The 57671-nt window shown below is 70.8% G+C and carries 49 protein-coding genes (1 of these 49 running past the window's edge); 16 read left to right on the forward strand and 33 right to left on the reverse strand.

Translation table 11 applies throughout. The features are described 5' to 3' along the window. Nucleotides 1-114 precede the first annotated feature (114 nt). Both AB0J87_RS42390 and AB0J87_RS42395 read right to left on the reverse strand, forming a co-directional pair. Nucleotides 115-1560: a penicillin-binding transpeptidase domain-containing protein gene (locus AB0J87_RS42390; protein WP_363975916.1), complete on the reverse strand. Its 1446-nt coding sequence runs from the start codon at nucleotides 1558-1560 to the stop codon at nucleotides 115-117. Between the two features lie 36 nt (nucleotides 1561-1596). Continuing rightward, nucleotides 1597-1956 (reverse strand): MerR family transcriptional regulator, encoded by a 360-nt coding sequence (locus AB0J87_RS42395; protein ID WP_357743410.1) that lies wholly within the window; start codon nucleotides 1954-1956, stop codon nucleotides 1597-1599. A 152-nt stretch (nucleotides 1957-2108) separates the two neighbouring features. On the opposite strand from AB0J87_RS42395, the gene AB0J87_RS42400 reads away from it, so the two are divergent. Then, on the forward strand, nucleotides 2109-3032 hold the full coding sequence (locus tag AB0J87_RS42400; protein WP_363975921.1) for an aldo/keto reductase: 924 nt from the start codon (nucleotides 2109-2111) through the stop codon (nucleotides 3030-3032). A gap of 49 nt (nucleotides 3033-3081) precedes the next feature. Here the strand turns inward: AB0J87_RS42400 and AB0J87_RS42405 are convergent, their stop codons facing one another. Next, complete coding sequence (locus tag AB0J87_RS42405) at nucleotides 3082-3720, reverse strand: TetR family transcriptional regulator (RefSeq protein ID WP_363975924.1); 639 nt, start codon at nucleotides 3718-3720, stop codon at nucleotides 3082-3084. Between the two features lie 57 nt (nucleotides 3721-3777). Between AB0J87_RS42405 and AB0J87_RS42410 the strand changes: the two genes are divergently transcribed. Then, nucleotides 3778-5073, forward strand: coding sequence for a GH1 family beta-glucosidase (locus tag AB0J87_RS42410; protein ID WP_363975927.1), 1296 nt, complete (start codon nucleotides 3778-3780; stop codon nucleotides 5071-5073). Here AB0J87_RS42410 and AB0J87_RS42415 read toward each other — a convergent pair. Beyond that, complete coding sequence (locus AB0J87_RS42415; protein WP_363975929.1) at nucleotides 5055-5951, reverse strand: hypothetical protein; 897 nt, start codon at nucleotides 5949-5951, stop codon at nucleotides 5055-5057. The two genes, AB0J87_RS42410 and AB0J87_RS42415, sit on opposite strands and share 19 nt — an antisense overlap. 202 nt (nucleotides 5952-6153) lie before the next feature. Here AB0J87_RS42415 and AB0J87_RS42420 point away from each other — a divergent pair, with 202 nt between their 5' ends. Together AB0J87_RS42420 and AB0J87_RS42425 are read left to right on the forward strand one after the other, a co-directional pair. Beyond that, nucleotides 6154-9171 (forward strand): M14 family zinc carboxypeptidase, encoded by a 3018-nt coding sequence (locus AB0J87_RS42420; protein ID WP_363975932.1) that lies wholly within the window; start codon nucleotides 6154-6156, stop codon nucleotides 9169-9171. Between the two features lie 123 nt (nucleotides 9172-9294). Then, nucleotides 9295-10728 (forward strand): aldehyde dehydrogenase, encoded by a 1434-nt coding sequence (locus tag AB0J87_RS42425; protein ID WP_363975935.1) that lies wholly within the window; start codon nucleotides 9295-9297, stop codon nucleotides 10726-10728. A 201-nt stretch (nucleotides 10729-10929) separates the two neighbouring features. Here the strand turns inward: AB0J87_RS42425 and AB0J87_RS42430 are convergent, their stop codons facing one another. The 5 genes from AB0J87_RS42430 to AB0J87_RS42450 form a co-directional block, all read right to left on the reverse strand. After that, nucleotides 10930-11598: an alpha/beta fold hydrolase gene (locus AB0J87_RS42430; protein WP_363975938.1), complete on the reverse strand. Its 669-nt coding sequence runs from the start codon at nucleotides 11596-11598 to the stop codon at nucleotides 10930-10932. Between the two features lie 205 nt (nucleotides 11599-11803). After that, nucleotides 11804-14233, reverse strand: a complete 2430-nt coding sequence (locus tag AB0J87_RS42435) for a LuxR C-terminal-related transcriptional regulator (RefSeq protein WP_363975941.1) — start codon at nucleotides 14231-14233, stop codon at nucleotides 11804-11806. Between the two features lie 54 nt (nucleotides 14234-14287). Further along, on the reverse strand, nucleotides 14288-14701 hold the full coding sequence (locus AB0J87_RS42440; RefSeq protein WP_363975944.1) for an AMP-binding protein: 414 nt from the start codon (nucleotides 14699-14701) through the stop codon (nucleotides 14288-14290). Nucleotides 14702-14780: 79 nt separating this feature from the next. Further along, nucleotides 14781-17249 carry a LuxR C-terminal-related transcriptional regulator gene (locus tag AB0J87_RS42445; protein WP_363975946.1) on the reverse strand — a complete coding sequence of 823 codons (2469 nt, stop codon included), beginning with the start codon at nucleotides 17247-17249 and terminating at the stop codon, nucleotides 14781-14783. Nucleotides 17250-17301: 52 nt separating this feature from the next. Continuing rightward, nucleotides 17302-18045, reverse strand: coding sequence for an AMP-binding protein (locus AB0J87_RS42450; RefSeq protein ID WP_363975949.1), 744 nt, complete (start codon nucleotides 18043-18045; stop codon nucleotides 17302-17304). 309 nt (nucleotides 18046-18354) lie between these two features. On the opposite strand from AB0J87_RS42450, the gene typA reads away from it, so the two are divergent. Next, nucleotides 18355-20205: a translational GTPase TypA gene (typA, locus tag AB0J87_RS42455; protein ID WP_363975952.1), complete on the forward strand. Its 1851-nt coding sequence runs from the start codon at nucleotides 18355-18357 to the stop codon at nucleotides 20203-20205. Nucleotides 20206-20389: 184 nt separating this feature from the next. Next, nucleotides 20390-22903 (forward strand): hypothetical protein, encoded by a 2514-nt coding sequence (locus AB0J87_RS42460; RefSeq protein WP_363975955.1) that lies wholly within the window; start codon nucleotides 20390-20392, stop codon nucleotides 22901-22903. Between the two features lie 121 nt (nucleotides 22904-23024). Here AB0J87_RS42460 and AB0J87_RS42465 read toward each other — a convergent pair whose 3' ends face one another. From AB0J87_RS42465 to AB0J87_RS42475, 3 genes are all read right to left on the reverse strand, one after another. Further along, entirely contained in the window at nucleotides 23025-23675 is a 651-nt protein-coding gene (locus AB0J87_RS42465) for a DUF2461 domain-containing protein (protein WP_350729765.1), read from the reverse strand. Nucleotides 23676-23711: 36 nt separating this feature from the next. Continuing rightward, nucleotides 23712-24509 (reverse strand): polysaccharide deacetylase family protein, encoded by a 798-nt coding sequence (locus AB0J87_RS42470; protein WP_363975959.1) that lies wholly within the window; start codon nucleotides 24507-24509, stop codon nucleotides 23712-23714. 636 nt (nucleotides 24510-25145) lie between these two features. Next, complete coding sequence (locus AB0J87_RS42475; protein WP_350729761.1) at nucleotides 25146-25721, reverse strand: XRE family transcriptional regulator; 576 nt, start codon at nucleotides 25719-25721, stop codon at nucleotides 25146-25148. Between the two features lie 92 nt (nucleotides 25722-25813). Between AB0J87_RS42475 and AB0J87_RS42480 the strand changes: the two genes are divergently transcribed. Together AB0J87_RS42480 and AB0J87_RS42485 are read left to right on the forward strand one after the other, a co-directional pair. Further along, nucleotides 25814-26653 carry a DMT family transporter gene (locus AB0J87_RS42480; protein ID WP_350729759.1) on the forward strand — a complete coding sequence of 280 codons (840 nt, stop codon included), beginning with the start codon at nucleotides 25814-25816 and terminating at the stop codon, nucleotides 26651-26653. Nucleotides 26654-26672: 19 nt separating this feature from the next. Further along, entirely contained in the window at nucleotides 26673-27617 is a 945-nt protein-coding gene (locus AB0J87_RS42485; RefSeq protein WP_363975963.1) for a sensor histidine kinase, read from the forward strand. A gap of 6 nt (nucleotides 27618-27623) precedes the next feature. Here AB0J87_RS42485 and AB0J87_RS42490 read toward each other — a convergent pair whose 3' ends face one another. Continuing rightward, entirely contained in the window at nucleotides 27624-28208 is a 585-nt protein-coding gene (locus AB0J87_RS42490; protein ID WP_350729756.1) for a sigma-70 family RNA polymerase sigma factor, read from the reverse strand. A 247-nt stretch (nucleotides 28209-28455) separates the two neighbouring features. Here AB0J87_RS42490 and AB0J87_RS42495 point away from each other — a divergent pair, with 247 nt between their 5' ends. After that, a complete protein-coding gene (locus tag AB0J87_RS42495) occupies nucleotides 28456-29529 on the forward strand; it encodes a PLP-dependent cysteine synthase family protein (RefSeq protein ID WP_363975966.1) in 1074 nt (357 codons plus the stop codon). 6 nt (nucleotides 29530-29535) lie between these two features. Here the strand turns inward: AB0J87_RS42495 and AB0J87_RS42500 are convergent, their stop codons facing one another. After that, nucleotides 29536-30378, reverse strand: coding sequence for an iron-siderophore ABC transporter substrate-binding protein (locus tag AB0J87_RS42500; RefSeq protein WP_363975969.1), 843 nt, complete (start codon nucleotides 30376-30378; stop codon nucleotides 29536-29538). 237 nt (nucleotides 30379-30615) lie between these two features. On the opposite strand from AB0J87_RS42500, the gene AB0J87_RS42505 reads away from it, so the two are divergent. The 3 genes from AB0J87_RS42505 to AB0J87_RS42515 are packed head-to-tail and all read left to right on the forward strand — an operon-like array spanning nucleotide 30616 to nucleotide 33493. Beyond that, nucleotides 30616-31650, forward strand: coding sequence for an iron ABC transporter permease (locus AB0J87_RS42505; protein ID WP_363975972.1), 1035 nt, complete (start codon nucleotides 30616-30618; stop codon nucleotides 31648-31650). Next, nucleotides 31650-32693, forward strand: coding sequence for an iron chelate uptake ABC transporter family permease subunit (locus AB0J87_RS42510; RefSeq protein ID WP_363975975.1), 1044 nt, complete (start codon nucleotides 31650-31652; stop codon nucleotides 32691-32693). The genes AB0J87_RS42505 and AB0J87_RS42510 overlap by 1 nt, the downstream gene beginning before the upstream one ends. Then, nucleotides 32690-33493 carry an ABC transporter ATP-binding protein gene (locus tag AB0J87_RS42515; RefSeq protein ID WP_355208939.1) on the forward strand — a complete coding sequence of 268 codons (804 nt, stop codon included), beginning with the start codon at nucleotides 32690-32692 and terminating at the stop codon, nucleotides 33491-33493. Before AB0J87_RS42510 ends, AB0J87_RS42515 begins: the two co-directional genes overlap by 4 nt. A 16-nt stretch (nucleotides 33494-33509) precedes the next feature. On the opposite strand, the gene AB0J87_RS42520 is transcribed toward AB0J87_RS42515, so the two are convergent. The 6 genes from AB0J87_RS42520 to AB0J87_RS42545 all read right to left on the reverse strand — a co-directional run bounded on the left by AB0J87_RS42520 (nucleotide 33510) and on the right by AB0J87_RS42545 (nucleotide 42183). After that, complete coding sequence (locus AB0J87_RS42520) at nucleotides 33510-35186, reverse strand: tetratricopeptide repeat protein (RefSeq protein WP_363975979.1); 1677 nt, start codon at nucleotides 35184-35186, stop codon at nucleotides 33510-33512. A gap of 259 nt (nucleotides 35187-35445) precedes the next feature. After that, nucleotides 35446-36624: a signal recognition particle-docking protein FtsY gene (gene ftsY / locus AB0J87_RS42525; protein ID WP_355208933.1), complete on the reverse strand. Its 1179-nt coding sequence runs from the start codon at nucleotides 36622-36624 to the stop codon at nucleotides 35446-35448. A gap of 114 nt (nucleotides 36625-36738) precedes the next feature. After that, nucleotides 36739-40419, reverse strand: coding sequence for a chromosome segregation protein SMC (gene smc, locus AB0J87_RS42530; RefSeq protein WP_363975983.1), 3681 nt, complete (start codon nucleotides 40417-40419; stop codon nucleotides 36739-36741). 176 nt (nucleotides 40420-40595) lie between these two features. Beyond that, a complete protein-coding gene (locus AB0J87_RS42535; RefSeq protein WP_090938435.1) occupies nucleotides 40596-40790 on the reverse strand; it encodes a hypothetical protein in 195 nt (64 codons plus the stop codon). 191 nt (nucleotides 40791-40981) lie between these two features. Next, the gene (locus AB0J87_RS42540; protein ID WP_350729740.1) at nucleotides 40982-41269 is read right to left on the reverse strand and encodes an acylphosphatase; all 288 of its coding nucleotides are present in this window, start codon (nucleotides 41267-41269) and stop codon (nucleotides 40982-40984) included. A gap of 11 nt (nucleotides 41270-41280) precedes the next feature. After that, complete coding sequence (locus tag AB0J87_RS42545) at nucleotides 41281-42183, reverse strand: LysR family transcriptional regulator (RefSeq protein ID WP_363975987.1); 903 nt, start codon at nucleotides 42181-42183, stop codon at nucleotides 41281-41283. Between the two features lie 91 nt (nucleotides 42184-42274). Here AB0J87_RS42545 and AB0J87_RS42550 point away from each other — a divergent pair, with 91 nt between their 5' ends. Further along, the gene (locus AB0J87_RS42550) at nucleotides 42275-43438 is read left to right on the forward strand and encodes an MFS transporter (protein WP_363975990.1); all 1164 of its coding nucleotides are present in this window, start codon (nucleotides 42275-42277) and stop codon (nucleotides 43436-43438) included. On the opposite strand, the gene mutM is transcribed toward AB0J87_RS42550, so the two are convergent. From mutM to AB0J87_RS42590, 8 genes are all read right to left on the reverse strand, one after another. Next, complete coding sequence (gene mutM / locus AB0J87_RS42555; protein WP_363975993.1) at nucleotides 43386-44231, reverse strand: bifunctional DNA-formamidopyrimidine glycosylase/DNA-(apurinic or apyrimidinic site) lyase; 846 nt, start codon at nucleotides 44229-44231, stop codon at nucleotides 43386-43388. The genes AB0J87_RS42550 and mutM overlap by 53 nt on opposite strands. A gap of 37 nt (nucleotides 44232-44268) precedes the next feature. Further along, entirely contained in the window at nucleotides 44269-44988 is a 720-nt protein-coding gene (gene rnc / locus AB0J87_RS42560; RefSeq protein ID WP_363976698.1) for a ribonuclease III, read from the reverse strand. A 216-nt stretch (nucleotides 44989-45204) separates the two neighbouring features. Next, nucleotides 45205-45384, reverse strand: a complete 180-nt coding sequence (gene rpmF, locus AB0J87_RS42565; RefSeq protein ID WP_139632166.1) for a 50S ribosomal protein L32 — start codon at nucleotides 45382-45384, stop codon at nucleotides 45205-45207. Nucleotide 45385: 1 nt separating this feature from the next. Next, nucleotides 45386-45937, reverse strand: a complete 552-nt coding sequence (locus AB0J87_RS42570) for a YceD family protein (RefSeq protein WP_363975996.1) — start codon at nucleotides 45935-45937, stop codon at nucleotides 45386-45388. Between the two features lie 71 nt (nucleotides 45938-46008). After that, nucleotides 46009-46485 (reverse strand): pantetheine-phosphate adenylyltransferase, encoded by a 477-nt coding sequence (coaD, locus tag AB0J87_RS42575; protein ID WP_185068071.1) that lies wholly within the window; start codon nucleotides 46483-46485, stop codon nucleotides 46009-46011. Between the two features lie 14 nt (nucleotides 46486-46499). Next, a complete protein-coding gene (gene rsmD, locus AB0J87_RS42580) occupies nucleotides 46500-47066 on the reverse strand; it encodes a 16S rRNA (guanine(966)-N(2))-methyltransferase RsmD (RefSeq protein ID WP_363975998.1) in 567 nt (188 codons plus the stop codon). A 514-nt stretch (nucleotides 47067-47580) separates the two neighbouring features. Next, a complete protein-coding gene (recG, locus tag AB0J87_RS42585) occupies nucleotides 47581-49758 on the reverse strand; it encodes an ATP-dependent DNA helicase RecG (protein WP_363976001.1) in 2178 nt (725 codons plus the stop codon). A gap of 49 nt (nucleotides 49759-49807) precedes the next feature. Next, nucleotides 49808-51355: a DAK2 domain-containing protein gene (locus AB0J87_RS42590; protein ID WP_363976004.1), complete on the reverse strand. Its 1548-nt coding sequence runs from the start codon at nucleotides 51353-51355 to the stop codon at nucleotides 49808-49810. A 207-nt stretch (nucleotides 51356-51562) separates the two neighbouring features. Between AB0J87_RS42590 and rpmB the strand changes: the two genes are divergently transcribed. Further along, entirely contained in the window at nucleotides 51563-51748 is a 186-nt protein-coding gene (gene rpmB / locus AB0J87_RS42595) for a 50S ribosomal protein L28 (protein WP_043618345.1), read from the forward strand. A 79-nt stretch (nucleotides 51749-51827) separates the two neighbouring features. Here the strand turns inward: rpmB and thiD are convergent, their stop codons facing one another. The 3 genes from thiD to AB0J87_RS42610 form a co-directional block, all read right to left on the reverse strand. Then, nucleotides 51828-52631 carry a bifunctional hydroxymethylpyrimidine kinase/phosphomethylpyrimidine kinase gene (thiD, locus tag AB0J87_RS42600; protein WP_363976007.1) on the reverse strand — a complete coding sequence of 268 codons (804 nt, stop codon included), beginning with the start codon at nucleotides 52629-52631 and terminating at the stop codon, nucleotides 51828-51830. Nucleotides 52632-52639: 8 nt separating this feature from the next. Further along, entirely contained in the window at nucleotides 52640-54256 is a 1617-nt protein-coding gene (locus AB0J87_RS42605) for a hypothetical protein (protein WP_363976010.1), read from the reverse strand. Between the two features lie 269 nt (nucleotides 54257-54525). Beyond that, entirely contained in the window at nucleotides 54526-55491 is a 966-nt protein-coding gene (locus AB0J87_RS42610) for a thiamine-phosphate kinase (protein ID WP_363976013.1), read from the reverse strand. Between the two features lie 47 nt (nucleotides 55492-55538). Here AB0J87_RS42610 and AB0J87_RS42615 point away from each other — a divergent pair, with 47 nt between their 5' ends. Further along, nucleotides 55539-55772 (forward strand): Lrp/AsnC ligand binding domain-containing protein, encoded by a 234-nt coding sequence (locus AB0J87_RS42615; protein WP_106249262.1) that lies wholly within the window; start codon nucleotides 55539-55541, stop codon nucleotides 55770-55772. 13 nt (nucleotides 55773-55785) lie between these two features. Beyond that, nucleotides 55786-56217: a DUF3515 family protein gene (locus AB0J87_RS42620; protein WP_350729718.1), complete on the forward strand. Its 432-nt coding sequence runs from the start codon at nucleotides 55786-55788 to the stop codon at nucleotides 56215-56217. Nucleotides 56218-56227: 10 nt separating this feature from the next. On the opposite strand, the gene AB0J87_RS42625 is transcribed toward AB0J87_RS42620, so the two are convergent. After that, complete coding sequence (locus tag AB0J87_RS42625; protein WP_363976018.1) at nucleotides 56228-57322, reverse strand: D-alanine--D-alanine ligase family protein; 1095 nt, start codon at nucleotides 57320-57322, stop codon at nucleotides 56228-56230. A gap of 72 nt (nucleotides 57323-57394) precedes the next feature. After that, on the reverse strand, nucleotides 57395-57671 hold the 3' portion of the coding sequence (locus AB0J87_RS42630; protein WP_363976021.1) for an NAD(P)H-dependent glycerol-3-phosphate dehydrogenase. 734 nt of this gene lie beyond the right edge of the window; 277 of the gene's 1011 nt are visible here — the last part of the coding sequence; its start codon lies beyond the right edge, outside the window; its stop codon occupies nucleotides 57395-57397.

A 57671-nucleotide genomic window follows, 5' to 3' on the forward strand; every position in this document is an offset into this window, starting at 1 on the left:
TACGTCCTCGACCACGGCAAGATCACCGAACAGGGCGACCACCACACCCTGATGTCCCTCAACGGCCTCTACGCCGACCTCTACACCCTCCAGGCCACCGCCTACCGCTGACCCTCACTGCAGGGCGGCCGCGATGACCGTGCGGGCGATCGAGGTCACCGCGTCGGCCCGCGCCCCGGGGCGCTCCAGCACGACCCCCACCGCCACCTCGGGCGCGTCCGCGGGCGCGAAGGCGGTGACGAGCGCGTGGTCGTCCGTCCCCGGGATGATCTCCGACAGGACGGCCTCGGCGCCCTTCCTGGGGCCGGCCGCCGCCGACTTCCCGGTGCGCGGCGCCATCGTCATCATCGTCGCCAGGCTCTTGGCCAGCGCCGGCGACAACGCCTTGCGGTAGACCGAGGGGTCGGCGCGGTCGATGACCGAGCCGTCCGCCAGCCGTGTCTCCTCCACCAGGTACGGCCGCATCAAGGTCCCGTTGTTGGCCACGGCGGCAGACAGCATGGCGACCATCAGCGGCGTCACCCGGCTGTCGTGGTGCCCGATGGCCGACAGGGCGGTCTGCGCCCGGTCCATGGACAGCGGATAGCGGCTGGCCGTGGCGACGAGCGGGATCGTCAGGTTCGGCGCGTTGAAGCCGAACGCCTCCGCCTGGTCCCTGAGCAGGTCCTGCCCGAGCTGCAGCCCGATGCCGGCGAAAGCGGTGTTGCAGGACACGTGGAACGCGTCCGTGAGCGTCGGCCGCTGCTTCCCGCACCCGCCGCCGCCCGCGTTCTGCAGGATCGTCGGCGTCCCGGGCAGCCGCAGCCGTGCGGGCGCGTTCACCAGCGAGGTCGGGGTGTACTCCCCGGACGCCAGCGCCGCGGCCGCCGTCACCAGCTTGAAGGTGGATCCGGGCGGATACAGGCGGTTCAGCGCCCGGTTCAGCAGGGGCCGCGACGGATCCTGCCGGAGCAGGCGCGCGGTCTCCAGGAGCCGGCCGGCGTCGAAGGTGGTGAGGCTGTTCGGGTCGTAGGTCGGATAGGTGGCCAGCGCCAGGATCGCCCCCGTCGCCGGGTTGACGGCCACCACCGCTCCCGGGAGTCCCATCCCCTTGAGCTCCTGGTACGCGGCCCGCTGCACCCGTTCACTGATCGTCAGCCGGACGTCGGCCCCCTGCACGACGCCCTCCCTGACCAGCGAGCGCACCTTGACCTTCGGGTCCTCCCCGGACAGCACCTCGTCCCGCGCCTGCTCGATCCCGGTGGAGCGGTAGAGCGACATGTGACCGGTGACGGCCGCGTACAGCTCCCCGTCCTGGTAGACCCGCCGGTAGAGGTACGGGCCGCCGCCGGTCGGGCGGCTCACGGCGATCGGGGTGCCCTCGTAGGTGAGGATGTCGCCGCGCGGATGGTCGAACCTGGCGATCAGCGGCCGTACGTTCCTGTGGTCGGCGTTGAGCTCCCGCGAACCGAACGCCTGGACGACCGTCACATGCGCCAGCACCACGAACAGCATCGCCGCGCACAACCTGGCGACACGGCGCAGCGGCTCGTCGATCCGCTCCGCCCTCGATCCGGCCATGGATCTTGGTTTAACAGCCGGACCGCAAAGACAGGGCTAGAGCTGGCTTCGGTAGTAGCCAATCTTGTTGTGGATGTACCTCTGCCGCTCGGCCAGCTTGTCGATCTGCTCCCTGACCTGCCGGTCGTGCTCTTCCAGCAGCCTGATCCGGTCGGGGATCGTGTGGTCTCCGGCGCGTACGAGCTCGGCGAAGCGGAGCATCTTGGCGATGGGCATGCCCGTGTCACGCAGGCAGCGAAGCGTGCCGAGCCAGCCGACGTCCTCCTGGCTGAACCTGCGCTGCCCGGCCGCGTTGCGCCCGACGCGCTCCAGCAGGCCGATCTTCTCGTAGTAGCGCAGGGTGTCGATGCTGAAGCCGGTCTCCTCGACAACTTCCGCCGGCGTGTAGACGCTCATGCGCCCTCCTTCGTCGGTCGCATGAGCGTGCCGCTGCTGTGTTCGATGGTTCGCTCGCTCTGCTCGCTCACGTTAACCAGGATCCCACCTGGAGCGCGCTCCAGGTCAATCGGCTTGACATGGAGTGCGCTCCAGCTCCCAAAGTCGGGCCCATGAACATCGCACTCGGCACGATTTCGTTCGGCACGACCGTCGACCTGGAGGACACGTTCGCCATCCTGGACCGGTTCCACGAGGCCGGCGGCACGATGCTCGACACGGCCAACAACTACCCGTTCTGGGTGGAGGGCCGGTCGGGCGATGAGAGCGAGCTGGCCATCGGCGCGTGGCTGGCCGCCCGCGGCAACCGCGACGAGATCTTCATCAGCACGAAGGGCGGCGCCCGCCCCACGGTCCCCGGCGACACCACCCTGGCCTCCGCCGAGGGCCTGTCCGCCCCCACCGTCGCCAGGGCCGCCGAGGGCAGCCTGCGGCGCCTCGGCGTGGACCACATCGACCTGTACTGGTCGCACATCGAAGACCGATCCGTCCCGCTGGAGGAGACTCTGGGGGCGATGGACGAGCTCGCCCAGGCAGGCAAGATCCGCAGTGCGGGCGCGAGCAACATCGCGACCTGGCGCCTCGAACGGGCCAGGAACATCTCGGCCGCCCACGGCTGGATCCCCTACACCTACCTCCAGCTCCGCCACACCTACCTGCGACCGCGCCCGCTCGCCAAGCTGGCGGAGTCCGGGCACCGGCTCGCCACGGACGAGACCCTCGACTACCTGGCCGCCGAGCCTGAGGTGACGTTGTGGGCGTACAACACGCTGATGTTCGGCAGCTACACCCGCGCCGACCGGCCCATTCCCGAGATCTACGACCACTCGGGGACCACGCGGCGGCTCGCGGTGCTGCGGGAGGTCGCGGACGAGCTGGGTGCCACGGTCAACCAGGTGGTGCTGGCGTGGCTGCTGGCCGACGGCGTGGTCCCGATCGTGGGCGTCTCGACGCGGGCCCAGCTGGAGGAGGCCATCGCCGCCACCGACCTCAAGCTCGACACGGACCTCCGCACCCGCCTCGACACCACCGTCTGACCCCCGGCGCCGGAAGGGCGAGCCTCGCGGCGTGCGGCCCGGCGGCCGGTCAGGCGAGGTGGTCGGACAGGTAGCGGCGGACGAGGTGTTTGCATTCGGCGACCAGCACCGCATCCCCGCACGGATCCACGCGGAACGCCAGCTTGAGCACCGCGTCCGTCGCCTCCACCGCCACCAGCAGCGCGCGATCCAGCCCCGGCCCCACGGGTGCGTCCAGGAGTTCGAGGGTGAGGGTGCGCAGCCGGTCGGCCACCACCACGTTGTTCTCCTGCGTCCCGTCCAGCGCCGTCTTGCTCCCGCCGACCGCCGGGCCGCCAGGGCCGAGGAGGACCTCGCCGAAGTCCAGCACCGCGAACCCCGGCGTGGTGCGCTTCATGGCGACGAACTCGTCGATGGCCAGGTCCACCAGGTCCGTCCAGTGCCCGAGGTCGGCCTTGGGGATGCGGTCGGTGACACGGGCGAGGAACGCCTCGAGGTTGCGCCGCGCCAGCGCCCGCACCAACCCCTGCTTGTCGTGGAAGAACTGGTAGAAGGTGCCGATCGGAACTTCGGCGCGGCGGGCGACCTCTTTGGTGGTCATCGCGTCGTAGCCGACCTCATCGAGCAGGAGCGCGCACTCGTCGAGCATCCGCTCCACCCGCTCCACGCTCCGGCGCTGGGCGGGACGACGGCGCAAGGTACTCGTCATGACCCCATCCTGACCTATTACTGACATTAAAGTTCCCATAGACGAAAGGAGCCCGGGATGTTCCTGTGGGGGACGGCCACTGCGGCGTACCAGATCGAGGGCGCGGTCAAGGAGGACGGCAGGGGCGTCTCCGTCTGGGACACCTTCGCCCACGAGCCGGGCCGCACCAGGGACGGGCATACCGGGGAGGTCGCGTGCGACCACTATCACCGGTGGCGCGAGGACGTCGAGCTCATGTCCGGGCTCGGGGTGAACGCCTACCGCTTCTCCATAGCCTGGCCGCGCGTCCAGCCGCAGGGGGACGGCGAGGTCAACGCGGCAGGGCTCGACTTCTACGAGCGGCTGGTGGACGCGCTGCTGGAGAAGGGCATCCAGCCGGTGCCGACGCTGTTCCACTGGGATCTGCCGCAGGCGCTGCAAGATCGCGGCGGGTGGATTAACCGCGATATTTCGGGAAATTTCGCCGAATACGCCGCCACCGTCGCAGCCCGCCTGGCCGACCGCGTCCCCCTCTGGATCACCCTGAACGAGCCGTTCGTCCACATGGCCTACGGGTACGCCATGGGCATCCACGCCCCGGGCCAGGCCCTCCTCACGGACGCGCTCCCCGCCGCCCACCACCAGCTCCTGGCCCACGGCCTGGCCGTGCAGGCCCTGCGGGCGGCCGGTGCCCGCCAGGTGGCCATCACCAACAACTGCACCCCGGTCTGGCCCGCGTCCCAGGAAGAAGCCGACCTGAAGGCGGCGGAGGCCTACGACATCCTCCACAACCGCCTCTTCAACGACCCCATACTTCTCGGCAAATATCCGGACCTGTCGGCGTACACCCCGACCGTCGACTTCATCCGGGACGGCGACCTCGACATCATCGCCGCCCCGCTGGACGGCCTGGGCATCAACTACTACAACCCCACCCGCATCGCCGCCCCCACCGACGACGGCCTCCCGTTCGCGGACGCGGGCATCACCGGCTACCCCACCACCGCGTTCGGCTGGCCGGTCGTCCCCGACGGCCTGCGCGAGCTCCTGACCGGCCTCAAGTCCAGGTACGGCAGCGCGCTCCCGCCCATCCACATCACGGAGAACGGCTGCTCGACCGACGACACGCTCGAGGACCACTCCCGCATCGAGTTCCTGGAGGGCCACATCGCGGCGATGCGCCGGGCCATGGCCGAGGGCGTGGACGTACGGGGCTACTTCGTCTGGTCCCTGCTGGACAACTTCGAGTGGGCCGAGGGCTACCACCAGCGCTTCGGCCTCGTACACGTGGACTTCGAGACCCAGCACCGCACCCCGAAGGCCTCCTACCGCTGGCTGCGGGAGCAGCTCCGGGCTCAGAACACCGACACGTGAACGTGGTCGTAGTGGTTGGCCGTGACCCCGCCGCGGTCCGACATCGGGTCCCAGCCGCCGCCTGACCGGATGTCGTAGTAGCGCTGCTTCCAGATGATGTACATGACGCCGATCCGGGCGCCGTTCTTGATCAGGTAGTCGGCCAGGGCGTCGCCGCGCGCCTCGTCGGACCCGCCGGCCATGGTGCCGCCACGCGACATCATGAAGTCGCAGGCCCGGCCCTTGCCGTGCTCGCCGGGGTCGCCGGGGCGCAGGCAGCCCACGCCGTACTTCATGGGGAAGTTCCGCATGATGTCGGCCCGCACGTCGATCATGCGCTGGGTCAGGCCCTCGGCGCCGCCGGGCTGCTGGAAGCCGTACTTGGCGAGCAGCTTGTCGATGTCGCGCTGCTTGCTCTGGAGGTTCTTGATCTCCTTGCGCAGCTTCTCGATCCTGTCGTTGGCGGCGATCTTCGCCTCTTTGGACTTGTCGATCAGCTTCTGGACGCCCTGGACGCGCCTGGTGCGCTCGTCGGCCATGTAGTTCATGTTGGCCGCCTGCCCCAGGATCATGGTCGGGTCGGCGTTGGGGGTGAGGAGCCGGAAGGTGTCGAGGGGCCCCACCATGTACGCGGTCTGCGCGATGTCGGCCACGGCCGCCTGCGCGTCCTTCAGCTGGGCCTGAAGGGTGCCGGAAGTGGTGGTCGCCCGTTTCACCTGGAGCTTGATCTCCTCCAGGCTCTGGATCTGGCCTCGGTAGCGCTTTTCGAGCAGCTCGGCCTGTTTGGTGAGTTTGCGCAGGTCACCAGGGCTGGGCTCGGCCGCGGCTGGGGATGGCGCGGGAAGGCTGAGCAGCCCGGCGAGGACGGCGACAAGAACGGCGATCCGCCCGATTCTCACACCCGCCCCCTCCCCTCATAGACGGTCCGAAACTATAGAAGATGATCTTGATTCCTGTCACCCGAACGGCCGAACTGCCGCACCATTGGTGACATTTATGGTGATTTGTCCGACTTAAGGCGAACCTAAAGATTGGGTCTTGTATAGATCGCTCCAACGGTCTGAGATGGCGATCGAACTCGTCTCTGCGAAGGGGCAGATCGTGTCTCGAACATTGACCCTCGCCACCGCCGTCATCCTCGGCTTAGGCACGTCCATCGTGGCCACGACCGCGCAGGCGTCCGTGGACCCGCTACCGCCCCGCGACCGCATCGAGCTCTACCAGCTCGACAGCGCCCCGGGCACCGCGCAGGCACTCAGGGAAAAGGGCTTCGACGTCGTCCAGCAGCAGAACAAGGGCGACCAGGAACACATCGAACTCACCGCCGCACAGACCGACCTGGACGCGCTGCGCAAGCTCGGCCACAAACCCGAGCCCGTACGCAATCCGCAGGGCCAGACCCAGCTCGAGGCCGCCAAGGCGCAGGCGGCCTCCGGCTACACCGTGTGGAAGTCCTATTCCGAGGCGGGCGGCATCGCCGACCAGCTCAAGGCCATCGCGAACGCCAACAAGGACATCGTCAAGCTCCAGTCCATCGGCAAGTCGCTGAAGGGCCAGGACATCCTGGCCGTCAAGGTCACCACGGGCGCCCGGCTGCTGCCCGACGGCATCAAGCCCTCGACCCTCTACTCCGCCACCCAGCACGCCCGCGAGTGGATCGCCACTGAGGTGGACATGCGGCTGCTGAAGTACCTGATCGCGAACAAGGCCGCGCTGAAGGACCTGCTCAACAAGAGCGAGCTGTGGTTCGTGCCGGTGGCCAACCCCGACGGGTACGACTTCACGTTCACCGAGGGCAACCGCCTGTGGCGCAAGAACCTGCGCGACGTCAACGGCGACGGCAAGATCACGGTCGGCGACGGCGTCGACCCGAACCGGAACTTCCCGACGAACTTCCACTACGACGAGGAAGGCTCGTCGAGCATCCCGAGCAGCGACACCTACCGCGGCACCGGCCCGGCCAGCGAGCCGGAGACCAGGGCCATGGACGGCCTGCTCAGGCGCATCGGGTTCGAGATGCAGCTCAACTACCACTCCTACGGCCCGCTGCTGCTCTACCCGAGCGGCTTCCAGATCGCCACGGAGACGCCCGACAACCCGATCTACGAGGCCATCACCGGCAACGACGCCAAACCGGCCGTCCCCGGCTTCGACCCCGACCTCGGGGCCGAGCTCTACACCACGAACGGCGACACCAACGACCATGCCCACCGCCAGTACGGCACGCTGTCGTGGACGCCGGAGCTGGACGAGGGCTGCGACGGCTGCGGGTTCGTCTTCCCCGACGACGAGGCGCTGGTGCAGGGCGAGTTCGAGAAGGGCCTGCCGTTCGCGCTCGACGTGGCCAGGTCCGCGGTCAACCCCGTCGAGCCGGTGAACCACCTGGGCAACACGACCCCGGACTTCGAGATCGACCCGTTCGAGGTCAGCTACGGCAAGGACCAGGTCGTCCAGGTCAACGCCAAGCGCAAGCTCGGCCCGGTCTTCCTGAACTACCAGGTCAACGGCGGCCGTACCAAGACCGTCCTGACGGGTGAGTGGAAGGGCGGCGAGCGGTACGGCAGCGGCTACGACCGCTACTACCACCGGCTGCGCGGCAAGATCACCGGCACCAGGCCGGGCGACAAGGTGAAGGTCTGGTTCGCCTCGATCGGCAGGAAGAGCGCCGACTTCACCTACACCGTGGCGACCGACATCGGCGGAAAGGTGCTGATCCTGGCCACGGAGGACGTCACGGGCCTCAGCCCGGCGCAGGGCGTGACCGAGGCCAAGTACGCCGACGAGTACGCCGCGGCGCTCACGGCGGCCGGCTACACCTCGGACGTGTACGACATGGACAAGATGGGCCGCAAGGCCCCGCACCCGCTGGGCGTGCTCAGCCACTACAAGGCCGTGGTGTGGGAGACCGGCGACGACATCATCCCGAGGTCGCCCGGCCAGGTGGGCGGCACGACCTCCAAGGGCGGCGTGGACACCGAACTGGCGGTCCGCGACTACCTGAACGAGGGTGGCAAGCTGCTGCACGCCGGCAAGTACCCGTCGTTCGCGGCCAACAACAACGGCGCCTACTACTACCAGCCCGACCAGCCGGCGCAGCCGGAGTGCACGGTCCCGGACGACCCGCCGTGCATCGCGGTGTTCAACGACTTCCAGCAGTACTGGCTGGGCGCGTACGTCTTCTTCGACGACGCCGGCACCGACCACAACACGGGCCAGCCGTTCGGGCTGGCGGGCAACGGCGGCACGTTCGACGGCTTCGGCGCGACGATCGAGCCGAGCCACACCAACTCGTTCGTGGCCACCTCGGCCATCCTGCCCGCGCAGCAGTTCCCGCTGTTCGCGAGCTCGGCGCAGGTCAAGTGGGCACGCCCGGGCGGCCCGTTCGACCCGCACTCCGGGGCATGGGACGTCTACAGCGGCATCGCCGACGTCTCGTGGAAGCGGCTGACCAAGACGATCGACCTGACCGGCAAGAGCAGCGGCGAGCTGACGTTCTGGACGTCGTACGACACCGAGAGCACCTGGGACTACCTCGCGGTAGAGGCGCACACGGCGGGCGGCGACGACTGGACCATGCTCCCGGACGCCAACGGGCACACCACCCAGGAGACCGGCAGCAGCTGCGACCCGCCCAGCGGCGGTGAAGGCTGGCGGGCGATCCACCCGTTCACCCAGCGCTACCAGGGCCCCAACTGCGAGCCCACCGGCACCTCCGGCGCCTGGCACGCCGCCACCGGCAACTCGGCCGGCTGGCAGCAGTGGAAGATCGACCTGACCCCGTACGCGGGCAAGAAGGTCGAGCTGTCGGTCTCCTACATCAGCGACTGGAGCACCCAGGGTGCGGGCGTCTTCCTGGACGACTTCGCGGTCACCCTGGACGGCGTGACGACCGAGCAGACCTCGTTCGAGTCGGACCTGGGCGGCTGGGCCGTCGGGGCGCCTCCCGAGGGCACCTCGCCGTCGATCAACAACTGGTTCAGGACGGACCAGGTCTTCGAGGAGGGTGCCGGCATCGTCACCAAGGACACCGTCTACCTGGGCTTCGGCGCTGAGAGCGTGACCGACCCGGCCAAGCGCGCCGACCTCGTCAAGAGATCCATGAAGCACCTGCTCGGTTAGAGCCGGAGAGGGGTGCGGCAGAGCGTGCCGCACCCCTCTTGCGTGTCCGGACAGAACATGGTTCGGTCACCTTGAGGAAGTCCGGAAACAAGCAAGCATTCGGTCAAGCAGGAGGGTCACGACATGCGCCGGCACGACACGCTGTTCATCGGGGGCGAATGGGTGGCCCCCGCGGGCACCGCGACGATAGACATCGTCTCCCCGCACACCGAGGAGGTGGTCGGCCAGGTGCCCGACGGCACGGCCGCGGACATGGACCGCGCGGTCGCGGCCGCCAGGGAGGCGTTCGACCACGGGCCGTGGCCGCGGATGACGTTCGCCGAGCGGGCCGAGGTCATCGGCAGGCTGGCCGCGATCTACAACGAGCGGCAGGGCGAGATGGCCCAGCTCATCACGGAGGAGATGGGCTCGCCGATCACGTTCTCGAACCTCGCGCAGGCGCCCCAGCCGCTGGGCATGCTCCAGTACTACGCCGAGCTGGGCAAGACGTTCGAGCAGGAGGAGCAGCGGCCGGGGCTGTTCGGCCCGATCACCGTGCGCAGGGAGCCGGTGGGCGTGGTGGCGGCCGTGGTGCCGTGGAACGTCCCCCAGTTCGTCACGATGACCAAGGTCGCGCCCGCGCTGCTGGCCGGCTGCACCATCGTGCTCAAGCCGGCGCCCGAGACGCCGCTGGACGCGTACCTGCTGGCCGAGTGGGCGATCGAGGCGGGCATCCCGGCCGGCGTGCTCAACATCGTGGCCGCGGGCCGCGAGGTCGGCGAGCACCTGATCTCCCACCCCGGCGTGGACAAGGTGGCCTTCACCGGCTCGACGGCGGCCGGCCGGCGCATCGCCGCCATCTGCGGCGAGCAGCTCAAGCGGGTCAGCCTGGAGCTGGGCGGCAAGTCCGCCGCGATCGTCCTGGACGACGCCGACCTGGCCGCCAGCATGGGCTTCCTGTCCATCGCCTCGCTCATGAACAACGGCCAGGCCTGCGTGGCGCAGACCCGCATCCTGGCCTCGCGCAACCGCTACGACGAGGTCGTCGACGCCGTCGCGAACATGGTCAACTCCCAGCCCGTCGGCGACCCCGCCGACCCGGCGACCGGCATCGGCCCGCTGGTGGCCAAGCGGCAGCAGGACCGGGTGGAGGGCTACATCAGGATCGGCATGGACGAGGGCGCCAAGGTCGTCGTCGGCGGTCTCGACCGGCCCTACGACCGCGGCTGGTACGTCTCCCCCACCGTCTTCTCCGGCGTCACCAACGAGATGCGCATCGCCCGCGAGGAGATCTTCGGCCCGGTCCTGACCGTGATCCCGTACGAGGACGAGGCGGACGCCGTACGCATCGCCAACGACAGCGACTACGGCCTGGCCGGCTCGGTGTGGACGGCCGACGCCGAGCACGGCATGGACGTGGCCCGCCAGGTCCGCACCGGCACGTACGGCGTCAACTGCTTCATGCTGGAGACCAACGCGCCCTTCGGCGGCTACAAGGCCAGCGGCATCGGCCGCGAGCTGGGCCCCGAGGGCCTGAGCGGCTACCTGGAGTACAAGACGATCGCGCGGCTCGGCTAGCCCTCCGCGAGAAGGGCCTCGCGGCATGCCGCGAGGCCCTTCGTCGTACCACGGGACCGTGCACCCAGCGCGCCCCCGCAACGCTAGGTACAGATCCCGCTACCGGAAGTATGTCCCACGGTCACCGTGGCGACGGTTTCCTTCCCCAGAGACTTTCTCCCGGCGGTTTCTTTCTTTCCGTCCTAGATAGACGCGTTTAACTCACAAAAGGTTCGAGGAGATCCACTTGCCGATTCTGCGGATGAGTTCGGGGGGCGCGGCGGTCTCCGCGTGGCCGTACCCGGGCTCGATCCAGAGCTCCTTGGGCTCGCGTGCGCCGGCGTAGAGCTGGTGCGCGTGATCGAGCGGGAAGAACGCGTCCTGGTCGCCGTGCACGATCAGCAGCGGGGTCGGCGAGATGAGCGCGGCGGCCTCGTGCGGCGGCATCGGGATCGGGTTCCAGTCGCCGCGGGCGATCCTCGTCCGCTTGACCACCCTCGCCGCCAGGCGCCCGAACGGCCGCTCGATGGCCCAGTGGACCTGCCGCATCGGCTTGGTGCCGCGGTAGTACCAGCGGGCCGGGCTGCTCACCGCCACCACGGCGTCCACGCCGCCGCGCAGGCCCGCGTGCCGTACGGCCACCGCCGCCCCCATGGAGAAGCCGACGACCGCGATCTTGGAGTAGCCGGCCACGCGGGCGTGCCGGACGGCGGCGTCCAGGTCGAGGATCTCCAGGTCGCCCACCGTGGTCTCACCGCCGGAGCGCCCGTGGCCGCGGAAGTCGAAGGCGACCACACCGCCGTACCCGCTCAGCACGTGCACGATGCGCCGCGCCGTCCGATCTCGCCACGACCCGGTGAACCCATGCGCCATGACAATGCCTGTGTTCATGGCCTCCACTCCGTGGAGGCGGGCTCGGTCGCTGGGGAGCCGTCGCCTTCCCTCGTCGCTCTGGTCGCTACGCTCCCGACGCTCCTCAGTCCAGGCGACGGCGCTCCCTCGCCGTGCGAAGGGGGTGTGGGCGGCGTTGAGGCGTACCCCGTCGTCGGTCCTGAGCATGACGGGGAAATGAGGCGCGTAGGGCATGGGGACGAGCTTATGTTCGCTCCGCGTCCACCCCGTGTTCGGCCGCCCAGACCGCGATCCGCGCCCGCGAGTCGAAGCCCAGTTTCTCCATGATGATGGCGACGTGCCTGGCCACGGTGGCCGGACTGACCACCAGCGCCTCGGCGACGCCACGGTTGCTCAGGCCGCGGGCCAGCATGGCGGCGATCTCCCGCTCCCGCTCGCTCAGCCCGTCTCGGTCGAGCACGCGCGGCGGCGGCACGGCCGACCCGGGATCGCCGTCGAGCACCAGCCCGGCCACCACCTCCGGCGGCATCCCCGTTCCCCTGGCCCACAGCAGCTCCACCGGGTCCGCCCCGAGCCGCGCGCGGGCCAGCGCCAGCAGATCCTCGATCCGGCCGGACGCGCCGACCTGCCCGATGGACTCGCGCAGCGCGGTGGCGGCCGCGGCCGCGAGCACCGCCCCCTCCAGGTCTTCCCGCGCCTGCGCCAGGGCGGAGACGGCCATGAGCGCGCGGACGATCCCCCTGCGCTGGCCCGTCTGCCTGCTCAGCGCCAGGCTGTCGGCTATGTGCCCCCTGGCCGCGGCGTGGTCGTGCAGCCCGGCCGCCACCCGGCCGATCTGGGCCTGGCAGCGGGCCAGCTCGATCCGGTTGTCCAGGTCCTCCAGCAGCGGCAGCGCGGCGGCGTGGTGTGACCTGGCGGTCTCCAGGTCGCCCGCGGCCTCGGCCACCGCGCCCAGGTGGGTCAGCGCCCTGGCCAGCGACCAGTGGTGCCCGGCCTCCGCGGCCAGCGCGAGCGCCTCCTCGCCGTAGCTCCGGGCCTCGTCCGGCCGGCCGTGGAAGAGCGCCAGGTTGAGCTGGGCGATCCTGGCCGTGACCAGGTTGAACAGGTCGTCGTGGGCGCCGGCCGCCGTCTCCAGCTCCGCGGCGTAACGCCGCGCCCGCTCGCTCTGCCCGGTGCGGAAGAGCACGGTCAGCGCCACGCCGTACGTGATGCCCAGCCAGTGGGTGTACGGGTGCCGCTTCTGCTCCTCGAGCCCCCGCACGACCAGCTCTTCCGCCCGGCCCAGCTCGTCGGCGAGCTCCAGCCCGTACGCCAGCCCGCACCTGGCCACCGCGACCAGGTCGGCAGGGGCCCCGGACAGGTCGAGCGCGAGCAGCCGCTCGTGCCAGCCGACGCTCTCGCCCAGGTCGCCCCGGACGGCCATGACGGCCATCGCGGCGCGGGCCAGGCGCAGCCCGAGCACGGGGTCCCGCGACTCCACCGCCCAGTCGACCGCGTTCCTGGAGTCGTCGAGGAGGGCTCGGCCCCTGGTGAAGTGGGCGAAGCGATCCTGCCACGGCATCCTGCGGTCGAGCGAGCCGGCCTCGTGGCAGTGCTCCATCTCCTCGCAGACCGCCTTCAGGTGCCTATCACGCAGGTGCGCGGCCTCGCCGGCCTCGGCCAGGCGCTCGGCGGCGTACTGCTTGATGGTCTCCAGCAGGCGGTAGCGGCCGGGGGCGTGGTGGCGCACCAGCGACTTCCCGGCCAAGGCGGTGAGCAGGCCGGGCAGCTCGGCCCTGCGCAGGATGCCGCCGTCGGCGCAGACCCGCTCGGCCAGGCCGAGGTCGAACGGCCCGGCGAACACCGAGAGCCGGCGCAGCAGCACCCGCTCCTTGGGCGGGAGCAGCTCGTGGCTCCACTCGACGATGGCCAGGAGCGTGCGCTGCCTGGCCGGAGCCGTGCGATCGCCGGCCGCGAGCAGGCCGAGCCGCTCGCCGCCGCGACCGGCCAGGCGGTCGGCGATGTGCCCGGGGCTCAACCGGCTCGTACGGGCCGCCGCCAGCTCCAGCGCGAGCGGCAGGCCGTCGAGCGCGTGGCACAGGCGTACGACGTCGTCCATGACGCCCGCCACCCCGCTCGCGCCCGCCGCGAGCGCCCGCTCGACGAACAGCAGCACGGACTCGGCCTCGGGATGCCGCTCGTCGGGCAGCTCCAGCGGCGGCACCCGCCAGACCAGCTCGCCCGGGATGCGCAGCGGCTCCCGGCTGGTGAGCAGGAACCGCAGCTCGGGGCACTCGGCGGTCAGACCGGCCACCAGCTCGGCGCAGCGCTCGACCAGGTGCTCGCAGTTGTCCAGCACGATCAGCGCCCTGGCCGTGCGCAGGCGCGTGCGCAGGCCGTCCAGCAGCCGCCCGGGCACCTCGTCGCGTACGCCGAGCACCTCGGCCATCTCGTTGACGATCAGCTCGGGGTTGCCGATGCGGGCCAGCTCGACCAGCCACACGCCGTCGGGGAAGCGTCTCAGCTCCTGCGCCGCCACGCGCAGGCCGAGCCGGGTCTTGCCGATGCCGCCCACGCCGCTGAGCGTGACCACGCGTTCTTCGTGGACGAGCACCGCCAGCTCGGCCACGTCGCGGACGCGACCGACGAAGCGGTTGGGCTCGGCGGGGAGATTGTGCGGAACTTGCGCGATCATGTGGGGCCCAGGTGGTCGCGGGGGGATCACATCCGATGCCAAGTCTCCCCTGGTTCAGGGGCTGATGGGGTCACTTTCCGTGCAGAGTTCGCGACTGGTTGGATATGAATGCAGGACCCCGAGGTCGGCGACGCTCATCACGATCCGTACGCGTGATTCGTCCGCGGCGGCGAGCGCCCTTGGCATCTCGGAGATCATCACGCGGGCGCCGCTCGCGTGGATCCGGTCCCTGAAGGCGCCCGCGTCGAGGTCGCACGGCAACGGCCAGGCGACGCCGCCCGCGGCGATCACCGCGTCGGCCGCCACCAGCAGGTCGGCTCCCACGGGCAGGCAGATGAGCACGGCGTCACCCGCGCGCACACCTCGGCGCCGCAGCTGGACGGCCGCGACTGCAGACCTCTCGTCCAGCTGCTCCTCGGTGAGCCTCAGGCCGGTGCCCGAGTCCACCATGACGATGTGCTCATCCATGTGGCCCACGGTAGGGAGGGCCCCTCATGCATACATGGGGCGGAATATGCAGATCCCTATGCAGAACCGCGCGCCACGTTCACTGCGCGACGATCGGGTGCTCGGCGGCCCAGACCGCGATCTGGGCCCGCGACGTGTAGCCCAGCTTCTCCATGATGTTGGCGATGTGCCGGGCGACCGTGGCGGGGCTGATCACCAGCTCCGTCGCGATGGCGCGGTTGGACAGCCCTCGCGTGAGCAGGCCCGCGACCTCCTGCTCGCGGGCCGTCAGCAGCGAGTGTCTGACCGGCTTGGTCGCCACCGGCGCCTTCTGCGCGATGCGCTCGCCCTCCAGCACGTGGCGGGCGGCGTCGTCGGGGCTCATGGCCCGGCCCCGCGACCAGATCGAGGTGGTGCGGCCGTCGCCCAGCTTGGTGCGGGCCCGGCCGAGCAGCTCCTCGATCCTGAGCGTGGGCGACTTCTGCCCGATCGACTCGCGCAGCCTGACCGCCGCGCCCGCGGCCAGCACGGCGCCCTCCAGGTCGCCCTCGCACTCCGCCAGCATCGACAGCCCGACCAGGCACAGGGCCACCCCGTGGCGTTGCCCGGTCTCCCGGCCCAGGGCGAGGCTGGCGGCCAGCCACTCCCGCGCGGCGGCGAACTCGTGCAGCATCGCCGTCACCCTGCCGACCCTGGCCAGGGCGCGCGACAGGTCGAGGTCGCTGCCCAGCTCGCGCAGCCACGGGACGACCATCTCGTAATGGGCCTTGGCGGTCACCAGGTCGCCGCGGAACTCTGCCACCGAGCCGAGCTGGGTGGCGGTCCTGGCCATGATCCACCGGTGGCCGTGCTCGCGGGCCCGCGCGAGCGCCTCCTCGCCGTGCCGCTGCGCCTCGCGCAGCCGCCCGCGGGTCAGCGCCACGGCCGACAGCCCGGCCAGCCCCGCCGCCTGGTTCCACGCGTCTCCCGACCGCAGGGCCAGCGCCAGGCCCTCATCCGCGTGGTGCACCGCGTCCTCGGGCCTGCCCATGCGCAGCAGCACCACGACGATGAGGCTGTGGATGACGCAGCGCGCGAACGTGTTGTCGGTGGTGATCTCGGCCAGGCTCTCCTCGGCCAGCGCCAGGGAGCGGCTCAGCTCGTCCCTGGCCTCCAGGCCGTAGGCGAGGTATCCCCTGGCCTGCGCGATCTGCTCGACGGGCACCTCGGTCAGGTCGAGCGACAGCAGCCGCTCGATCCAGGTGACGATCTCCGTCAGGTTTCCGCAGAGCGGCAGCAGCCCGCTGCTGGCTGCGCAGAGGCGCAGGCCCAGCGGTACGTTGCCGGACTCCACGGACCAGTCGAGCGCCATCCGCTGGTCGTCGACGAGGCTCTTGCTCATGGTCAGCGCCTCGAGGCGGCGCGCCCACGGCACGCCCGGCTCGACCATCTCGGTGGCGAAGTGGCGCTCCTGCAGCTCGCAGACCACGTGCAGGTGGCGCTCGCGCAGGACCTCGCGCTCGCCGGCCTTCTGGAGACACCCCACCGCGTAGCGCTTGATGGTCTCCAGCAGCCAGTAGCGCCTGCGGCTCTCGTCGCACAGCACGAGGGACTTGTCGACCAGCCCGCCGAGCAGATCGACGATCTCCGACTCCGAGATGGGCCGCTCGGCGCAGACCTGCTCGGCCAGGTCGAGGTCGAAGTCCCCGGCGAACACCGACAGCCTGCGCAGCAGCACCTGCTCCTTCGCCGACAGCAGGTCGTAGCTCCACTCGACGGCCGCGACCAGCGTGCGCTGCCTGGCGGGGGCGGTGCGGCCGCCGGTGGTGAGCAGCGAGAACCGGTCGTCGATGCGGTCGGCGATCTGGCCGGGGCTGAGCAGGCTCGTGCGGGCCGCGGCCAGCTCCAGCGCCAGCGGCAGCCCGTCGAGCGCCCGGCACAGCCGCACCACGTCGGGCAGGCTGCCCGGACCCAGCCTGGTGCCGGCGGCCGTCGCCCGGTCCAGGAAGAGCTGCACGGACTCCGCCTCGGAACCACCCTGCACGGGCTCATGCTCATGCTCGTGCTCGGGGCCGCCCTCCCTGGAAGTGCTCTCGTCGGGGAGGTCGAGCGGTGGGACCCGCCAGATCAGCTCGCCTGCGATGCGCAGCGGCTCCCTGCTCGTGGCCAGGACGCTCAGGCGCGGGCAGGCCGCGATCAGCTCCGCGGCGACCTCGGCGCACCTGTCGATGAGATGCTCGCAGTTGTCGAGCAGCAGCAGGCAGTGCAGGCCGCGCAGCCGGTCGAGGACGGTGCCGAACACCCGGCGGCCCGCCTCCTCCCGCACGCCGAGCACCCGGCCGATCTCCTGGTCGACCAGCTCGGGGTGGCGCAGCCTGGCCAGCTCGACCAGCCAGACGCCGTCGGGGTACGCCGACACCAGCCCGGCCGCGACCCGCAGGGCCAGGCGGGTCTTGCCGATGCCGCCCACCCCGCACAACGTGACCACGCGCGTCTCGCGGAACAGCCCGCGCAATTCGTCGAGATCGCGCTCGCGACCAACGAACCGGTTGGGCTCCGCCGGAAGATTGTGCCTGGGGGGCTCTGGCATGTGGTCACCCTGCGTCGCTGAAGGATCACACTCTCCCACAGTGTCGCACTTTTCACAGCCCAAGCGAGCTCACGATCGCCCTTTCGTCGACGACACGCAGGACGGGGTCGCCGAGCAGCCGTCTGGCCAGGTCGTACGGCGCGACGACCATGGTGGCCCGGCGCTCCTGGGCCAGCACGCGGCAGCCCACCAGGCTCGGCTCGTGGGCGATGACGACGTGCGCCCCCACCGTCATCGCCAGATCGATCACCCGCAGGCCCCGGAACGGCTCGCTCACCGCGCTGATCACCACGTCCTCCTTGCCGATCACCAGCCGGCCGGCCAGCCTGCGCAGGTCGCTCGCCAGCGTGTGGTGATCGAACACCCGCCCGCCGTCGACGGTGAGCGCCGGCCCCGCCAGCGGGCCGTACTCGAGGGCGCGGTCGCCGATGAGCGCGGTGAACGGCTTCGCCCCCGGCACGGTCTGGAAGGAGAAGACCCGGTCGACCTTCACCGCGGCGGGGTCGTAGCGACGCTGGGTGATCATGAAGCGCGCCGTCCCCGAGGCCGCGAGCACCGCCACCCCGCCCGCCCAGGCCACGGAGTGGACCGCCAGGGGCAACGACGTGCCGAGCGGGACGTCGACGATCACCTCGTCGCCGAAACGCAGGCCCTGGCGCTGCAGACCCGCCGCGGCGCGGGTGACGCGCCTGGTGAAAGCGGAGTACGACAGCACCTCGCCGGTCCTGACTTCGCTGACCGCCGGTTGGTCCCCCTGGGTCGGCGCGGCGGCCATAACCAGCTCTGTCCAGGTCATGCCGATAATCTAAGGACGGCGGCCCGGCTTGCCATGCGCACAATTGTGCAACCGGCTATGTACGTAGGGCTTAACGTCAGCTTGACATCGAGGATCGCGCTTGACATCGGGGATCCCTCACGTCACGCCTGCCACCTGGGGGACTCCCGTATCCGCACCCGCCCCCCTCGCGTCGCGCCTGCTCTCAGGGGACCCCATATCCACAACCGCCCCTCTCCTCAGTCGCGCCTGTCATCAGAGGGGATCAACTAGACTTATAAGGCCGCGACTTCGCGCGGCCGCCCCCACGACACAGAGCGAGACGTCATCATGCCTTTGAACAGCCGCGACGACCTGCGGAACATCGCGATCATCGCGCACGTCGACCATGGCAAGACCACGCTTGTGGATGCCATGCTCTGGCAGTCCGGGGCCTTCCGCGCCAACCAGGACGTCGACGACCGCGTCATGGACTCCAACGACCTCGAGCGCGAGAAGGGCATCACCATTCTCGCGAAGAACACCGCGGTCAAGCACGGCGGCATGACCATCAACATCATCGACACTCCCGGCCACGCCGACTTCGGCGGCGAGGTCGAGCGCGGCCTGTCGATGGTCGACGGCGTGGTGCTGCTGGTCGACGCCTCCGAGGGGCCGCTGCCGCAGACCCGCTTCGTGCTGCGCAAGGCGCTGGCCGCGAAGATGCCGGTCATCCTGTGCATCAACAAGGTCGACCGCCCCGACGCCCGCATCAAGGACGTCGTGGACGAGGTCTACGAGCTGTTCATGGACCTCGACGCCACGGAGGAGCAGATCGACTTCCCGATCGTCTACGCCTCCGCCAAGGCCGGCCGGGCCTCCATGGAGCGCCCCGAAGACGGCGGCATGCCCGACTCGACGGACCTCGAGCCGCTGTTCGACATCATCAAGTCGACCATCCCCGCGCCGACGTACGACCCGAGCGCGCCGCTCCAGGCCCACGTCACCAACCTCGACGCCTCCTCCTACCTCGGCCGCATCGCGCTGTGCCGCATCCACCAGGGCGTCATGCGCAAGGGCCAGCAGGTGGCCTGGTGCCGCACCGACGGCACGATCCAGCGCGTCAAGATCACCGAGCTGCTCATGACCGAGGCCCTGGAGCGCAAGCCGGCCGAGGAGGCGGGCCCCGGCGACATCATCGCCATCGCCGGCATCCCCGACATCATGATCGGCGAGACGCTGGCCGACCCCGAGGACCCGCGCCCGCTGCCGCTGATCACGGTGGACGAGCCGGCCATCTCGATGACCATCGGCACCAACACCTCGCCCCTGGTCGGCAAGGTCAAGGGGTCCAAGGTCACCGCCCGCATGGTGAAGGACCGCCTCGAGAAGGAGCTGGTCGGCAACGTGTCGCTGCGCGTGCTGCCCACCGACCGGCCCGACGCCTGGGAGGTGCAGGGCCGCGGCGAGCTGGCGCTGGCCATCCTGGTCGAGCAGATGCGCCGCGAGGGCTACGAGCTGACCGTCGGCAAGCCGCAGGTCGTCACCAAGACCATCGACGGCAAGGTGCACGAGCCGGTCGAGCGCCTGACGGTCGACTGCCCCGAGGAATACCTCGGCGCGGTCACCCAGCTCCTGGCCGTGCGCAAGGGCCGCATGGAGCACATGACCAACCACGGCACCGGCTGGATCCGGATGGAGTTCGTGGTCCCGGCGCGCGGCCTGATCGGCTTCCGCACCGAGTTCCTCACCGAGACGCGCGGCACCGGCCTGGTGCACCACGTGTTCGACTCGTACGAGCCCTGGTTCGGCGAGCTGCGCACCCGCAACAACGGTTCCCTGGTGGCCGACAGATCCGGCCCGGTGACCGCGTTCGCGATGCTCAACCTGCAGGAGCGCGGCACGCTGTTCGTCTCGCCGACGACCGAGGTCTACGAAGGCATGATCATCGGCGAGAACTCCCGGTCCGACGACATGGACGTGAACATCACCAAGGAGAAGAAGCTCACCAACATGCGCTCCTCCACCAGCGAGGAGACGGAGAAGGTGATCCCGCCGCGCGTCCTCTCGCTGGAGCAGGCGCTGGAGTTCATCCGCGAGGACGAGTGCGTGGAGATCACTCCGGAGCACGTGCGCATTCGCAAGGTCGTGCTCGACGCCGCCATCCGCGGTCGCGCCGCGGCCCGCGCCAAGCGCGCCTGAGCTTTTTCTTCGCTTTTTTCGGTGTAAGCCCGGCCGGTAAGGCTTCCGGCTTCGCCATGGGCGATGAATGAGCCCGCCGGTCAAGAAAAGGGGTCATGGTGAAAAGCTGTAATCACACCGTGACCCCGTGACATAGAACATTCCGCCATTCCGGAGAATCATCCAATTTGTGGGAACGCTCCGGATGGCAACTGCGTTCGGGCTGGCTCTGGTGTCGTTGGGGGCGATCGTTTGGTGCACCGTCGTAGCCAGACCGGTGGCGGGTCCCGTGCTGCCCAAGAGCACGGCGGTGCCCAACCCGTGGGTGGCGGCCGCCGCCCGCGCCGACCCTCTCGTGGGCTGGGCCCGCAAGGCCACCACCGAGGTGACGCTCACCAGGGCGACTGAGCGCGACCTGGACCCGGTGCCCAAGGGGCGGATCGATCCCCGCCAGCGACAGGTCAAGGTGACCGTCGTACACCGGCTCCAGATGGCCCCCAAGGACCCGCTCACCGAGGCGCTGCGCCAGGGCAGCGGGTTCCCGGGCACGCTGCAGCAGGTCACCGACGCAGCGTTCGGCGCGATCAAGGTGGGCGGGCCCGGGCTGGCGCCAACGACGCGCCTGGCGCCGATCCTGACCTCCGATTCCACCGGGACCACGGCCAGGTTCGCCGTGACGCTGCTGCGGCAGGTCAAGGCGGACGAACTGCTGAAGCTCGACTTCACCGCGCCCGGCGCGGTCCCGCTGATCGTCACCTCGCGCTCGATCGCCGTGCTGCCCGGTGAATGGACGGTGCTGCGGCTGGCGGGGATCACGCCGGAGCGGGAGCAGGAGGAGCGGCTGGAGTTCACCATCGGGGCGTACCCGGTGAGCATGACGCTGGCGCCGGACTCGTTCGGGTTCGCCGACACGGTCGTGGAGGACGACTTCTCGTGGGCCACCGCGCTCGGCGTGCTCACCGCGATCGCTCTCGTCGCCTTCCTGCTGCGCTCGCTCGGGCGCGGGTGGTGGGCGCGGCTGGCCAACAGGGAGCTGTTCGTCGGGCTCGTCCTGGCGGCGCCCACGCTGCTGATCCCGCTGTTCGCCGAGGACTGGTCGGCGGTCGCGTACGTGATCCTCTTCGTCGCGGTGCCCGCGTTCGCGCTGCGGCACGCGGGACGGGTGCTGCCCACCAGCCCGCCGTGGAACACGCGCGACCTGCTGGTCGTGACCGGGCTGGGCGTGGTGGTCGGGCTCGGCATGCTGGCCTGGTCGTGGCTGCACGGGCAGCTGCCGGGGCAGACGCTGCTGGCCGGAGGGGCGGTGGCGGCCGTGGCCGCGGCGGGGTCCGCGGTGGCGTTCAGCGTGGACCTGGGGGTCAGGCCGGTGATCGTACGGCTGGCCGTGCTGTCGGCCGAGGCCGCGATCGGGCTGCTCGCGCTGGCGCTGTGGCTGCGGGCGCTGCTGACCGGGGTGTACCCGCCGGACAGCGTCCGGCTCGTGCTGGCGCTGAGCTGGGCGATGATCCCGGTCGCCGCCATCGCCGTGGCCACCAAGCAGTGGACGCGTGGCGCGGTGGCCGGCGCGGTGATCGTGAGCCTGCTGGTCCAGGGCTGGCCGACCGAATGGCTGGACTCGGGGTCGTGGAGCCTGGCGGTGTCGCAACCCGAACCCAGGATCGGCAGCCTGGTCCTCACCCCGCTCGTCCGCGGGGTGCTCGGGCTGCTGCTGCTGGGGTTCCTGATGCTGGTGCTGCGGCTGCGGCGGCTCGGCGACGAGCTCGCGGCGATCGACAACCCGGTCGCCGAGTCGACCATGATCGCCGTGCTGATGGTGCTGTACATCACGCCCGGCGGCAGCACGACCCTGGCGGACATCGACGTGCCGCTGCCGCTGCTGGCGATCACCTCGATCGTCGCCTGGGCGAGCGCGCGCTGGCTGCTCTCCGGGCCGCGCCCCGTACTCGCCGAGCCCGCCTCGCAGGAGGAGCACCGCCGGCTCGTCAGGGCCGCCCTGCACAAGCGGCTGCTGCTGGTGGCCGAGCAGGAGCTGTACCGCGTCGGACGCGGCAGCATCGGCTCGGGCGAGATGTCGATGACGGACTTCGACGCGCGGCGGGACGCCCTGGAGGAGGCGCTGCGGCAGCACGGCCGGCACCCGGAGACCGCCTTCGCCACGGCCGCCGGCTGCACGCCCTGGCACAACGGCGTGCACGCCTTCGCCGTGAGCCTGCTGCTGAGCCTGCCTTTCGCGATCGTGTACGGGTGGCCGGACGGGGCCGACCTGACCAGCTTCATCTTCGACGCGCGCTACCTGATCACGCTGCCGGCCTTCGGCTTCCTGTTCGGCTACTTCTACCCGCGCCTGCGCGGCACCCAGCCGATGACCAAGGCCCTCCACCTGATCGCCGCGGCCCTGCTGACGGAGCTGTCCGGCTACCTGTCCACTCTGGTGGAGCCGGACATCGGGGCCTTCGACAAGGTGCAGGTGGTGGGGATCGTGGTGGGTCAGGTGACCATGGTCTGCGTCGGGCTGGGGCTGTACTGGGAGTGGCGCCTGATGCACCTGGCCGGGGAACCGTGGGCCCGGGTCCGCAACCTCCGCAGCGTCCGCAGCCTGGCGGCCCCCGCCCTGGCCATCGTCGTAGCGGCCGGCACCACCGCCGCCACCTCCGCGGCCGGCCAAACCGTCGACCGCATCCTCAAGGGCGACCAAATCACCACCACCGCCCCCCGCTGACCACGTGGCTCCGGTTCCCCACCCCGCCGCCCGGCGCCCGGTGAGCCGGGGTGCGCCACAGCGGCACCCACCAACCGCCGACCCGGCGCCCGGCGTGGTCGGCGGGCCGTGGGTGGAAGGGTCAGCGGCGGGGGAGTTCGCTGCCGCGGACGTGGGTGCAGAGCCAGTCGACCAGGGGCCCGTACGCGCGCCACGTACGTGACACTCGCTCGCGCACCTCCGTCGTGTGCACCCACGGCTCCGGCTCCCAGCGCACCCCCGCGTAGAGCGACTTGTGCCGCAGCAGCTCGATCCGCGGATGGTCCTCCGAGAAGCCCCGCGGCTTGGTCTTGAGGCGCTCCCCGCCCAGCTCGTAACCGGCGGACACCAGCTCCCCCGTCATCGACTCCAGGGGCTTGCCGGTCAGGTCCTCGTCCACCGCGGCCCGGTAGCGGGCCACCTGGTCGGGCGCCTGGGTGTAGAAGCCCCCGGCCGTGTAGATCCCGGCCGCGCTCAGCTCAACGTAGAGCCCGATCCCCGGCTGGAGGTCCACGAACGCGCCCTGATGGGTCTTGTACGGCGATTTGTCCTTGGAGAAGCGCACATCACGATAGGGCCGGAAGAGCTGCGCCGCCCCGAACTCGGCGGCCAGCTCGTCCGTGAGCGCGAGCATCGGCTCCCGCACCGCCTCCTCGTAGAGGTGCTTGTGCCGCGTGAAGTAGGTCTTCGAGTTGTCCGCCTCGAGCCCCTCGTAGAACAGGAAAGCCTCATCAGGGAAGCCGCTGAAACCCATGCTCCCAAGGGTGCCACGCCGCACCGACACCTCGGGTCACCGCTCGGTGTACGTCCGGCCCGGCGACGGCGTCTTGCCGTAGAGCTCCGAAACCGTGACGAACGTGAAGCCCTTCCGGTCAAGGATGTCGAGAATGGCGGGCACGGCCTCCACCGTCGTCCGGTGGATGTCGTGCATGAGGACGATCGATCCGGACTTGGCCTCGCCGGCCCGCCGGGCCACGGCCGCGGGGACCCGGTGCAGCCAGTCGAGGGTGTCGACGCTCCAGAGGATCTCCGCCAGCCCCTCGTGGCGTGCCTCCGCGGCGACGGCGGCGTTGGTCGACCCGTACGGCGGCCGCATGATGTGCATCCGCACCCCGGTCAGCTTGAACACGAGGTCGTTGGTGTGCTGGAGCTGCCGCCGCACGTCGTCGTGCGACAGCCCGGCGAGGGCGGGGTGGCTCCAGGAATGGTTGCCGAGCTCGTGGCCGTCCTCGACGATGCGCCGGACGAGCCGGCCGCCCTTGTCGGCCGCCACCATCTGCCCGATGACGAAGAACGTGGCCTTGACGTCACGCTTGCGCAGCATGTCGAGCAGCCGCCCGGTGTACTCGCCGGGCCCGTCGTCGAAGGTCAGGGCCACGCACTTGAGCCTCGCGCAGTCGAACTTGCGGCTGCGCGGCCAGCCGGACCCGTACTGCATCGACACCAGCCGCTTGGCGAGCACCGCCGGATCGACGACGGCCGCTTTGTACGGCACGATCGGCGCCTCGGTCTGATGGCGGCTCGCCACCGAGCAGGTGACGCAGACTGCCAGAGCGAGCAGGGCCAGCGGCAAAGCCCATACGCGCATGGTTCCCCCCGAAGCGCCGCGCGCGGGGGCCTATGGATAGTCCTGGACCGGTTTCCCCCGCAATTCCCTGGCCAGGTCGTCCCACCAGAGTGGGATATCGGCCTGCAGTTCCTTGTAGCGGCGCGCCACGCGCATGGCACATCCGACCGGATCCGTACCCAGATGCCGACGTTTCACCGGTCCTTCCTGCCAACGGTAAAAACCATCTCTATACCGAACGACCAGGCCTATCCATACCGAGATAGTCGCTCCGTCCCCTATCTCGTACGCGCTGGTGACGCCCAGAGCGCGAAGCTCCGACTGGAGCTTCTCCGTCGCCGCGAGGGCCTCACTCACACGCCACCCCCTGCCCACATTCCGCCACACCAGGGATGTACCCAACAACGGACATCAGCCGTCCAAAGCATGAGTAATCGTCAACGACCGCTGGGTGAAGCCGGTGGTCTGCTCCGAGGGTCCCGTCCGGCTGTGGGGAGGCCGGTCATCGGCCGCTGGGGGGCCAGAGCGACACGGTCACCGGGCGCGCGTCACAGGGCACCGCCATCGCACGCCTCCTGTCACGTCAGCCTCACCGACCGCAAATATTACTGGCTGTTACCAAGGTTTTCCATGCCGTCCCGGAAGGAGAAGCAGCGGTTATTGGTCCTGGGTGTCGCGCGGCTCCGCGACGACCATCACGAACCTGAGGTCCTCGGTGCCCCGGTTGGCGTAGCGATGGGGCCGGTCGGCCGTGAACAGCACCGCGTCGTCCTTGCCGATCACGTGGCTCTTGCCGTACACGGTGAGTGTCAGCTCCCCGTCCAGGACGGTCAGCATCTCGCGGGTGCCCGGCGGGTGGGCGTCGCCGTCGTGGTGCTCGCCGGGCGGCATCCGCCAGTCCCACAGCTCCAGGATCATCGGCACGTCGGCGCCGACCAGCAGCCGCGCCCGCACGTCCCCCTGGTCGAACGTGACCACGTCGGCCTTGCTCACGATCCGCACCGTCGGCACGTCGGCGACCTCGACGAGCCGGGCCACGGTGACGCCCAGGGCGGAGGCGATCCGGGTGAGGGTGGAGACGCTCGGGTTCGTCCTGCCCTGCTCCACCTGGACCAGCATGCCCCTGCTCACCCCCGACCTGGCGGCGAGGGCGTCGAGCGTCAGCCCCCGGTGCGCCCGCTGGGCCCGGACGTTGCTGGCGATGGCCTGGTTGATCAGGTCTGGATCTTCCACGCAGTGCAGTCTAGTGAATCCGATTTGCAGTGGAATGTACTCTGTGTGTTGTACTGACAGTGCAACCTGTTGAACCAAAGGGGAGAATACCGGTGACGGTGATCCTGGCGACCGCCTGCGCGGTCGTGTACGGCACGGCCGACTTCTTCGGCGGCCTGGCCACCCGCCGATCCCAAGTGCTGTCGGTCGTCGTGCTGTCGCAGATCGCGGGCCTGGTGCTGATCCTCGCCCTGCTGCCGGTGCTGCCCGGCACGGCCGGCGCCGCCGCCCTGTCGTGGGGCCTGGCGGCGGGCCTGGCGGGCGCGGCCGGGCTGGTGCTGTTCTACCGGGCGCTGGCCACGGGCGTCATGTCGGTGGTCGCCCCGACGACCGCCGTCACCTCGGCGGCGCTGCCCGTGGTGTTCGGGCTGGCGACGGGCGAGCGGCCGGCGTTCTGGGCGCTGGTGGGCATCGCGCTGGCGCTCTGCTCGGTGCTGCTGGTCAGCCAGGACAGGTCCACGGACCGGCAGGGCTCCCTGGCCTCGGTGCTGACCGCGCTGGCGGCCGGGGCCGGGTTCGGCGGGTTCTTCATCCTGCTGGCCATGGCGCCGGACGATGCCGGGCTGTGGCCGCTGGTCGGCGCCAGGGTGTCGTCGATCACGACGGTGGCGCTGCTGGCCCTGGTCACGCGGCGCGCGCTCAGGCCCGGCCCGGGCTCCCTGCACATCATCGTGGCGGCGGGCGTGCTCGACATGGCGGCCAATGTCCTGTACCTGCTGGCCCAGCAGGACGGCCTGCTCAGCCTGGTCGCCGTGCTGGTGTCGCTGTATCCCGCGAGCACCCTGCTGCTGGCCAGACAGGTGCTGGGAGAGCGGCTGCGGGCCATCCAGGTGGCCGGTGTGGCCTGCGCGCTCGGGGCGGTGGCGCTGATAGCCGTTGCGCAGCACCTCTAGCGCTTGCTACGTTTCGCCCGTGCGCCCTGACCGGGCACCTTCGGACGGCGAGTCGCTACGGCACATCGCGGTGCCGCACGACTCGGACGAGACCTTCGTGAGGCTCGCCACCCCGCGCGTGCGTTCCGCCCTCGACGAGGGCAGGCACGTGCTGGTGATCACGTGCGCGGACAAGCTCGCCCTGCTGCACGACGCCCTCGGCCGCGACGCCGGGCGCATCGACAGCAGGGTCTCGACCGGCTGGTACGGCCACCCGTACCGCACCCTGGCCGCCTATCACGAGTACACCCGCGACCGCCGCACCCTCGTCATCGGCGAGCCCGACTGGGAGGGCAGGAGCGAGCGCGACATCAGGGAGCTGATCCGCTACGAGTCGGTGGTCAACGCCGCGCTCCGACCGGCGGCGGCGATCATGTTGTGCCTGTACGACGTGCGCCGTGCCCCCAGGACCGCGCTCGACTTCGGCCCGGTCAGCCACCCGTTTCTCCTGGGGGCGGACGGCGAGGCGGCCAGCACCCGCTTCGTCGAGCCCCACGAGCTGGTCCTGAACGGCGACCGCGCGCCCCTGCCCGCGCCGGCCGACGGCGCCGAGACCATCCCCTTCACGGCCCGGGAGCTGAAGCGGCTGCGCCAGAGCGTGGGCGACTACGCCAGAGCGGCCGGCATGGACCGCAACCTGATCACCTCGCTCGTGATCAGCGTGTCCGAGATCGCCGCGAACAGCATCGAGCACGGCGCCGGGCACGGCATGATCACGATGTGGGTGAGCGACGGGGAGCTGGTCTGCGAGGTCGCCGACCCGGGCGGCGCCCTGGACGACCCGTTACCCGGCTACATACCACCTGAGCCCGAATCCCCTCGGGGATACGGGCTCTGGATCAGCCGGCAGCTCTGCGATCTCGTACAGCTGCGCAATGAAGGCGGCGTGTTACGCGTCCGCCTTCATCTCATGATGGGGTCGTAGGGGTCTTCACGCGGCGCGCTGGGCGGGGAGCCGTACGGCGCCTTCCTCGCGGGCGTACTCCTCGAGCATGCCGCGCAGCTGGCGGCGGCCCCGGTGGAGGCGGGACATGACCGTGCCGATGGGCGTGCCCATGCGGTCGGCGATCTCCTTGTACGCGAACCCCTCCACGTCGGCCAGGTAGACGGCCACGCGGAAGTCCTCGGGCAGCGAACGCAGGGCGTTCATCACGACGTTGTCGGGCAGCCGGTCGAGCGCCTCGGTCTCGGCCGAGCGCAGGCCCGTCGAGCTGTGCGACTCGGCGGCGTGCAGCTGCCAGTCCTCGATGTCCTCGGCGGCCGACAACTTGGGCGAACGCTGCTTCTTGCGGTAATCGTTGATGAAGTTGTTGGTGAGGATCCGGTGCAGCCACGCCTTGAGGTTGGTGCCCTCCCGGAACTGGTGGTACGAGGTGTACGCCTTGGCCACCGTCTCCTGCACCAGGTCCTCCGCGTCAGCGGCGTTGCGGGTGAGGCGCATGGCGGAGGCGAACAGCTGCGACGTCACGGGCACGACATCGCGCTCGAACCAGTCCTGACGCTGCTCATCGGTCATAGTGATCAATTCATTCCCCCTTGCGCTATCCCCCGTTTCGGCACAAGCCGCCTGCGGGCGGTTTCCATCATGGCAAGTCCCAGGTAAGGGACGCGTTAGAGGTTCCGCCTTGGTCAGAGGGGGTTTCCGTCCATCTGCTCGCGGCGTGTGTCGTCACGTCCACGGCCGGACAAGTCTCAGTATCATAACACTACCCACCCAATTTCGCAGTAATAGTGGCAAGAGTCACATGGGATAGCGTATGGGCATGAGTTTTGTGGACCGTCACGACCTTGCTTCGCGCCACTGGGTGACAGACGCCATACGCAAGGTCGAGGCCGATGCCAACCGTAGCTGCGACACACATCTGCACGTCTTTCCGCTTCCCTCGCACTGGGGTGTAAACCTCTACTTGAAAGACGAGTCGGTACACCCTACGGGTTCACTCAAACATCGACTTGCTCGGTCCCTGTTCCTCTACGGCCTGGCGAACGGCTGGATCGGGCCCGCCACGACGATCGTGGAGGCGTCGAGCGGATCCACGGCCGTCAGCGAGGCGTACTTCGCCCGGCTGCTGGGCCTGCCGTTCATCGCGGTCATGCCCGCGTCCACGTCGCCGGAGAAGTGCCACCTCATCGAGTTCTACGGCGGGAAGTGTCACCTCGTGACGGACCCCGGCGCGATCTATGACGAATCTCACCGTCTGGCCGCCGAGACCGGCGGCCATTTCATGGACCAGTTCACCTACGCGGAGCGGGCGACCGACTGGCGCGGGAACAACAACATCGCCGAGTCCATCTATTCCCAGATGTCCATGGAGCCCCACCCGGAGCCCTCGTGGATCGTGGTGGGCGCCGGCACCGGCGGCACGTCATCGACCATCGGCCGCTACATCCGCTACCGCCGCCACCCCACCCGCCTGGCCGTCGTCGACCCGGAGGGCTCGGCCTTCTACCCGAGCTGGGTCTCCGGCGACACCTCGGTCACCGCGCGGGGCTCCCGCGTCGAGGGCATCGGCCGCCCGCGCGTGGAGCCCTCGTTCCAGCCGTCCGTCATCGACCGCATGATCGCCGTCCCCGACGCCCGCTCGATCGCCGCCATGCACTGGACGCGCGAGGTCACGGGCCTGGACGTCGGCGGCTCCACGGGCACGAACATAGCGGCCTGCGTGGACCTCATCCAGGAGATGCGCTCGGCGGGCGAGCAGGGCAGCATCGTCACCCTGGTCTGCGACAGCGGCGACCGCTACCGGGGCACGTACGGCAACCCGGGGTGGCTCGCCGACCAGGGCCTGGACGTCGAACCCCACCTGGACGAGCTCCGCGCGTTCCTGCCGGACTGAGCGGGCTCAGGCCTTGGCCGGGTCCACCTCGAAGAGCTTGGCCACGTCGTCCAGGATCGCGTGCGCCCCCTGGATGCCCACCGCGGTCATCCAGGTCAGGTCAGCGACATCGTGCTTCTCGCCCTTGAGCTTGCCCCAGAGCGGGTTGTTCACGAACTTCTCTTTAGGCCCCTCCGCCGACGGATCCTGATATGTCGAGACGAAGATGTGGTCGGCGTCCAGGTCCGCGATCCGCTCCTGGCTGATGTCCACCGCGATGGTGTCCTGCTCGGTCGGCTGCCCCTCGGGCCGCGGGAACCCGACATCCTTCAACACCAGCCCGGAATAGGACTTCTCAACATAAAGCCTGACTGTCGGCTCGCCGGCGAACCGCACGACCGAGATCGTCGGCAGCTCGCCGTCCTTCGCCTTGATGGCCGCGCCGATCTTGGCCGCTCGCCCCTCATACTCCTTGATCCTGGCGTCGGCGAGCTGCTCCTTGCCCAGGGCCTGTCCCATGAGCCGGAGGTTCTCCTTCCAGATGGCCCCGGTGGTCTCGCTGAAGACGGTCGGCGCGATCTTGGACAGCTTGTCGTACAGGGCCTCGTGCCGGACCTTCGCCGAGACGATCAGGTCGGGCTTCAGCGCCATGATCTTCTCCAGGCTCGGCTGCTCCAGCGAGCCGACCGGGGTGGCCTCCTTGCCGTACTGCTCGGCGACGGCCCCCAGGTAGGCGGGCAGCTTGTCGTCGAGCGACCGGTACGTGGTGTAGCCCACCACCGGCGTCTCCAGCGTGAGCACCGCGTCGACGAAGCTCTGGTCGAGCGCCACCACCCGCTTCGGCTGGGCCGGGATCACGGTCTCGCCCATCGCGTGTTTGACGGTCCTGAACGGGGCACCGGAGGCGGGAGCCGCCGCGCTCCCCCCGGAAGCGCCGGAGGAACCACAGGCCGCGAGCCCCGTCACAAGGAGAGCCCCGACCAGCATGCGCAACGGTCTCATAAGATCCCTTTCCCGAATCCCAAAGTAAGGCAACCCTAAATTAGGTTAGCCCTGCCTAAGCTGGCATACTTCACCGTGATCGGGCAAATGTTGAGGAGGACGTGGGTGAGTGCGACCGCTGTGGCCCCGCGCCTCCATGGCATCCGGCACAGGCGGCTCACCGTTCTCCTCGCGCTGCTGGCCGCCGTGCTGGTCGCGATCGTGCTGAGCATCACGGTCGGCTCCAAGTCCGTGCCGCTCGCCGACGCCTGGCACGCCCTCACGGCCCCCACCGGGACCGAGAACGACATCGTCATCCGCTCGCTGCGCCTGCCCAGGACCGCCTTGGGCGTTCTCGCCGGGATCGCGCTCGGCGTGGCGGGCGCGCTCATGCAGGGCCACACCCGCAACCCGCTCGCCGACCCGGGGCTGCTCGGCGTCACGCAGGGGGCGGCGTTCGCGATGGTGTCCTCGATCATCCTGCTCGGCGCCTCCAGCCTGCTCACCTACATCTGGTTCGGCCTGGCGGGCGCCCTGGTCGCCAGCGTCGGGGTGTTCGCGCTGGGCATGGTGGGCGGCAGGGGCGGCCCGACCCCGGTCACGCTGGCGCTGGCGGGCACCGCCGTGAGCGCCCTGCTGTACGCGCTGACCTCGGCCATCGTGCTGCTGGACGAGCAGGCGATGGACGTCTTCCGCTTCTGGCAGGCCGGCTCGATCGCGGCCAGGGGCTCGGACGTGGTCTGGCAGGTGCTGCCGTTCATCCTGGTGGGCCTGGTGCTCGCGATGGTCAACGCGCCGGGCCTGAACGCGCTCTCCCTCGGCGAGGACGTGGCCAGGAGCCTCGGCCAGAACATCTCCACGACCCGCACCGTCGGCGTCGCCGCGGTCACCCTGCTGTCGGGCGCGGCCGTCGCGGCCTGCGGCTCGCTGGCGTTCGTGGGCCTGATCGTGCCCCACCTCGCCCGCCCGCTGTCGGGCACCGACCACCGGTGGCTGCTGCCGTTCTCGGGGCTGATCGGCGCGGCGCTGCTGCTGCTCGCCGACGTGATCGGCCGCGTGGTGGCCCCGCCGGGAGAGCTGGAGGTGGGCGTGGTGCTCGCGCTGATCGGCGCGCCGTTCTTCGTCGCGCTCGTCAGGCGCAGGAAGCCAGTGCGACTGTGATGACCGCTCTTTCCCTCCGCGTCGGCGCCGTGTCCTGGCGGGTACGGCTGCGCGGCGTCGCCGTCTCCGTGATCGGCCTGGTCCTGATCGTCCTGCTCATGGCCATGAACATGCGTATCGGCGAGATCCGGATGACGCTGCCGGAGGTGATCTCCGGCACGTTCGACGTCAACAGCGCCGCCCACTTCGTCATCATGGAGCTGCGCCTGCCGCGCGCCCTCACCGGCGCCCTCGTCGGCGCGGCGCTCGCGCTTTCCGGCGCGATCATCCAGTCCATCGCGCGCAACCCGCTCGCCAGCCCCGAGATCCTCGGCGTCACCACCGGCGCCTCGGTCACGGTCGTGGCCGGCGTCGTGGCCAGCGGCAGCGCGTACGGCGGCGCCAGCGGCCTGCTGGCCACCGCCGGCATCCCCGCGCTGGCCCTGCTCGGCGGCCTGATCGGCGCGGCCGTCGTGTACGGGCTGGCGTGGCGGCGTGGCCTGGACGGCTACCGGCTGGTCCTGGTCGGCATCGGCGTGGCCGCCGTGTTCACGAACATCAAGTTCTGGCTCCTGACCGTCGGCGACGTCAACGACACCGGCCGCGCCATGGTCTGGATCAGCGGCTCCCTCAACGGCCGCGGCTGGGAGCACGTGCTGCCCACCGCGCTGGCCCTGGCCGTGCTGGTGCCGCTGACCCTGCTCGGCACCCGCTCCCTCGACGCCCTGCGCTTCGGCGACGACACGGTGACCGCGCTCGGCGTCCGCACCAACCTGTCCCGCGCCCTGATGATCCTGGCGGCCGTGCTCTTGGCCGCCGTGGCCACCGCCTCCGCCGGCCCGATCGCGTTCGTGGCCCTGGCCTCGCCGCAGATCGCGCTCAGGCTCACCCGCTCCGCCCAGCCGCCGCTGCTGTGCTCGGCGGTCGTGGGCGCCGTGCTCACCACCGCCGCCGACCTGATCGCCAGGACCGCGTTCTCCCCGCTGGAGCTGCCGGTCGGCATCGTCACGGCCGTGCTGGGCGCCCCTTACCTGATCCACCTGATCTGGAGGTCACGCAAATGAGGCTGCAGGCCGCCGGCGTCAAGCTCGGCTACGGCGAACGCCTGGTCGTCGACGGGCTCGACCTCGGCATCGAGGCGGGCACGGTGACCACGATCATCGGTCCGAACGGCTGCGGCAAGTCGACGCTGCTGCGCGCGCTCGGCCGCCTGCTCAAGCCGCAGGGCGGCGAGGTGCTGCTGGACGGCAAGCGCATCGACAAGATCCCCACCCGCGAGGTGGCCAAGATCCTCGGCGTGCTCCCCCAGGCGCCGAGCGCCCCCGAAGGGCTGACCGTGGCCGACCTGGTGGCCAGGGGCAGGCATCCGCACCAGACGTGGTACCGGCAGTGGTCCTCGGACGACGAGGGCGCCGTCGCCGCCGCCCTGGACATGACGGGCCTGGCCGACCTGGCGGAACGGCCGCTGGACGAGCTGTCGGGCGGCCAGCGGCAGCGGGCGTGGATCTCCATGGCCCTGGCCCAGGGCACGGACCTGCTGCTGCTCGACGAGCCGACCACGTTCCTTGACCTGGCGCACCAGGTGGAGGTGCTGGAGCTCGTACGGCACCTGCACCAGGAGGCGGGCCGCACGGTCGTCATGGTCCTGCACGACCTCAACCTGGCCGCCCGTTACGCCGACCGGCTGGTGGCCATGCGCGCCGGGCGGGTGGTCGCCGCGGGCACCCCGCACGAGGTGCTGACCGAGGACCTGCTGGGTGAGGTGTTCGAGCTGGACGCCAAGGTCATCGAGGATCCGGTGGCGGGGACGCCGCTCGTGGTTCCGATCCGGCCGCGTTCGCATCCCGCGGAGCCGCGAGCCTGATCCGCCACGGCGGCGATCACGCCTCGGCCAGCGCCCGCCTGACCTCCTCGTCGTCAGGGGCCAGCTCCGCGGCTCTGAGCAGGTCGTCCCTGGCCTTGTCCGCCAGCCCTGCGGCCCGGTAGAGCACGGACCTGTTGAACAGCAGCTCGGCCGTCTCCGCCAGCTTCAGCGCGTGGGTCAGGTCGGCCAGCGCCGCGTCGTGGTCGCCGCTCTCGAAGGCCAGCTCGGCCCGGCCCGCCCAGGCCGCCACCAGCTCGGGGTCGGCCTCCAGCGCCCCGTCGAACGCGGTCCGCGCCTCCGGGCGCCTGCCCTCGGCCAGCTCCACCTGCCCGAGCACGCACAGCAGGTGGGGGTCGCGGGGCGTCAGCCCCAGCCCGCGCACCACGTCCTCCCTGGCTCTGGCGTAGTCCCCCATCACCACATCGATACCGCTGCGGTTCACGTACGCGGGCGCGAACTCGGGGTCCAGCTCCAGCGTGTGGTCCAGGTCGGCGCGGGCCCCGTCGAGGTCTCCCGCAGCGAACCGGACCTCGGCCCGGTTGTAGTACGCCTCGGGGAAGGGCGGGCTGAGCCGCATGACCGCCTCGTAGTCGGCCAGCGCCTCCTCCGTCCGGCCGAGCCGGTGCAGCAGGTTGCCGCGTTCGAGGTAGTAGTCGGGGTAGCCGGGATCGGCCTCGACGGCCCGCGTGTAGCCGGCCAGCGCCTCCTCCGTCCGGCCCGCCATGGCCATGAGCTGCGCCCTGTTGGCGTGCAGCACGAGCCGGTGGATCGGGTGCTCGCCGGCCAGGTCCGTCTCGGCCAGGTCGATGGCCCGCTGCACCAGCTCCATCGCCGCCTCGTGACGGCCCCTGCGCACCTCGACCAGGGCCTTGCCGTTGAGATCGAACCCGAGGTGGAAGGCCCGCTCGCGGCGATCCGGCAGCAGCGACGTGATCGTGATCGCCTCGTTGATCCAGGCCAGGGCCTGCTCGGGGGCGCGCCGGGTGGGGTCGTGGTGGCGTACGAGAATCATGGCGGTGGCGTATGCGAAGGTGGCGCGGTGCTTGGGGTCGGTGCTCACGCGCCTGGCCCGGTCGTAGAGCTCGCGGGCCTCGTCCTCGCGCTCGATGGCCTCCAGGGCGCCGGCGACGCGCTGCAGGAGGTGCTGCCAGCCCTCCGGGTCGTCCTCGTACGCCATCCCGCGCAGCACGGCCAGGCCCGACTCGGCCATGGCGTGATGGAAGCCCTCGTCGCGGTAACGGTCGAAGTCCGCGCGCAGCGGCCCGGTGCTCGGGGCCGGCGGGCCCTCGTCGATGCGCAGCAGCCCCGGGTCGAGCCTGCGCCGCAGCACGGTCACCAGCTCGGTGTCGGTGTGGTCGGCCGCGCCCAGGTTCGTCACGGTGAGCGCGAGCGGGCCCGCGTCGCGCAGGTGGTCGCGGACGAACTCGGCCAGCCCGTTCGCGATCCTGAGGCTGCGCCGGGCGCCGGGCACGAGGATGCGCTGCCCCGTGGGCAGGCGGCCGGCCAGCGAGCTCCTGCGCTCGGGTACGGACTCGCGCAGCTGCGGCGCGGCGGTGCGGATCTCGATGTCGTGCGCGGCGACCAGCTCCGGCCGGCGCTCCAGCGCCCGGGGGACGAGATGGCCGAGGAGCCCGGCCGCGAAAGTGTAGGGGCCGCCGATCCGGCGGTCGGCGTCAAGGGAGATCGTGTCCACGAACGGCCTTTCCGTGCTGGCCGGCGCCCCACGAGACGCCGGCCGAGCGGCTCAGGCGCTGTGCCTCGGCGCGGCCGCGGCGGTCGGCTTCACGGTTCCTGGCCGATGAACGACGATCTTCTTCATGGCGCCCCTTTGCGCGGAACGAGCGATCATTGATGACCGCTACATGTCAGCACAAGGAAAAGCCCTCGAACAATTGCTTATCTGGTAAGGGCTATTCCCTGGACAATTACCGCGCGCCCGAATCGTGTTCGCGTCACTCTCCCAGGATCGCGTCCACGAACACCTCGGGGTCGAACGGCGCCAGATCGTCGGGCCCCTCGCCGAGCCCCGCGAGCTTGACCGGCACCCCCAGCTCCCGCTGCACGGAGATCACGATGCCGCCCTTGGCGGTGCCGTCGAGCTTGGTCAGCGCGATGCCGGTGATGTTGACCACCTCGGCGAACACCTGGGCCTGGCGCATGCCGTTCTGGCCCGTGGTGGCGTCGAGGACGAGGAGCACCTCGTCGACCGTGGCCTTCTTCTCGATGACCCGCTTGACCTTGCCCAGCTCGTCCATGAGGCCGGTCTTGGTGTGAAGGCGGCCCGCGGTGTCGACGATGACCACGTCGACCTTCTCCTCGATCCCCTTGGCGACGGCGTCGAACGCCACGGAGGCCGGGTCGCCGCCCTCGGGGCCGCGAACGACGTCGGCCCCCACCCGCTCGCCCCACGTCTGGAGCTGGTCGGCGGCGGCCGCGCGGAACGTGTCGGCCGCACCGAGCACGACCTTCTTGCCGTCGCCGACGAGCGAGCGGGCGAGCTTGCCGGTGGTGGTGGTCTTGCCGGTGCCGTTGACGCCCACGATGAGGGCCACCGCGGGCCGCTCGCCGTGCTTCTGGACGTGCAGCGTGCGGTCGAGGTCGGGGTTGACCTGGGCCAGCAGCTCCTCGCGCAGCAGGCCGCGCAGCTCCTCGGGGGTGCGGCTGCCCAGCACCTTGACCTTGGTGCGCAGGTCGTCGACGATCACCCGGGTCGGCGCGACGCCGACGTCGGCGGTGATCAGCTTCTCCTCGACCTCGTCCCACACGTCGTCGTCGAGGCGGTCGCGGGAGAGCAGCTCCAGCAGGCCGCGCCCGAGGGCGCTCTGCGAGCGTGCCAGCCGCGAGCGCAGCCGCACCATCCGGCCCGCGGACGGCGGCGGCACCTCGATCTCGGGCGTGACGACGGCCGGCTCGGCGGGCTTGACCGGTGGCGGCAGCGTGGTGGTCGCGCCTTCGCCCTCCTCGCCCGCCACTCCCGCAGGCTTCTCCTCCTGCTCGGGGAGCACGGGAGTCTCTGGCGGTTTGACCGGCGGGGCCGCCTTGCGACCCGGCTTGAAGTACAGCAGAAGGCCGCCGGCCGCCAGCAGGGCGACGACGGCCACGATCACTATGACGCCGAGGTAACCATCCACAAGATGTCAGTTTTCCAGATCGATCGGCATGGTCATGCCCAAGGCACCACCGATCAGGCCCAACTCACGCCCTCAGACCGGCTGTCCGGCGCGCCGCCGGGCATGGGGCCAGGGTCAGGCCGGCTCGCGTTCGCGGAGCCGCTGGCTGACGACCTGCGTCACGCCGTCCCCGCGCATCGAGACGCCGTAGAGCGCGTCGGCGATCTCCATCGTGCGCTTGTTGTGGGTGATGACGATCAGCTGCGAGCTCTGCCGCAGCTCCTCGAACAGCGTCAGCAGCCGCTGCGTGTTCGTGTCGTCGAGCGCCGCCTCGACCTCGTCCATCACGTAGAACGGCGAGGGCCGCGCCTTGAAGATGGAGATCAGGAACGCCACGGCGGTCAGCGAGCGCTCCCCGCCCGACAGCAGCGACAGCCGCTTGACCTTCTTGCCCGGCGGCCTCGCCTCGACCTCGATGCCGGTGGTCAGCATGTCGGCCGGCTCGGTCAGCACCAGCCGTCCATCGCCGCCCGGGAACACCCTGGTGAAGATCTGCTCGAACTCCCGGGCCACGTCCTCGTACGCCGAGGCGAACATCTGCTCCACCCGGTCGTCGACCTCCTTGACCACGAGCAGCAGGTCGCGCCTGGTCTTCTTGAGGTCCTCGAGCTGCGAGGTGAGGAACGCGTGCCGCTCCTCCAGGGCCGCGAACTCCTCCAGGGCGAGGGGGTTGACCTTGCCGAGCTGGTTCATCTGCCGCTCGGCGGCCCTGGCCCGCTTTTCCTGCTCCTCGCGCACGTACGGCACGGGCGGGTCGCCGGGGACCGGGACCTCGGGCCCGTACTCGGAGATCAGGGCCTCGATCTCGACCCCGAACTCCTCCAGCGCCCGCTGCTCCATCTGCTCCAGCCGCAACCGCTGCTCGGTGCGGGCGACCTCGCTGCCGTGCACGCGGTTGACCAGCTTGTCCAGCTCCTGGCCGAGCTCGCGGACCCGCAGGCGCACCTGCTTGAGCTCGGCATCGACGGCCACCCTGGCGAGGTCGGCCTCGTCGCGCTCCCTCGACGCGAGCCGGACGGAGGACTCGAGCTCCCTGAGCACCTGCTTGGCGCCCTTGCTGACGGCCTCGGCCACGGCGGCCTGCTGGCGGCGCCTGGCGCGCTGGGCCGCGGCCTGGGCGCGGTCCTGGCGCTCGCGCTGGGCGGCCCGGACGAGCCCGTCGGCGCGGCCCTCGATGCCCTTGACCCGCTCCTCGGCGGTGCGGACCTGGAGCCGGGTGTCCATCTCGCGCTGCCGGGCGACCTCGCAGGCGCCGGCCAGGTCGTCGCGGAGGTCGGTGGTGGGCTCGGACTCCAGCTCCTGGGCGTATTCGGCCTCGGCCAGGCGGACCTCCAGCTCGGCCACCTCCTCCAGCCCCTCGGCGCGGGCCTCCTCCGCCTTGGTGACGCTCACGGCCAGGCGCTCGGCCTCGTCGTGGGCGGCGTTGGCGGCGGCCTCGAGCTGGGCCAGGCGCTTGGCGGCGGCGGCGTTGCGCTGGTCGGCCTCCCGCTGGCGGCCCCTGACCTGGTCGAGGGTCCCCTGGACGGCGCTCACGCCGGCCTGGGCGGTGGTGACGGCGGTCTGTGCCTCGTTGGCCTTCGCCTGGGCGGCCTCCAGCGCCGCCTGTGCCGTCTGCTCCTGCTCGGCCGCCTGGTCGAGGGCGACGGCCGTCTCCTCGGCCCGGCCCTCGGCCTCCTCCAGGTCCCTGACGGCCTCGTCGAACGCGGCCCGTACCTGCAGCACGGAGGTGCCGCCCTCGGAGCCGCCGCTGGCCAGGTGCGCGCTCACCAGGTCGCCCGCCTTGGTGACCGCCCTGAGCTCGGGGTGGCTCTCGACGACCGCGCGGGCCGCCTCAAGGTCGGCCACGAGCACGACGTCCGCGAGGACGTGGTCGAGGGCGGGCCGCAGGTGGTCGGGGACCGTGACGAGGTCGGCGGCCCACTGGCCGCCCTCGGGAGCCGCCGTACGGGTGCGCCGGGCCCTGTCGTCGTCCGCCCCCACCAGGAGGGTCGCCTGACCCGAGCCCTGGGTGCGCAGCAGGTCAAGGGCCTCGACGGCCGTGTCGAGGGACTTGACCGCGATGGCCTCGGCGACCGGGCCCAGCACGGCCGCCACCGCCGGCTCCGCGCCGGGCGTGACCTGCATCGAGGCGGCCAGCGGCCCCAGCACCCCGGCCAGGTCCGCGTCCAGCAGTGCCGCGCCGCCGTCGCTCTTGGCGAGCCCCAGCTCCAGGGCGTCGCGGCGGGCGATCAGCGCGGCCACGGACCGCTGGGCCTCCTGGTCGGCGGCGCGCGCGGTGGTCATCCCGGACCTGGCGGCCTGCAGGGCGGCGCGCGGCGCGTCGAGGCCCGCCTTGGCCTCCTCGGCCGCCGCGCGCGCCTCGTCGGCGACCGCCCTGGCCTCCTCCACCAGCGCCTGCGCCGTGGCCAGCTCCTCGGCGAGCGCGGGATCGACCGCGGGCTCCTCCAGCCGCTGCGCCTCCAGGTCCTCCCTGGCCCGCCGCTCGCGCCCGGCCGCGTCGGCCACGGACTGCTGGAGCCGCCCGATCTCCTCCTCGGCGGCCCGCGTCCGGCTCCGTACGGAATCGACCTGGCCGCGCAGCTTGGCCAGCCCTTCGCGGCGGTCGGCGGCGGCCCGGGCGGCCAGGGCGAGGCGGTGCTCCTCGGCGCTCAGCTCGGCCTCGGCCTCGGCCCGCCGCTGGACGGCCTCCTCCAGCAGCTCCTGAGCCTGCTCCAGCTCGGCACCGAGGATCAGCTCCCGCTCACGCACCTCGGCGGCCTCGCGCTCGAGGTCTTCGGGGTCGCGGCCGCGGCGCTCGATGGCGGCGGCGTCGAGCGCGTGCCGGTGGCGCTCGGCGGCGAGCTGCGCCAGGCCGGTGATGCGCTCGCGCAGCGACGAGAGCCGGAAGTACGTCTCCTGCGCGGCGCTCAGCCGCGGCTGGGTCTCGGCCTCGGCCGTCTCCAGGGCCGCCTCGCGCTGCTGACCCTCGGCCAGCTCGGCCTCGACCTGGTTGCGCCTGGCCGTGATCGCGGCCTCGTCAGCGGCCTCGCGCTGCAGCGTCGTACGCAGGATGCACACGTCGTCGGCCAGCAGCCGCAGCCGGGCGTCCCGCAGGTCGGCCTGGATGACGGCGGCCTTGCGGGCGATCTCCGCCTGCCGGCCCAGCGGCTTGAGCTGGCGGCGCAGCTCGGTGGTGAGGTCTTGCACGCGGGTCAGGTTGGCCTGCATGGAGTCGAGCTTGCGCAGCGCCTTTTCCTTGCGCTTGCGGTGTTTCAGCACGCCCGCGGCCTCTTCGATGAACGCCCGCCGGTCCTCGGGCCCCGCGTGCAGGACGGCGTCGAGCTGGCCCTGGCCGACGATCACGTGCATCTCGCGGCCGATGCCGGAGTCGGACAGCAGTTCCTGGATGTCGAGCAGACGGCAGGTGTCGCCGTTGATCGCGTATTCGCTCTGCCCCGACCTGAACATCAGCCGGCTGATCGTGACCTCGGTGTAGTCGATCGGCAGCGCGCCGTCGGTGTTGTCGATGGTCAGCGTCACCTCGGCCCGCCCGAGCGGCGGCCTGGAGGAGGTGCCGGCGAAGATGACGTCCTCCATCTTGCCGCCGCGCAGCGACTTGGCGCTGTGCTCGCCCATGACCCAGGCGAGGGCGTCGACGACGTTGGACTTTCCCGAGCCGTTGGGGCCGACGACGCAGGTGATGCCCGGTTCGAGACGCAGGGCGGTCGCTGAGGCGAAAGACTTGAAGCCGCGCAGGGTGAGGGTCTTCAAATACAAGCGCGACCCCCTTCTCCCTGATGCGGACTTCGGAAAGCCTACTGGTCCTCACTGCCCCACGCGGGCCGGTACAGTCCACGACTGCCCGGCCCGCGTAAAGGAAGCTTTCCGAATATGCGCAAATAACAAGGGACGCCTCTCCGAGACGTCCCTGGGGTCTTGCGCTCCGATCACTCTCAGGTGAGTGCCGGCTCGCGCTCTTGCATGCGACTTAGTGCCTCATCGCGGGTTTGCGCCGCAAGAGCGTCATTGGTGGCCTGAAGTCGGATGAGTTCTGCCTCCAGATCCCGGATACGCTGCTGCAGGCGGCGCATCTCCGAGACCATCCGAGGGTCAGGACCGCCGACGTGGCCGAGTAGAGCCTTCGCCATGGTAAAGGGTCCTCCACGCTGAGTGACCAGACTGGTTCGCGCACTTCTTATTCCGCGGGAGGGGTGCGCGTGGTACCTAACAAGAGTCGCACCGGCAGTGTGGGCGGTCAAGTCGAACGAACCGCTGAGCCCTACTGATGGGCACTCCCGACATACAACTATACCCTATTTGGGCGGTTTAACGGAAGTCGCTACCGCTCCACAAATCCACCCAAACTACCTCGGGGTTCACTCCAACGTTCCACTACTCCATCGACCCTGCCCGGCGTGTCGCAACCTCTGAGCAGCGCCAGCAGCTTGACGCACGCCTCGCGCGGGCCCTCCACGACCACCTCCACCCGTCCGTCCTCGGTGTTGCGCGCCCATCCCACGAGCCCCAGCTCCAGTGCGCGCGCCCGGGTCCACCAGCGGAACCCCACCCCTTGGACCCTGCCCCGTACCCAGGCGGTCAGCCGTGAATTGTCATTGTTTTCCTGCATTTCATCTCCCGTCAGGCCACAAGGGACTCCATCCGGTGTGCGTGCCCGACCGCCGCCTCGTCGAACGCCAGCACGGCCGCGGTCTCGGCCGCCTTCACCCAGGCCAGGCCCATGATCGACGGGCTCAGCCCGGTGACGGGGACGAAGCTCACGTCGGGCCGCCGGTGGTGGGCCGCCGTCGGCGTGCAGAACAGCATGCCACCCCGGTCGAGCGCCACCTGGGTCAGGCCCTCCTGGCTGGTCGCCACGGTGCCGGCCCGGGGAATCGGACGTCCGGAAGGGGTTACGGACGGTGCGATCCGCTCGCGATAGGCGCGCGGGGCGGGGCCGTCCAGGCCGATCAGGGGGACGTTCACCAGCTCTTCCGCGGCGATGCCGGGGCGGGCGGCCAGCGGATGGCGGGTGGAGACGCCCAGTTGGTAGGAGACCTCGTTCAGCCCCTCGCCGGTCGCCAGGTCCGGCTCGTTCACCGGGAGCAGCGTGAACGTGAGATCCACCTGCCCGGCCCGCAGCTTGCCGAAGGGGTCCGAGAGCGGGATCTCGACCAGCTCCACCTCACACTCCGGATACCGGCGCTCGAAGGCCCGCACGCTGCCGGTGACGACCTCCGTGGGCGTGGCCAGGAAACCGACCCTGAGCCGGCCGGTCACCTCGCGGGTGGCCGCCTTGGCCCGGTGCACCGCGTTCGCCAGGCCGTCGTAGGAGGGGCGCAGGTCGGCCAGGAAGCGCTCGCCCAGCGGCGTGAGGCGCACCCTGCGGCTGGTGCGCTCGAAGAGCCTGCCGCCGATCCTGGTCTCCAGCGAGCGCATGAGCTGGCTCACCCTGCCGGGCGACAGATAGAGGCGCTCGGCCGTATGCGCGAAGTGCAGCTCCTCGCTGAGCACCACGAAGCACTCCAGCTCCCTGAACTCCATCCCCATCACCTCGGATCGCTTAGCCTGCCTAAACCAAGCCTTCGGACTTCGTCATTGTTCCCGTCCGCCGCCGGACCCGAGGCTGAGGGGCATGACCACTACTGATGTCTCCCCTGCCGTCCGGGCGCGCTGGCTCGCCGTGTCGTCGGTGGCGGTGGGCACCTTCACCGTCGTGACCAGCGAGATGCTGCCCGTAGGCCTGCTGACCTCGATCGCCGCCACCCTTGGGGTGTCCGACGGGACGGCCGGGCTGATGATGTCGGCCCCGGGGCTGGTCGCCGCCGTGTCCGCGCCGGTGCTGGCGCTCACCGCCCGCCGGCTGGACCGGCGGGTGATCTTGATCGGGCTGATGGCACTGCTGGCGGTGGCCAACCTGGTGGGCGCGTTCGCGCCGAGCTATCCCGTCATCCTGGCCGCCCGAGTGCTGACGGGGGTGAGCATCGGCGGGTTCTGGGCGTTCGCGGCCGGCCTCGGGACGCGGCTGGTGCCGGAACGGTCCGTCGGGCGGGCCACGTCGATCATCCTGGCCGGGGTGTCCGTGGCGTCGGTGCTGGGGGTGCCCGCGGCGACGTTCGTCTCGTCGTTCGCGGGGTGGCGCAGCGCGTTCGTCGCGATGGGGGTGGTGGCGCTGGCCCTGACCGCCGTCCTGTACGCGACCCTGCCGCCCCTTCCTGGCGAGGCCCCTGCCCGAAGTGCCGGATCCCGGCGCGGATGGCTCTCGGGGCCGCTCAAGACCGTCCTCGTCCTGACCGTGCTCGTCGTGTCCGGCCACTTCGCGGCCTACACCTACGTCCGGCCGTTCCTGGAGCAGGTCTCGCACGCCGGCCCCGCCCTCGTCAGCACGCTCCTGCTCCTGTACGGCGCCGCGGGCGTGGCGGGCAACTTCGCCGCCGGGGCATGGGCGGCCAGGAATCCCAAGCCGGTCCTGATCGCTCTGGCCGCCCTCATCGCGCTCGCCACGGCGGCCCTGGCCTCGATCGGCCTGCCGCTGGTCGTGCTGCTGGTGTGGGGCTTCGGTTACGGAGGCGTCGGGGTGACCCTGCAGCTGTGGATCATGCGCGCGGGCGGCGGGGAGCTCGGCACGGCGCTCTTCGTCGGCGCCTTCAACGTCTCCATCGCGCTCGGCGCGTTCGCCGGCGGCCGGGTCGTGGACGGGGTCTCGATCTCCGCGGTGATGTGGCTGGGCTCCGGGCTCGCCGTTCTCACCGCGGCCGTCGCTGGCATCTGGGGCAGGAGTAGGACGAGCGGTTCATGAACGGCTCGCGCCTGATCGCGGTGCCGCAGCGGGAGCAGGGCAGGTCGCGCCGCCCGTAGACCTCCAGCGAGCGCTCGAAGTAGCCGCTCTCGCCGTTGACGTTGACGTACAGGCTGTCGAACGAGGTGCCGCCCTGCTGCAGCGCGGAGGACATGACGGCGCGGACCCCGGCCAGCAGCTCGGCGATCTTGGGACGCGTGAGCGTCTGCGTCTGCCGGGCCCCGTGCAGGCGGGCGATCCAGAGGGCCTCGTCTGCGTAGATGTTGCCGACGCCGCTGATCAGCGACTGGTCGAGCAGCGCGCGCTTGATCTCCGTGTGCCTGGCCCTGAGCCTGCCGGCGAACTCCGCGTCGTCGAACACCGGCTCGAACGGGTCGGGGGCGATGTGGGCGATCGGCTCGGGGACGCCATCGGCCAGGCCGGTCAGCATGACGTGACCGAACGTCCGCTGGTCGACGAAGCGCAGGTCGGGGCCGCCGTCCTCGAAGCGGAGGCGTACCCGCAGGTGCTTCTCCGGCGGCGAGTCGGGCTCGACGACCAGCAGTTGGCCGCTCATCCCCAGATGGGCCAGGAGGGCCTCCTCGGCGCCCGACAGCGGGAGCCACAGGTATTTGCCGCGCCGCTCGGCGGACAGCACCGCGCGGCCCTTGAGGCGCGCGGCGAACTCGTCGGCTCCTGGCGCGTGCCGCCTGATGGCGCGGGGGTGCAGCACCTCCGCCGAGGCGATCTCGCGCCCGGTGACCCACTGCGCGAGGCCGCGCCTGACGACCTCGACCTCCGGTAGCTCAGGCACCTCAGACCCTTTCGTGTGGCTCGCCCCGGGCGGGCGTTCAGCCCGCGGGCTGGCTCTCGCGCTGCTCGCGCCGGGCCCTGATCCGGGTCCAGGCCGCCTCGGCCGCCTGCTGCTCGGCCTCCTTCTTGCTGCGCCCGGTGCCCGAACCGTACGACTCGCCGCCGACCCGCACCATCGCCGTGAACGACTTGGCGTGGTCGGGACCGCTCTCCTCGACGTGGTACTCAGGCACGCCGAGCGCCTCGGAGGCCGTCAGCTCCTGCAGGGAGGTCTTCCAGTCGAGCCCGGCGCCGAGCGAGGCCGAACGGACGATCAGCGGGTCGAACAGCAGGTGCACCACGCGGAACGCCTCGTCGAGCCCCTTGTCGACGTAGATCGCGCCGATCAGCGCCTCGAGGGTGTCGGCCAGGATGGACGACTTGTCGCGCCCGCCGGTGCCCTCCTCACCCCTGCCGAGCCGCAGGAACCGGCCCAGGCCCAGGTTGCGGGCCACGTCGGCCAGCGCGCGCATGTTGACCACCGCGGCGCGCAGCTTCGCCAGCTGGCCCTCGGGGAGGTCGGGGTGGTTGCGGTAGAGGGTGTCGGTGACCACCAGGCCGAGCACCGAGTCGCCCAGGAACTCCAGGCGCTCGTTGGTGGGCAGGCCGCCGTTCTCGTACGCGTAGGAGCGGTGGGTCAGCGCCCGCTCCAGGATGTCGGAGTCGAGGCCGACCGCCAGGACCCGCTCCAGCTCGTCTCGGGCGACCTCTACGGCCACCGGCTTAGGACCTGTGCCCACGTGCTTTCCTCCTCGGACATCTTCGCATGGTGTGGCGACTGCGGAAGATGCCCGAAAACGTGGTGGGCGTCGGGGTAACGCGTAGCCCCGGCGTCCACCACGGCCGCGGGCGAACCGCCGCCGCACGCATCTGAGACGGTAACGCCGACCGAGGCACCATCGCACCCGGTCGGCATCACGTCAACTGCTGACGGATCAGGCGGAAGGCTCGATGACCTGACGCCGGTTGTAGGTGCCGCAGGTGGGGCACGCGATGTGCGGCTGCTTGGGCGAACGGCACTGCGGGCAGCTCACCAGGGCGACAGCAGTCGTCTTCCACTGGGAGCGACGGTGGCGGGTGTTACTCCGCGACATCTTTCGCTTCGGGACGGCCACGTCACTTCTCCTGATCGTTATCTTTGTCGGTAATCAGACCTTGCAACGACGCCCAGCGGGCATCGATCTTCTCGTGCCGGTGGTCCTCGCCGGCCTCGGCCAGCTTGATCCCACACTCCGTGCAGAGCCCTTCGCAGTCCTCACGGCAGACGGGGCTCAACGGCAGTGCGAGCACCACCGCGTCGCGGAACGTCGGCTCGAGGTCGAGCAGCTCGCCGTCGAGCAGCGAATCCTCGTCCGAGGCGTCCTCGTCGGAGTAGAAGAACAGCTCCTGCAGGTCAACCTCGATGTCCGAGGTGACGGGGTCGAGACAGCGAGCGCACTCCCCGGCGAGCGGGGCCTGCGCCGTGCCCGACACGAGCACGCCTTCCATCACTGCTTCGAGCCGGAGGTCCAGCTCGACTTCGGCGTCTTTGGGGACACCGATCATGTCGACGCCGAGATCCGCCGGTGCCGGGAGGGTCAGAGTCATCTGCCGCATCGTGCCCGGCCGCTTTCCCAGGTCATGGGTTGAGATCACCCACGGGGAGCGGGGGTCGAGGTGCTGAGTCATCCTGCTCTCGCTAGGCATGGCGAGACGATCGCCGTCGTACAAGGCCGAAATGAAAGGATAGCAGGTCGCGCTCAGCCCCTGAGCCGCTCGATGAGCAGCTTGTGCACGAGATCGGGCACGAGGCCCGAGACGTCCCCACCATACCTGGCGATCTCCTTCACCCTGCTGGAGGACAGGAACGAGTATTCGGGGTTCGTCGGCATGAACAGCGTCTCGACCCCCGACAGGCGGTAGTTGAGCTGCGCCATCTGCAACTCGTAGTCGAAGTCGCTGACCACCCTGATGCCTTTGACGATGGCGGGGATGTCGTTCTGCCTGCAGAAGTCGACCAGCAGTCCGTGGAATTTCCGCACCTTGACGTTCGGATATTCCTTGGTCACGGTCTGCAGGATCTCAATTCGTTCGTCCACCGTGAACAGGCTGCTTTTCTCGACGTTGATGAGGACTGCCACGGTCACCTCGTCATAGAGCCGGGCGGACCGGCCGATGATGTCGAGGTGGCCATTGGTGATGGGGTCGAACGACCCCGGGCAGACTACGCGGCGCAAGACGCCTCCCAGGTCTACGGGTTCCCGGCGGCGCGACCGTACCAAACGGATGCTTCGCCATAACGACGGACCCTCTCCTCAACGTAGCCTTCCGGCCACATCAGTGCCTTTCCCCTGCTTTCCCTCTCGAATGCCACCAACGCCTCATCCAGCAGCCAGCCGTTGTCGCGCAGCGACTCCAGCGTCCGACGGACCTCCTCGTCGGACACGGCGTAGGGCGGGTCGGCGAAGACGATGTCGTACGGCTCGGCGGGCGGGTTGCCGAGCACGCGCTCGACCTTGTCCGTGATCACCCTGGCGCCGTCGAGGCCCAGCGACTGGACGTTCGCCTTGATCGTCCTGACGGCCTTGGGGTCGGACTCCACCAGCACGGCCTCCTTGGCGCCCCTGGACAGCGCCTCCAGGCCGATCGCGCCGGACCCGGCGTACAGGTCGAGCAGGCGGGCGCCGGTGAGGCCGTACAGGGAGTCGAGCGTCAAGAAGATCCCTTCTCTGGCCCTGTCGCTGGTCGGTCTCGTCCCCCGCCCCGGCGGCACCGCCAACCGCCTGCCACCTGCGCTGCCTGCGATGATCCGCGTCATGTGACCCATTGTTCCGCATGTTCGCGCAGGTCAAGAGTGGACAAGTGTCTGCCTCGAGTGCGCAAGGGTGATTCACATCGGCGCGACGGGCCCGCATGATGAGTTCTGCGGCCTTCAAGGTGACCCACATGAAGGCCGACCGGCGTGATCGTGAGCCCTTCCGCACGCCGGTTCCCTCGGCACCTGACCCGAGGGTGGGCCCAGCCGGGGACGGCATTCGGGGGGAGGCCGTCCCCGCGGCTGGGCTTTTCCACTGCCGGCAGGCTGCCCACCGCGCCACCGAAGCGCCCCACGCCGCCTCCCCGCACCGGCACCCAGGCCTGGCCATCGAAGCGCCACACGCCCCTCGCCGCCACCAACCCCGGCCCCGGCCCGCCGCACGCATCGCGCCGAACACCACCCCGCCTCACCGGTGCCGGAATCCCCAGCGCGCCGCCGGACGACCGTAAGCGCCGTAACCGCCGCACGCTGCCCCCCGGCCCGGGGGCTGCTCAGTCGGTCACGACCATGGGGGTCAGGTCTTCTCCAAGTACTCCGCGCGTTCGTCCGCCAGCAGTCGGGCGATCTCCGCCCGCAACCCCTCGGACGACGTCAGGTCCGGATCCTCCTCCAGGAGGGCGGCGGCCTCGTCGCGGGCCGTGGCGATCACGTCCTCGTCCCGCAGGAGCTGCAGCAGCTTCAGCGACGACCGCTTGCCCGACTGCGCCGCCCCCAGAACGTCGCCCTCCCGCCGTTGCTCCAGGTCCACGCGCGACAGCTCGAAGCCGTCCAGGGTGGTGGCGACCGCGTCGAGGCGGGCGCGGGCGGGCGTGCCCTCGGAGAAGTCGGAGACCAGGAGGCACAGCCCCGGGAGGCCGCCGCGGCCGACGCGGCCGCGGAGCTGGTGGAGCTGGGAGACACCGAAGCGGTCGGCGTCCATGATGATCATGACGGAGGAGTTGGGGACGTCGACCCCGACCTCGATGACGGTGGTGGCCACCAGGACGTCGAGCTCGCCCCGCGTGAAGGAGCGCATGATCGCGTCCTTCTCCTCCGGCGGGAGCTTGCCATGGAGCGTGCCGACCCGCAGGTCGTGGAAGGGGCCGCTCTTCAGGAGCTCGGCCACGTCGAGGACCGCCAGCGGCGGGCGGCGGTCGTCGTCGCCGGCGGCGGCCGCCAGGTCGCCCTCGTCGCCCTCCAGGTCGCCGATGCGCGGGCACACGATGTACGCCTGCCGCCCCAGCGCCACCTCCTCCCGCACCCGCTGCCAGGTGCGTTCGAGGTAGTGGGGCTTCTCGGCGGCCGGGACGACGTGCGTGGTGATGGGGGCGCGGCCCGACGGGAGCTGGGACAGCGTCGAGATCTCCAGGTCGCCGAAGACGGTCATGGCGACCGTGCGCGGGATCGGGGTGGCCGTCATGACCAGCACGTGCGGACGGCCGCCGGCCGCCTTCTCGCGCAGGGCGTCGCGCTGCTCCACCCCGAACCGGTGCTGCTCGTCCACCACCACCAGCCCCAGGTCGGCGAACTGCACGTGCTCCTGCAGCAGCGCGTGCGTGCCCACGACGATCCCCGCCGTGCCCGAGGCGGCGTCCAGCAGGGCCGCGCGGCGGGCGGCGGCGCCCATGGAGCCGGTCAGCAGCGTGACCGACGTGCCCCCGAACATGCCCCCCTGCGCCAGATCCCCGAGCATGCCGGTGATCGAGCGGTGATGCTGCTGGGCCAGCACCTCCGTGGGGGCCAGCAGCGCCGCCTGGCCGCCCGCGTCGACCACCTGGAGCATCGCCCGCAGCGCCACCACCGTCTTGCCCGCGCCGACCTCGCCCTGCAGCAGCCGGTGCATCGGGTGCTCCAGCGCGAGGTCGGCGGCGATCTCCTCGCCGACCTGCGCCTGCCCCTCCGTCAGCGAGAACGGCAGCCGCCCGTCGAAGTCGGTCAGCAGGCCGTCGCCGCGCCTCGGCCTGGGCTTGGCGGGCAGGGCGGTGGCGGCCCGGCGCCGCCGCAGCAGCACGGCCTGCAGCACGAACGCCTCGTCGAACTTCAGCCGCTTGCGCGCCCGCCCCACCTCGGCGAAGTCCTTCGGCCGGTGGATGCCCACCAGCGCCTCGCCGAGATCCTGCAGCCCGTGGCGGGCCCGCAGCTCGGCGGGCAGCGGGTCGTCGAGCGGGCCCAGCGTGTCGAGCACGACGCCGACCGCGCGCCTGATCGCCCACGGCGTGACGTCCTTGCCCGCGGGATAGATCGGCACCGGCGCCGCCGCGAACTCCTCCGCGTTCGCCTCGCCCTCCTCGAACAGCTCGAACTCCGGGTGCGCGAGCTGCCAGCGCGGCTTCGACCGCGCCCCGAACAGCCCCACCTTGCCCGCGAACATGCCCCGCTGCCCGGGCTTGAGCCGCGTCTCGGCCACGTGGGAGCCCTTGCCGAAGAACGACAGGTAGAGCCTGTTGCCGTTGCCGTCGACGACCTCGACCTCCAGCCAGGTGCCGCCGCGGTTGCGCATGGGCTTGCGCATGAGCCTGGTCACCTCGCCGACCACGGTGACGTGCTCGTCGACCTCCAGCGCGTCGAGCGTGGTCAGCTCGCCGCGCTCGGCGTAACGCCGGGGATAGTGGCGCAGCAGGTCGCCGACCGTCTCCAGGTCGAGCACGCTGTGCAGCAACTTGGCGGTCTTCGGGTCGAGCGCCTTCGTCAGAGGCTCGTCGAAACGGCTCACGGCATTAAGTTCTACCGCGTCGGCCCGACAGGAATCCCGTTCATCGGTGTCACTCCACGCCGATCAGGAGCGGATAGCCGCCCTGCTCGCCGTCGTACACGACCAGATCCACGTCGGGCCGCGTACCGCGCAACTGCTCCTCCAGCCGCGCGGCGAGCCCCGGCGGCGCCTGCGCGCCCGTGACCAAGGTCACCAGCTCGCCGCCGCCGGCCACCATCCGGTCCACGACCACGGTGGCCACGCGGTCGAGCGAGCCGCCGATCACCGCGACGTCCCCGTCGATCATGCCGAGCACGTCCCCGGGGCGGCACAGGCCCGCGCTCGTCATCGCCTCCCGGTCCGCCACCGTCACGTGTCCGTACCGCGTGTGCCCGGCCGCGTCCGTCATCGCCACCACGTCGTCGTCGAAGCGGCGCAGCGGATCGTGTACGGCCAGCGCCGCCAGCCCCTGCACGGTCGCCTTCGTCGGCAGCACGCTGACCACGGCCCCGTCCTCGCGGGCGATCTCCGCGGCCGCGGCGGCGACCGACCTGACGCCCTCGTCGTTCGGCAGGACCGCGACCTCGCTGCCCGCCTGCCTGATCGCGGCCAGCATGGCGGGCAGGGTGGGCCGGGTGCCGGGCTCGCGGCGTACCACGACCGCGCCGCACTCCTCGAACAGCGCCGCGATCCCGTCCCCCGCGGCCACCGCCACCACGCCCCGGCCCGCGCTGCCACGGTGGGTGCGTTCGGCCAGGTACGTGATCCTGATCCGGTGCGGCCGCCCGGCCCGCAGCCCGGCCTCCACGGCGGGACCGGCCTCGGCCACGTGGACGTGCACGTTCCACAGCCCGCCGCCGCCGACCACGACCAGCGAGTCGCCCATGGCGTCGAGCTCCTCGCGCAGCGCGGCCACCGCGGCGTCGTCGGCGTCCAGCAGGTACATCACCTCGTACCCCGCCCCCACCTCGGCCATCGGCGCGACCCGCGAGGTCGGCGCGGGCACGTCGTAGTGATCGCTGTAGGAGTCGGTGATCACGGAGGCCAGGGTCTCCAGCACGATCGCCGCGCCCGCGCCGCCCGCGTCCACCACGCCGCTGCGGGCCAGCACGTCCAGCTGGGAAGGCGTACGGCGCAGCGCGGCGCGGGCCTCACCCGCCGCCTGCCGCGCCACCGCCCGCAGATCGCCCCCGTCCACGTCCTGTACGGCTCGCGCGGCCGACTCCAGCACGCTCAGCACCGTGCCCTCCACCGGCCTGGCCACCGCCTCCCTGGCCAGCACGGCGGCCCTGAGCAGCCCGGCCCGCAGGTCGGAGCCGTCCTTCAGCACCTCGGCGAGGCCGCGTAACGCCTGGCTGACGATCACGCCGGAGTTTCCGCGGGCCCCGACGAGCGCGCCGTACGAGAGCGTCTGCCACACCACGGCCGCGTCCACGTCGTCGGGCAGCGACTCGACGGCCTCGGCCGCGGACAGCATGGTCAGGTGCAGGTTGGTGCCGGTGTCGCCGTCGGCCACGGGGAACACGTTCAGCGCGTCGATCTCGGTCCTGGCCCGGCCGAGCGCGTCGGCGGCCAGGCGGGCCCAGCGGCGCACCGCCGGCGGGTCGAGGATCTTCATCTGCACCCTCCCGGCTCCCGGCGTGGCCCGAATGCGCTACGGTTGTCGATGGAGAATATCGCCGCCGGACCGCCGGTCCAGCGTTCCAGTTCGCGCCCATCGGTGTGGATCGGATATTCTCGTCTGGCTGGCCGGTTGTCCCGGCATGCCCTCCGCCCGGAAAGCATCAGCGGACAGGGCTACATCGACTGTTTTAAGGAGCGAACCGTGGCTTCCGTCTGCGATGTCTGCCGCAAGGGCCCGACCTTCGGCAACAACGTGTCCCACTCCCACCGCCGTACCCGTCGTCGTTGGAACCCCAACATCCAGACGGTCCGCGCGGTCGTCGGCGGCACGCCGAAGAAGCTCAACGTGTGCACCTCGTGCATCAAGGCGGGCAAGGTCACCCGCTAGGTCCCACACTTTCGCGTAAGCCCGTAGCTCCCGAGGGAGTTGCGGGCTTACGCGTTTTCGGGCCCCTGAGGCCCGAGCGTCAGCGCCAGCGCCAGGCGTGGTCCACCGGGCCGATGCCGCTTCCCAGAGGGAAACCCCGCGCGATCGCGCCCGTCACGTACTCCTTCGCCTTCCCCACCGCCTCCGGCACGTCGTCGCCCAGCGCGAGCCGGGAGGCGATCGCCGAGGCCAGCGTGCAGCCCGTGCCGTGGGTGTGGCGGTTGTCGAGGCGCTCGGCGGCGAAGCGGTATTCGGCCGTGCCGTCCGTGAGCAGGTCCACGGGCGCGCCCGGCAGATGGCCGCCCTTGATCAGCGCCCACCTGGGCCCGAGCTCCAGAACGGCCTCGGCCGCCGCCCGCAGCCCGCCCTCGTCCTCCACCTTGACGGAGGTGAGCTGCTCCACCTCCCACAGGTTCGGCGTCACCACGGTGGCCACGGGCAGCAGCCGCGTCCGCAGCGTGTCGACGGCCTCGGGCGCGAGCAGCGGGTCGCCGTGCTTCGACACCCCCACGGGGTCCACGATCACGGGCGCGGCGTACGAGCCGAGCGCGTCGGCCACGACCTCGACCAGCGCGGGGGAGGCCAGCATGCCGGTCTTCACCGCCTGGGCGCCGATGTCGCCCAGGACCGAGTCGAGCTGCGCGCGTACGGCCTCGGGTGGCAGCTCCCAGTAGCCCTGGACGCCCAGGGAGTTCTGAGCCGTCACCGCCGCGATGACGCTCATGCCGTGGACGCCCATGGCGAGCATGGTCTTCAGGTCGGCCTGGATGCCCGCGCCGCCCCCGGAGTCGGAGCCGGCGACGGTCAGCACGCGTGGAGGGGTCGAAACCGTCATGTCCCCCATCCAACCACTCAGCTGATGGCGCAGTCCCCGCTGACCAGCCCGCAGTTGGCGGCCTTCTGGCCCTCGCCCGTGGCGGTGAACGAGACGTTCACCGAGTCACCGGCCGACAGCGACGCCGACAGGTCGAGGATCAGCAGATCGCCGTCCTGCGTCCATTGGGCGCCGGTCACGGCCATGACCTTGCCTTCGACCGGGACGGAGACCGTCGGGTTCTCCAGCGTCTCCCCAGAGGTGTTCGAGAGCGTCATGTCGGCCTGGTAGCTGAGCACCCGCTGCTTGATGGTCTGCTTGATGTTCATCGCGCCGCCCTGGCCGGACCCGAACGTGTTCGTGGAGGTCGGGAGCGGGGTGCTGCCGCCGCTGCTGGTCCCCCCGCCGGTGTCGCCGTCGTCCAGCGTCGAAGGCTCCTCGGTCGGCGTCTCGGTGGCGAGCTCCTCGACGGGCGGCGTCGGCTCCTTCGTCGGCTTCGCGGACGTCTTCACCTTGGTCTTGGTGGGCGTCGGCGTCGCGGAGGCGGTGCGGCGCGGGGGCGTACGGGCGCTGTACGAGGCCGTCGGCGCCGGGGTCTTGGACGTCGTCGGCTCCTCGTCCGCCGACTCCTCCTCGGACGGCTCCTCCTCCGGCGTGGTCTCCTCTTCGGTCGGCTGGGAGGCCGCGGGACCCGGCTGGTTGTTCGTCGCCTGGACGGCGGCGCAGGTCGCGCCCGCGCACTTGTCGGGCGTACCCGACGAGCTCATGAACTTGACGCCCGCCACGGTGCCGCCGAGCACCACGGCGACCGCCGCGACCGACAGCAGCGCGACCCGGCCCTTGCCGCCACCCGACGACGGGGGGGCGGTGAGCACGTCGCCGCCGCCGCGTCCGCCCTTACGGCGCCCGCGGCGGCCCTTGGGCTCGTCCGGCTCGTCGAGGCCGGGGTCGGCCGCCCAGTCGGAGGCGAGGAAGCCGGTCTCGGCGTTCGCCCAGGCGGGCGCCTGCACGGCCGTGGGCTCCCCGGCCACCTTGACGTCCCCGGGCTCGGGCGGGCCGGCCGACATGGGCACCGCGCCGGTACGGTCACCGGGCCCGTCGAACGGCCCGTCGAAGGGCCCGGGCCGGTCGCCGGGAGGTGGTCCGCCGAAGGCGCCACCCGGCACGTCGGGGCCGTCGAAGAAGGCCGTACGCTCCATGGGCCCGTCAAAGGGGCCAGACGCCTCAAAGGGGCCTCGACCGCCGGCCGGACCCGGACCTCCAGGGCCGGGCGGAGCGTCCGGGCCGCCGAAGAAGGCCGTACGCTCGGCGGGCCCCTCCATGGGAGCCGCGGCGTCGAAAGGGCCCCGCCCGGCGGGTGCGCCCGGATTGCCGGGGCCGTCGAAGAAGGCCGTGCGCTCCATGGGCCCGTCGAAGGGACCGGGAGCGTCAAAAGGGCGGTCGCCCGGCTGGCCCCACTCCGGCGGCCGGGCGAAGGCGCCCGTCGTCTCGAACGGCCCGGCCTCCCCAGGACCCGGCTGCGGGAAGCCATGCACGGGGTCGTTGGCCGGGGGGAAGCCGCCGTCGGAGTTGTTGGGCAGCGCGAAGGCACCGGTGGTCTCGAACGGCTCGGACTGCGGCCCGCGCGGAAGCGGTCCGTCAGTGCGCCGCGGCATGGGAGCCCACTGGCCCGTCACCTCGGGTTCGTCCGGCAGCGAAGGCCAGCCGGGCGGCTCGGCCTGCTCGTCAGGACCCCAGAATGCGCTGTTGTTCCCCCGTTCATCCCCGTCGTCGGATCCACCTGTGCCGTGGCGGCCCATGGCTGCCCTTTCTCGCGGTTACAGTGGCCGCCAATCTTCATAACACCTTTGCGACACCGTTGTCACAGCAATCCCCGGAGTCCCACCACAAATCCGGAAAATGTCACTCAAATCGGGACAAGTCATCACCGAAAGTGATCCCACCCACGGTGGCCTATCTCACGCCCATGAACCAGCACACCTTCGCCCTCGATCACCCGGCCCACGACCTGCCACGACGGCGGCAAACTCACCTCTGCGGGGAAGACCGCGGCCAGCGCGTGATCCTCACCACCCGTGAGCACCCACTCCAGCGGATCGACCCCAAGTTCCTTGGCCGCGACCGAAACCGGCTCCCCCACGGCGAAGGCCCGCGGATCCAGCTCGATGCGCACGCCACTGGCCTCGGCGACGTGGCCGAGGTCCTGCAGCAGCCCGTCGCTGACGTCCAGCATCGCGCTCGCGCCCAGCTCGGCCGCCCCCGGCCCCATCGCGTACGGAGGGCTGGGCCGCCGATGCGCGACCACGACCTCCTCCAGGACGGGGTTCTCCGGCACGCCCGCCTCCAGCAGCGCCCACCCGGCGGCGGCATAGCCCAGCCGCCCGGTCACCGCCACGACCTGCCCGGGCCGGGCGCCGGAGCGCGTCACGGGAGCCCGCCCGCCCAGGTCGCCCAGCGCGGTCACCCCGATGACCACCAGGTCGCACCGCGTGATGTCGCCCCCGGCGACGCTCGCCCCGACCACCGCGCACTCGTCGCGGAACCCGTCCGTCAGCCCGTCGAGCCACGCCAGCGGCAGGTCGGCGGGCATGCCCAGCCCGACCACGAGGGACGTCGGCACGGCGCCCATGGCGGCCACGTCGGCGAGGTTCTGGGCGGCGGCCTTACGACCCACGTCGTAACCGCTGGACCAATCCCGCCGAAAATGTCTACCCTCGATCAGCAAATCCGTTGAGACCACAACCCGGCCGTCAGGCGCGCTGACCACGGCGGCGTCGTCACCCGGACCGAGCATTACCGCCGCACCCTGGGGCAGACGACCGGTAATCCGATTTATCACTCCGAATTCGCCGAGATCTCCGACTGTGATGACGCACCTCCTGACGCACACAGGGTACGGTGGCCCTTCGGCGTGATCCAATCGCCCGGGAGGACGTGATGGTGCAGGCCTACATCCTTATCCAGACCGAGGTCGGCAAGGCCGCTGCCGTGGCTCGCGAGATTTCCGGGATTCCCGGGGTCACTCAAGCGGAAGACGTGACGGGGCCCTACGACGTGATCGTGCGCGCGGAGGCCAACAACGTCGACGAGCTGGGCAAGCTCGTGGTGGCACAGATTCAGGCGGTGGAAGGGATCACGCGTACTCTTACGTGTCCGATCGTCCACATTTAAAGGTAGTCGTCGCATGCGTGCCGCCGCCGCCCTGCTCGTTCTCCTCGCGCTCGCCGGTTGCGGCGGCACCGTACAGGTGGAGCCGCCCAAACCGACGGGTGAGGCGGTGACGGCCTGCGGCAAGCTGGCGACGCTGCTGCCCCAGACGCTCGACGGCGACCGGCGTGGCACGTCCACGCCCGAGTCGCCGTACGTGGCCGTCTGGGGCGACGGGGTCATCGCGCTGCGCTGCGGCGTGCCCAGGCCGGCCAGGATGGCACCCACCGACCAGCTCCAGGAGATCGGCGGGGTGGGCTGGTTCGCCGACCCCGACAGGCCCACGTTGTTCACCGCGGTCACGGACGCGGCCTACGTGGAGGTCACGGTCGGCGGCGAGCACGTGGCCGCCGAGGTGCTGGCGGACCTGTCGAAGCCGATCGCCCAGGTCTCGCCCTCGTCCCAGTGACCGCGCGATCTCAACGCAGGCCCGCCGAGCGCGACAGCGCGAGCTGGATGAGCCGGTCGACCAGCGCCGGGTAGTCCAGCCCCGAGGCGGCCCAGAGCTGCGGCGCCACCGACAGCGACGTGAACCCGGGCATGGTGTTGATCTCGTTGAAGATCAGGTGGCCCTCGGGCGTGTAGAAGAAGTCGACCCGCGCGAGCCCCTCGCAGTCGAGCGCCTCGAACGCGCGCACCGCCATGGCCCGCAGCTGCTCGGCCGCCTCCTCGGGGAGGTCGGCGGGCACGGTGAGCGACATCTGGTCCGGGTAGTACTTCGCCTCGAAGTCGAAGAACTCCTGGCCGCCCTCGACCTTCACCTCGCCGGGCCGCGACGCGACCGCGGGCTCGTCGCCGAGCGACTCCAGCACCGCGCACTCGATCTCGCGGCCGACGATGGCGGCCTCGATGAGCACCTTGGGGTCGTGCTGCCTGGCGACCTCGACGGCCGCCTCCAGCTCGCCCAGGTCGTGGGCCTTGGAGATGCCCTGCGAGGACCCGGCCCTGGCGGGCTTGACGAACACCGGCCAGCCGAGCCCCTCCGCCTCCTTCAGCACGCGGTCGCGGTCGAGCCGCCAGTCGCGGTCGCGTACGACGACGTGGCGGCCGATCGGCAGCCCGGCGGCGGCCATGACGGTCTTCATGTGGGCCTTGTCCATGCCCACCGCGCTGGCCAGCACGCCCGAGCCGACATAGCGCACCCCGGCCATCTCGAGCAGTCCCTGGATGGTGCCGTCCTCGGCGAACGGGCCGTGCATCACGGGGAACACCACGTCCACCGAGCCGAGCTCCACGGGGATGCTGCCGGGGTCGTACGCCACCAGCGAACTCCCACCGGACGGCAGCGCCAGCGCCGCGCCCGAGGTGTCGACGACCGGCAGCTCGCCCGACTCGATGGCGAACCGCTGGTCCGAAGCCGCCAGCACCCACCTGCCGTCCTGGGCGATCCCGATGGGGATCACCTCGTACTTGCTCCTGTCGATCGCATCCAGCACACTGCCCGCGCCCATCAGGGACACGGCGTGCTCCGAATTGCGGCCTCCGAAAACAACGGCGACGCGTGGCTTGCTCATGGTGTCCGAATCTACCGGGGTGTCCGGGTCACAGCGAGCCGAGCACGCCGTAATCAGGACTTTCTCCCATCCTTACACGCCGTACCGCTCCGGTTTGGGCGATCGGGACATGAGCAACATGCCCGCCTCCGCCGGGGACATGCCGTCGTGGACGACCCCGACGACGACCTCGGTGATCGGCATCTCGACATCGTGCTTCCTGGCCAGCTCCAGCACGGACTCGCAGGACTTCACGCCCTCGGCGGTCTGCTTGGTGGCGGCCACGACCTCGGCGAGGGTCATGCCCCTGCCCAGGTTCTCGCCGAAGGTGCGGTTGCGCGACAGCGGCGACGTGCAGGTCGCCACGAGG

The organism is Nonomuraea sp. NPDC049625 (assembly GCF_040675285.1).
GTDB lineage: Bacteria > Actinomycetota > Actinomycetes > Streptosporangiales > Streptosporangiaceae > Nonomuraea > Nonomuraea angiospora_A.

Coding starts and splice junctions, on each gene's coding strand:
- AB0J87_RS42390 (WP_363975916.1), bottom strand. CDS start 1,560: ATGGCCGGATCGAGGGCGGAGCGGATCGACGAGCCGCTGCGCCGTGTC.
- AB0J87_RS42395 (WP_357743410.1), bottom strand. CDS start 1,956: ATGAGCGTCTACACGCCGGCGGAAGTTGTCGAGGAGACCGGCTTCAGC.
- AB0J87_RS42400 (WP_363975921.1), top strand. CDS start 2,109: ATGAACATCGCACTCGGCACGATTTCGTTCGGCACGACCGTCGACCTG.
- AB0J87_RS42405 (WP_363975924.1), bottom strand. CDS start 3,720: ATGACGAGTACCTTGCGCCGTCGTCCCGCCCAGCGCCGGAGCGTGGAG.
- AB0J87_RS42410 (WP_363975927.1), top strand. CDS start 3,778: ATGTTCCTGTGGGGGACGGCCACTGCGGCGTACCAGATCGAGGGCGCG.
- AB0J87_RS42425 (WP_363975935.1), top strand. CDS start 9,295: ATGCGCCGGCACGACACGCTGTTCATCGGGGGCGAATGGGTGGCCCCC.
- AB0J87_RS42430 (WP_363975938.1), bottom strand. CDS start 11,598: ATGAACACAGGCATTGTCATGGCGCATGGGTTCACCGGGTCGTGGCGA.
- AB0J87_RS42435 (WP_363975941.1), bottom strand. CDS start 14,233: ATGATCGCGCAAGTTCCGCACAATCTCCCCGCCGAGCCCAACCGCTTC.
- AB0J87_RS42440 (WP_363975944.1), bottom strand. CDS start 14,701: ATGGATGAGCACATCGTCATGGTGGACTCGGGCACCGGCCTGAGGCTC.
- AB0J87_RS42445 (WP_363975946.1), bottom strand. CDS start 17,249: ATGCCAGAGCCCCCCAGGCACAATCTTCCGGCGGAGCCCAACCGGTTC.
- AB0J87_RS42450 (WP_363975949.1), bottom strand. CDS start 18,045: ATGACCTGGACAGAGCTGGTTATGGCCGCCGCGCCGACCCAGGGGGAC.
- typA (WP_363975952.1), top strand. CDS start 18,355: ATGCCTTTGAACAGCCGCGACGACCTGCGGAACATCGCGATCATCGCG.
- AB0J87_RS42460 (WP_363975955.1), top strand. CDS start 20,390: ATGGCAACTGCGTTCGGGCTGGCTCTGGTGTCGTTGGGGGCGATCGTT.
- AB0J87_RS42465 (WP_350729765.1), bottom strand. CDS start 23,675: ATGGGTTTCAGCGGCTTCCCTGATGAGGCTTTCCTGTTCTACGAGGGG.
- AB0J87_RS42470 (WP_363975959.1), bottom strand. CDS start 24,509: ATGCGCGTATGGGCTTTGCCGCTGGCCCTGCTCGCTCTGGCAGTCTGC.
- AB0J87_RS42490 (WP_350729756.1), bottom strand. CDS start 28,208: ATGACCGATGAGCAGCGTCAGGACTGGTTCGAGCGCGATGTCGTGCCC.
- AB0J87_RS42495 (WP_363975966.1), top strand. CDS start 28,456: ATGAGTTTTGTGGACCGTCACGACCTTGCTTCGCGCCACTGGGTGACA.
- AB0J87_RS42500 (WP_363975969.1), bottom strand. CDS start 30,378: ATGGGCGAGACCGTGATCCCGGCCCAGCCGAAGCGGGTGGTGGCGCTC.
- AB0J87_RS42510 (WP_363975975.1), top strand. CDS start 31,650: ATGACCGCTCTTTCCCTCCGCGTCGGCGCCGTGTCCTGGCGGGTACGG.
- AB0J87_RS42515 (WP_355208939.1), top strand. CDS start 32,690: ATGAGGCTGCAGGCCGCCGGCGTCAAGCTCGGCTACGGCGAACGCCTG.
- AB0J87_RS42535 (WP_090938435.1), bottom strand. CDS start 40,790: ATGGCGAAGGCTCTACTCGGCCACGTCGGCGGTCCTGACCCTCGGATG.
- AB0J87_RS42540 (WP_350729740.1), bottom strand. CDS start 41,269: ATGCAGGAAAACAATGACAATTCACGGCTGACCGCCTGGGTACGGGGC.
- AB0J87_RS42545 (WP_363975987.1), bottom strand. CDS start 42,183: ATGGAGTTCAGGGAGCTGGAGTGCTTCGTGGTGCTCAGCGAGGAGCTG.
- AB0J87_RS42550 (WP_363975990.1), top strand. CDS start 42,275: ATGACCACTACTGATGTCTCCCCTGCCGTCCGGGCGCGCTGGCTCGCC.
- AB0J87_RS42570 (WP_363975996.1), bottom strand. CDS start 45,937: ATGACTCAGCACCTCGACCCCCGCTCCCCGTGGGTGATCTCAACCCAT.
- rsmD (WP_363975998.1), bottom strand. CDS start 47,066: ATGACGCGGATCATCGCAGGCAGCGCAGGTGGCAGGCGGTTGGCGGTG.
- AB0J87_RS42590 (WP_363976004.1), bottom strand. CDS start 51,355: ATGAAGATCCTCGACCCGCCGGCGGTGCGCCGCTGGGCCCGCCTGGCC.
- thiD (WP_363976007.1), bottom strand. CDS start 52,631: ATGGGGGACATGACGGTTTCGACCCCTCCACGCGTGCTGACCGTCGCC.
- AB0J87_RS42605 (WP_363976010.1), bottom strand. CDS start 54,256: ATGCCGCGGCGCACTGACGGACCGCTTCCGCGCGGGCCGCAGTCCGAG.
- AB0J87_RS42615 (WP_106249262.1), top strand. CDS start 55,539: ATGGTGCAGGCCTACATCCTTATCCAGACCGAGGTCGGCAAGGCCGCT.
- AB0J87_RS42620 (WP_350729718.1), top strand. CDS start 55,786: ATGCGTGCCGCCGCCGCCCTGCTCGTTCTCCTCGCGCTCGCCGGTTGC.
- AB0J87_RS42625 (WP_363976018.1), bottom strand. CDS start 57,322: ATGAGCAAGCCACGCGTCGCCGTTGTTTTCGGAGGCCGCAATTCGGAG.